Annotated in this window: 52 protein-coding genes, 2 tRNA genes and 1 other RNA gene (2 of these 55 only partly in view); 37 read left to right on the forward strand and 18 right to left on the reverse strand. The window is 74.8% G+C overall.

The window, feature by feature from the left end; genetic code table 11:
• The 5 genes from MY520_RS00495 to MY520_RS00515 form a co-directional block, all read left to right on the forward strand.
• Nucleotides 1-909 carry the 3' portion of a glycosyltransferase gene (locus MY520_RS00495; protein WP_436688991.1) on the forward strand. The gene continues 72 nt to the left of window position 1, outside the view, so 909 of the gene's 981 nt are visible here — the last part of the coding sequence; its start codon lies beyond the left edge, outside the window; its stop codon occupies nt 907-909.
• Entirely contained in the window at nt 906-2,126 is a 1,221-nt protein-coding gene (locus MY520_RS00500; protein WP_436688993.1) for a glycosyltransferase, read from the forward strand. The genes MY520_RS00495 and MY520_RS00500 overlap by 4 nt, the downstream gene beginning before the upstream one ends.
• Nucleotides 2,123-2,803, forward strand: coding sequence for a D-sedoheptulose-7-phosphate isomerase (locus tag MY520_RS00505; RefSeq protein ID WP_436688995.1), 681 nt, complete (start codon nt 2,123-2,125; stop codon nt 2,801-2,803). The genes MY520_RS00500 and MY520_RS00505 overlap by 4 nt, the downstream gene beginning before the upstream one ends.
• The gene (rfaE2, locus tag MY520_RS00510; RefSeq protein WP_436688997.1) at nt 2,800-4,173 is read left to right on the forward strand and encodes a D-glycero-beta-D-manno-heptose 1-phosphate adenylyltransferase; all 1,374 of its coding nucleotides are present in this window, start codon (nt 2,800-2,802) and stop codon (nt 4,171-4,173) included. The genes MY520_RS00505 and rfaE2 overlap by 4 nt, the downstream gene beginning before the upstream one ends.
• Before the next feature lie 107 nt (nt 4,174-4,280).
• The gene (locus tag MY520_RS00515) at nt 4,281-5,201 is read left to right on the forward strand and encodes a glycosyltransferase family 9 protein (protein WP_436688999.1); all 921 of its coding nucleotides are present in this window, start codon (nt 4,281-4,283) and stop codon (nt 5,199-5,201) included.
• 4 nt (nt 5,202-5,205) lie between these two features.
• On the opposite strand, the gene MY520_RS00520 is transcribed toward MY520_RS00515, so the two are convergent.
• The 3 genes from MY520_RS00520 to MY520_RS00530 form a co-directional block, all read right to left on the reverse strand.
• A complete protein-coding gene (locus MY520_RS00520) occupies nt 5,206-6,795 on the reverse strand; it encodes a VWA domain-containing protein (protein WP_436689001.1) in 1,590 nt (529 codons plus the stop codon).
• Between the two features lie 183 nt (nt 6,796-6,978).
• Complete coding sequence (locus MY520_RS00525) at nt 6,979-7,212, reverse strand: DUF2630 family protein (RefSeq protein WP_436689003.1); 234 nt, start codon at nt 7,210-7,212, stop codon at nt 6,979-6,981.
• A gap of 38 nt (nt 7,213-7,250) precedes the next feature.
• A complete protein-coding gene (locus MY520_RS00530) occupies nt 7,251-8,615 on the reverse strand; it encodes a prephenate dehydrogenase/arogenate dehydrogenase family protein (RefSeq protein ID WP_436689005.1) in 1,365 nt (454 codons plus the stop codon).
• Between the two features lie 43 nt (nt 8,616-8,658).
• On the opposite strand from MY520_RS00530, the gene MY520_RS00535 reads away from it, so the two are divergent.
• The 5 genes from MY520_RS00535 (at nt 8,659) to MY520_RS00555 (ending at nt 11,230) form a co-directional block, all read left to right on the forward strand.
• A complete protein-coding gene (locus MY520_RS00535; protein WP_436689007.1) occupies nt 8,659-9,321 on the forward strand; it encodes an O-methyltransferase in 663 nt (220 codons plus the stop codon).
• Complete coding sequence (locus MY520_RS00540; protein ID WP_436689011.1) at nt 9,318-9,815, forward strand: tRNA adenosine deaminase-associated protein; 498 nt, start codon at nt 9,318-9,320, stop codon at nt 9,813-9,815. Before MY520_RS00535 ends, MY520_RS00540 begins: the two co-directional genes overlap by 4 nt.
• Entirely contained in the window at nt 9,812-10,516 is a 705-nt protein-coding gene (locus MY520_RS00545; protein ID WP_436689015.1) for an HAD-IA family hydrolase, read from the forward strand. Before MY520_RS00540 ends, MY520_RS00545 begins: the two co-directional genes overlap by 4 nt.
• Nucleotides 10,517-10,667: 151 nt before the next feature.
• The gene (locus tag MY520_RS00550) at nt 10,668-11,132 is read left to right on the forward strand and encodes a nucleoside deaminase (protein WP_436689016.1); all 465 of its coding nucleotides are present in this window, start codon (nt 10,668-10,670) and stop codon (nt 11,130-11,132) included.
• 10 nt (nt 11,133-11,142) lie between these two features.
• Nucleotides 11,143-11,230, forward strand: a tRNA-Ser gene (locus MY520_RS00555).
• 52 nt (nt 11,231-11,282) lie between these two features.
• Here MY520_RS00555 and MY520_RS00560 read toward each other — a convergent pair.
• Together MY520_RS00560 and MY520_RS00565 are read right to left on the reverse strand one after the other, a co-directional pair.
• Complete coding sequence (locus MY520_RS00560) at nt 11,283-12,938, reverse strand: protein kinase domain-containing protein (protein WP_436689018.1); 1,656 nt, start codon at nt 12,936-12,938, stop codon at nt 11,283-11,285.
• 37 nt (nt 12,939-12,975) lie between these two features.
• The gene (locus MY520_RS00565; protein WP_436689020.1) at nt 12,976-13,323 is read right to left on the reverse strand and encodes a hypothetical protein; all 348 of its coding nucleotides are present in this window, start codon (nt 13,321-13,323) and stop codon (nt 12,976-12,978) included.
• Between the two features lie 152 nt (nt 13,324-13,475).
• On the opposite strand from MY520_RS00565, the gene MY520_RS00570 reads away from it, so the two are divergent.
• From MY520_RS00570 to MY520_RS00580, 3 genes are all read left to right on the forward strand, one after another.
• Nucleotides 13,476-13,560 (forward strand) — tRNA-Ser (locus MY520_RS00570).
• A 118-nt stretch (nt 13,561-13,678) separates the two neighbouring features.
• An RNA gene (gene ffs / locus MY520_RS00575) (signal recognition particle sRNA small type) lies at nt 13,679-13,774 on the forward strand.
• 76 nt (nt 13,775-13,850) lie between these two features.
• Nucleotides 13,851-16,154: a DNA polymerase III subunit gamma and tau gene (locus MY520_RS00580; protein WP_436689021.1), complete on the forward strand. Its 2,304-nt coding sequence runs from the start codon at nt 13,851-13,853 to the stop codon at nt 16,152-16,154.
• Between the two features lie 6 nt (nt 16,155-16,160).
• On the opposite strand, the gene MY520_RS00585 is transcribed toward MY520_RS00580, so the two are convergent.
• Nucleotides 16,161-16,646, reverse strand: a complete 486-nt coding sequence (locus MY520_RS00585; protein WP_436689023.1) for an SRPBCC family protein — start codon at nt 16,644-16,646, stop codon at nt 16,161-16,163.
• Nucleotides 16,643-17,011, reverse strand: a complete 369-nt coding sequence (locus MY520_RS00590; RefSeq protein WP_436689025.1) for a metalloregulator ArsR/SmtB family transcription factor — start codon at nt 17,009-17,011, stop codon at nt 16,643-16,645. The genes MY520_RS00585 and MY520_RS00590 overlap by 4 nt, the downstream gene beginning before the upstream one ends.
• A 143-nt stretch (nt 17,012-17,154) precedes the next feature.
• Between MY520_RS00590 and MY520_RS00595 the strand changes: the two genes are divergently transcribed.
• The 6 genes from MY520_RS00595 to MY520_RS00620 all read left to right on the forward strand — a co-directional run bounded on the left by MY520_RS00595 (nt 17,155) and on the right by MY520_RS00620 (nt 23,918).
• Nucleotides 17,155-17,490 carry a YbaB/EbfC family nucleoid-associated protein gene (locus MY520_RS00595; RefSeq protein WP_436689027.1) on the forward strand — a complete coding sequence of 112 codons (336 nt, stop codon included), beginning with the start codon at nt 17,155-17,157 and terminating at the stop codon, nt 17,488-17,490.
• Nucleotides 17,491-17,523: 33 nt separating this feature from the next.
• Entirely contained in the window at nt 17,524-18,123 is a 600-nt protein-coding gene (recR, locus tag MY520_RS00600; protein ID WP_436689029.1) for a recombination mediator RecR, read from the forward strand.
• A gap of 188 nt (nt 18,124-18,311) precedes the next feature.
• Nucleotides 18,312-19,955, forward strand: coding sequence for an ABC transporter substrate-binding protein (locus MY520_RS00605; protein ID WP_436689031.1), 1,644 nt, complete (start codon nt 18,312-18,314; stop codon nt 19,953-19,955).
• Between the two features lie 110 nt (nt 19,956-20,065).
• Nucleotides 20,066-21,163: an ABC transporter permease gene (locus tag MY520_RS00610; protein ID WP_436689033.1), complete on the forward strand. Its 1,098-nt coding sequence runs from the start codon at nt 20,066-20,068 to the stop codon at nt 21,161-21,163.
• Nucleotides 21,163-22,230 (forward strand): ABC transporter permease, encoded by a 1,068-nt coding sequence (locus MY520_RS00615; RefSeq protein WP_436689035.1) that lies wholly within the window; start codon nt 21,163-21,165, stop codon nt 22,228-22,230. The genes MY520_RS00610 and MY520_RS00615 overlap by 1 nt, the downstream gene beginning before the upstream one ends.
• Nucleotides 22,227-23,918, forward strand: a complete 1,692-nt coding sequence (locus MY520_RS00620; RefSeq protein WP_436689037.1) for a dipeptide ABC transporter ATP-binding protein — start codon at nt 22,227-22,229, stop codon at nt 23,916-23,918. Before MY520_RS00615 ends, MY520_RS00620 begins: the two co-directional genes overlap by 4 nt.
• A gap of 59 nt (nt 23,919-23,977) precedes the next feature.
• On the opposite strand, the gene MY520_RS00625 is transcribed toward MY520_RS00620, so the two are convergent.
• The gene (locus tag MY520_RS00625) at nt 23,978-24,334 is read right to left on the reverse strand and encodes a Rieske (2Fe-2S) protein (RefSeq protein WP_436689039.1); all 357 of its coding nucleotides are present in this window, start codon (nt 24,332-24,334) and stop codon (nt 23,978-23,980) included.
• A gap of 103 nt (nt 24,335-24,437) precedes the next feature.
• Here MY520_RS00625 and MY520_RS00630 point away from each other — a divergent pair, with 103 nt between their 5' ends.
• A complete protein-coding gene (locus MY520_RS00630) occupies nt 24,438-26,483 on the forward strand; it encodes a TPM domain-containing protein (protein WP_436689041.1) in 2,046 nt (681 codons plus the stop codon).
• Between the two features lie 95 nt (nt 26,484-26,578).
• Complete coding sequence (locus MY520_RS00635; protein ID WP_436689043.1) at nt 26,579-27,358, forward strand: VOC family protein; 780 nt, start codon at nt 26,579-26,581, stop codon at nt 27,356-27,358.
• A 51-nt stretch (nt 27,359-27,409) separates the two neighbouring features.
• On the opposite strand, the gene MY520_RS00640 is transcribed toward MY520_RS00635, so the two are convergent.
• From MY520_RS00640 to MY520_RS00650, 3 genes are read right to left on the reverse strand one after another with little or no spacing between them, the layout of a single operon-like run.
• Nucleotides 27,410-27,838, reverse strand: coding sequence for a PPOX class F420-dependent oxidoreductase (locus MY520_RS00640; protein WP_436689045.1), 429 nt, complete (start codon nt 27,836-27,838; stop codon nt 27,410-27,412).
• Complete coding sequence (locus MY520_RS00645; protein WP_436689047.1) at nt 27,838-28,806, reverse strand: pirin family protein; 969 nt, start codon at nt 28,804-28,806, stop codon at nt 27,838-27,840. Before MY520_RS00645 ends, MY520_RS00640 begins: the two co-directional genes overlap by 1 nt.
• 38 nt (nt 28,807-28,844) lie before the next feature.
• Complete coding sequence (locus MY520_RS00650) at nt 28,845-29,840, reverse strand: pirin family protein (RefSeq protein ID WP_436689049.1); 996 nt, start codon at nt 29,838-29,840, stop codon at nt 28,845-28,847.
• Nucleotides 29,841-29,959: 119 nt separating this feature from the next.
• Between MY520_RS00650 and MY520_RS00655 the strand changes: the two genes are divergently transcribed.
• The 6 genes from MY520_RS00655 to MY520_RS00680 all read left to right on the forward strand — a co-directional run bounded on the left by MY520_RS00655 (nt 29,960) and on the right by MY520_RS00680 (nt 37,199).
• The gene (locus MY520_RS00655; RefSeq protein ID WP_436689051.1) at nt 29,960-30,979 is read left to right on the forward strand and encodes a methylenetetrahydrofolate reductase C-terminal domain-containing protein; all 1,020 of its coding nucleotides are present in this window, start codon (nt 29,960-29,962) and stop codon (nt 30,977-30,979) included.
• Nucleotides 30,976-31,740: a class I SAM-dependent methyltransferase gene (locus MY520_RS00660; protein WP_436689053.1), complete on the forward strand. Its 765-nt coding sequence runs from the start codon at nt 30,976-30,978 to the stop codon at nt 31,738-31,740. The genes MY520_RS00655 and MY520_RS00660 overlap by 4 nt, the downstream gene beginning before the upstream one ends.
• Nucleotides 31,741-31,785: 45 nt before the next feature.
• Nucleotides 31,786-33,411, forward strand: coding sequence for a circularly permuted type 2 ATP-grasp protein (locus tag MY520_RS00665; RefSeq protein ID WP_436689055.1), 1,626 nt, complete (start codon nt 31,786-31,788; stop codon nt 33,409-33,411).
• The gene (locus MY520_RS00670; protein WP_436689057.1) at nt 33,405-34,355 is read left to right on the forward strand and encodes an alpha-E domain-containing protein; all 951 of its coding nucleotides are present in this window, start codon (nt 33,405-33,407) and stop codon (nt 34,353-34,355) included. Before MY520_RS00665 ends, MY520_RS00670 begins: the two co-directional genes overlap by 7 nt.
• A complete protein-coding gene (locus MY520_RS00675; RefSeq protein WP_436689059.1) occupies nt 34,352-35,266 on the forward strand; it encodes a transglutaminase family protein in 915 nt (304 codons plus the stop codon). Before MY520_RS00670 ends, MY520_RS00675 begins: the two co-directional genes overlap by 4 nt.
• A 112-nt stretch (nt 35,267-35,378) precedes the next feature.
• Entirely contained in the window at nt 35,379-37,199 is a 1,821-nt protein-coding gene (locus tag MY520_RS00680) for an ABC-F family ATP-binding cassette domain-containing protein (protein WP_436689061.1), read from the forward strand.
• Nucleotides 37,200-37,353: 154 nt separating this feature from the next.
• Here the strand turns inward: MY520_RS00680 and MY520_RS00685 are convergent, their stop codons facing one another.
• Nucleotides 37,354-38,055 (reverse strand): hypothetical protein, encoded by a 702-nt coding sequence (locus tag MY520_RS00685; protein WP_436689063.1) that lies wholly within the window; start codon nt 38,053-38,055, stop codon nt 37,354-37,356.
• A 187-nt stretch (nt 38,056-38,242) separates the two neighbouring features.
• Here MY520_RS00685 and MY520_RS00690 point away from each other — a divergent pair, with 187 nt between their 5' ends.
• The 8 genes from MY520_RS00690 (at nt 38,243) to mnhG (ending at nt 46,524) form a co-directional block, all read left to right on the forward strand.
• Nucleotides 38,243-39,421 carry a sensor histidine kinase gene (locus tag MY520_RS00690; protein ID WP_436689065.1) on the forward strand — a complete coding sequence of 393 codons (1,179 nt, stop codon included), beginning with the start codon at nt 38,243-38,245 and terminating at the stop codon, nt 39,419-39,421.
• Nucleotides 39,418-40,077 carry a response regulator gene (locus MY520_RS00695; protein ID WP_436689067.1) on the forward strand — a complete coding sequence of 220 codons (660 nt, stop codon included), beginning with the start codon at nt 39,418-39,420 and terminating at the stop codon, nt 40,075-40,077. The genes MY520_RS00690 and MY520_RS00695 overlap by 4 nt, the downstream gene beginning before the upstream one ends.
• 74 nt (nt 40,078-40,151) lie before the next feature.
• Nucleotides 40,152-43,031 (forward strand): Na+/H+ antiporter subunit A, encoded by a 2,880-nt coding sequence (locus MY520_RS00700; protein ID WP_436689069.1) that lies wholly within the window; start codon nt 40,152-40,154, stop codon nt 43,029-43,031.
• A complete protein-coding gene (locus tag MY520_RS00705; RefSeq protein WP_436689071.1) occupies nt 43,028-43,525 on the forward strand; it encodes a Na(+)/H(+) antiporter subunit C in 498 nt (165 codons plus the stop codon). Before MY520_RS00700 ends, MY520_RS00705 begins: the two co-directional genes overlap by 4 nt.
• Nucleotides 43,522-45,207, forward strand: a complete 1,686-nt coding sequence (locus tag MY520_RS00710; protein WP_436689073.1) for a Na+/H+ antiporter subunit D — start codon at nt 43,522-43,524, stop codon at nt 45,205-45,207. Before MY520_RS00705 ends, MY520_RS00710 begins: the two co-directional genes overlap by 4 nt.
• Nucleotides 45,204-45,776: a Na+/H+ antiporter subunit E gene (locus tag MY520_RS00715; RefSeq protein ID WP_436689074.1), complete on the forward strand. Its 573-nt coding sequence runs from the start codon at nt 45,204-45,206 to the stop codon at nt 45,774-45,776. Before MY520_RS00710 ends, MY520_RS00715 begins: the two co-directional genes overlap by 4 nt.
• Nucleotides 45,773-46,102 carry a monovalent cation/H+ antiporter complex subunit F gene (locus MY520_RS00720; protein WP_436689077.1) on the forward strand — a complete coding sequence of 110 codons (330 nt, stop codon included), beginning with the start codon at nt 45,773-45,775 and terminating at the stop codon, nt 46,100-46,102. The genes MY520_RS00715 and MY520_RS00720 overlap by 4 nt, the downstream gene beginning before the upstream one ends.
• A complete protein-coding gene (gene mnhG, locus MY520_RS00725; protein WP_436689079.1) occupies nt 46,099-46,524 on the forward strand; it encodes a monovalent cation/H(+) antiporter subunit G in 426 nt (141 codons plus the stop codon). Before MY520_RS00720 ends, mnhG begins: the two co-directional genes overlap by 4 nt.
• 21 nt (nt 46,525-46,545) lie before the next feature.
• On the opposite strand, the gene MY520_RS00730 is transcribed toward mnhG, so the two are convergent.
• From MY520_RS00730 to MY520_RS00745, 4 genes are all read right to left on the reverse strand, one after another.
• The gene (locus MY520_RS00730) at nt 46,546-47,286 is read right to left on the reverse strand and encodes a VOC family protein (RefSeq protein ID WP_436689081.1); all 741 of its coding nucleotides are present in this window, start codon (nt 47,284-47,286) and stop codon (nt 46,546-46,548) included.
• A 29-nt stretch (nt 47,287-47,315) separates the two neighbouring features.
• The gene (gene leuA / locus MY520_RS00735; protein WP_436689083.1) at nt 47,316-49,061 is read right to left on the reverse strand and encodes a 2-isopropylmalate synthase; all 1,746 of its coding nucleotides are present in this window, start codon (nt 49,059-49,061) and stop codon (nt 47,316-47,318) included.
• A gap of 162 nt (nt 49,062-49,223) precedes the next feature.
• Entirely contained in the window at nt 49,224-49,859 is a 636-nt protein-coding gene (locus MY520_RS00740) for a helix-turn-helix domain-containing protein (RefSeq protein ID WP_436689085.1), read from the reverse strand.
• Nucleotides 49,860-50,067: 208 nt separating this feature from the next.
• Nucleotides 50,068-51,660, reverse strand: coding sequence for a phospholipase D family protein (locus tag MY520_RS00745; protein ID WP_436689087.1), 1,593 nt, complete (start codon nt 51,658-51,660; stop codon nt 50,068-50,070).
• A 72-nt stretch (nt 51,661-51,732) separates the two neighbouring features.
• Here MY520_RS00745 and MY520_RS00750 point away from each other — a divergent pair, with 72 nt between their 5' ends.
• Both MY520_RS00750 and MY520_RS00755 read left to right on the forward strand, forming a co-directional pair.
• On the forward strand, nt 51,733-53,001 hold the full coding sequence (locus tag MY520_RS00750; RefSeq protein WP_436689089.1) for an aspartate kinase: 1,269 nt from the start codon (nt 51,733-51,735) through the stop codon (nt 52,999-53,001).
• Nucleotides 52,998-54,050 (forward strand): aspartate-semialdehyde dehydrogenase, encoded by a 1,053-nt coding sequence (locus tag MY520_RS00755; protein ID WP_436689091.1) that lies wholly within the window; start codon nt 52,998-53,000, stop codon nt 54,048-54,050. The genes MY520_RS00750 and MY520_RS00755 overlap by 4 nt, the downstream gene beginning before the upstream one ends.
• A gap of 39 nt (nt 54,051-54,089) precedes the next feature.
• On the opposite strand, the gene MY520_RS00760 is transcribed toward MY520_RS00755, so the two are convergent.
• Together MY520_RS00760 and MY520_RS00765 are read right to left on the reverse strand one after the other, a co-directional pair.
• Nucleotides 54,090-55,937, reverse strand: coding sequence for a prolyl oligopeptidase family serine peptidase (locus MY520_RS00760; RefSeq protein ID WP_436689093.1), 1,848 nt, complete (start codon nt 55,935-55,937; stop codon nt 54,090-54,092).
• A gap of 81 nt (nt 55,938-56,018) precedes the next feature.
• Nucleotides 56,019-57,076, reverse strand: partial view of a hemolysin family protein gene (locus MY520_RS00765; protein WP_436689095.1) — the 3' portion only. Its footprint extends 22 nt past the window's final position; only the last 1,058 of its 1,080 coding nucleotides appear in the window; its start codon lies beyond the right edge, outside the window; it ends in the stop codon at nt 56,019-56,021.

A 57,076-nucleotide genomic window follows, 5' to 3' on the forward strand; every position in this document is an offset into this window, starting at 1 on the left:
CTGCCGGTCACGCCGGACCGCGGTCCCGACGGGCTCGGCCGCGCCCGCACCTGGGACTGGCCGGCGTCGGCGCGCGAGGTGACGCCGGAGGCGCTGCGCGAGGAGGACGTCGACGTCGTCGTCCTGCAGCGGACCCGTGACCTGGAGCTGGTGCGGGAGTGGATGGGCCGCGAGCCGGGGCGTGACCTGCCCGCGGTCTTCCTCGAGCACAACGCGCCGGGCCTGGAGCCGGACGACGGACCCGTGCCCCACACCCGCCACCCGCTGGCCGACCGGTCGGACATCCCCGTCGCCCACGTCACCCACTTCAACCGGCTCTTCTACGACAACGGCCGGGCCCCGACGACGGTCATCGAGCACGGCATCGTCGACCCGGGGGAGCGCTGGACCGGCGAGCTGGCCCGCGCGGCCGTCGTCACCAACGAGCCCGTCCGCCGCGGCCGCACCGTCGGCGCCGACCTGCTGCCCGGCCTCGCCGCGGTCGCGCCGGTCGACGTCTTCGGCATGGGACTGACCGGGCTGCACGAGCGGTACGGCCTCGACCCGGCGCGGGTCGGCCTGTTCGACGACCCGCCCCAGGCGGCGATGCACGCCGAGCTGGCCCGGCGGCGGGTGTACGTGCACCCGGTCCGCTGGACGTCGCTCGGGCTCTCGCTGCTCGAGGCGATGCACCTGGGCATGCCGGTCGTCGGGCTGGCCACCACCGAGGCGGTCGAGGCGGTGCCCCGCGAGGCGGGCGTGCTCTCGACCGACCCGGAGCGTCTCTGGAGTGCGGTCCGCACCTTCCTGCACGACGAAGACGCCGCCGGCCTCGCCGGCAAGGCCGCGCGGGCGGCAGCGCTGGAGCGCTACGGGCTGCAGCGCTTCCTGACCGACTGGGACCGGCTCCTGGAGGAGGTGAGGCGGTGAGGATCGACCTGGTGTCCGAGCACGCGAGTCCCCTGGCCGCGATCGGCGGCGTGGACGCCGGCGGGCAGAACGTCCACGTCGCCGCCCTGGCCGCGGGGCTGGCCCGGCGGGGGCACGCGGTCACCGTGCACACCCGCCGCGAGGACCCGGGCCAGCCGGACCGGGTTCCCACGGCCGACGGCTACGACGTCGCGCACGTGACCGCCGGGCCGGAGCGGGTCCTGCCCAAGGACGACCTGCTGCGGCACATGCCGGAGTTCGCCGCGGTGCTGCGACGGACCTGGGCCGCGGCACCGCCGGACATCGTGCACGCGCACTTCTGGATGAGCGGGCTGGCCTCGGTCGCGGCCGCCGGTGCGGGGCGGGCGGGCACGATCCCGGTCGTCCAGACCTTCCACGCCCTCGGCTCGGTCAAGCGCCGCCACCAGGGCGCCGCCGACACCTCCCCGCCGCAGCGGCTGGACCTCGAGCGGTCACTGTGCCGCACGGTCAGCCACGTCGTCGCCACCTGCTCCGACGAGGTCTTCGAGCTGCGCCGCATGGGGCTGGACAGCGACCGCGCGTCGATCGTGCCGTGCGGGGTGGACACCGCCGTCTTCACCCCGCGGGGACCGGTCGCCCCGCGCACGGCGGGCCGGCCGCGGCTGCTGGTGCTCGGCCGGCTGGTCGAGCGCAAGGGCCAGGAGGACGCCGTCCGGGCGCTGGCCGCGGTGCCCGGCGCCGAGCTGGTCGTCGTCGGCGGGCCGCCGGTCGACCGGCTGGACGCCGATCCGGAGGTGCGGCGGCTGCGCGCGGTCGCCGCGTCGGTGGGCGTCGCCGACCGGCTGGTGTTCACCGGCGCCGTGGCGCGGGTCGACGTCCCCGCGTGGGTGCGCTCGGCGGACGTGGTGCTGGCCGTGCCCTGGTACGAGCCGTTCGGCATCACCCCGCTGGAGGCCATGGCGTGCGGGCGGCCGGTGGTCGCCACCGCCGTCGGTGGGCTGCAGGACTCCGTCGCGGACGGCGTCACCGGCGACCTCGTCCCGCCACGGGATCCCGACCGGCTGGGCGCGGTGCTCGTCGCGCTGCTCGCCGACGAGTCCCGGCGGGCCGCCTACGGCGCGGCCGGCGTGCGCCGGGCCCGCTCCCGCTACCGGTGGGCCCGCGTGGTCGCCGACACCGAGAACGTCTACCGGCAGGTCCTGGCCAGCCGCCGTCCCGTGGAGGTCGCCCGATGACCGTCTCGCCCATCGGCGGGGTCCCGCACTCGGCCACCGAGGCCGTCTCGCCCGACACCTGCACCCACCTCACCGGCGCCGACCACGTGGCCTCCCTGACGGCGGCGCTGCGGTCGCTGGACGGGCAGCTGGACGCGCTGGACCGGTGGGGCAGGCTGATCGCCGACGTGCTGTGCGGGGCGGAGCGGGGCCGGCTGCTGGCGGCGGGCAACGGCGGCAGCGCCGCGCAGGCGCAGCACCTGACCGCCGAGCTGGTGGGCCGCTACCGCGCCGACCGGCCGCCGTTCTCCGCCATCTGCCTCACCGCGGAGACCTCGTCGCTGACCGCGATCGCCAACGACTACCCGGCCGACGAGCTCTTCGCCCGCCAGGTGGAGGCGCACGGCCGGTCCGGCGACGTGCTGGTGCTCCTGTCGACGTCCGGCCGCAGCCCCAACGCCGTCGCCGCCGCCCGGCGGGCGCGGGAGTGCGGGATCACCGTGCTGGCGCTGACCGGCCCGGCACCCAACCCGCTGGCCGCGGCCGCCGACGACGCGGTGTGCATCGACAGCCCGTGGACGGCGACCGTGCAGGAGTGCCACCTGGTCGCCCTGCACCTGGTCTGCGCCGCCTTCGACGCCGCCGTGCTCGCCGAGCCGGCGCGGGTGCCGGTCAGCCGCATCGGGGTGGTCCAGTGACGGGGCCGCTGGTCGTGGTCGGGGACGCGCTGCTCGACGTCGACCTGGTCGGGACGGCGTCGCGGCTCACCCCGGACGCCCCCGTGCCCGTGGTCGAGGACGTCGACACCCGGGAGCGGCCCGGCGGAGCGGCGCTGGCCGCGGTGATCGCGGCGCAGACCACCGCCCGCGAGGTCGTGCTGGTGGCGCCGATGTGCGACGACGAGGGGGCGGCCCGGCTGCGCGCCCTGCTCGACGGACGGGTGCGGCTGGTGGAGATCCCGGCGACCGGCGGCACCGCGGTCAAGCAGCGGGTGCGCGTCGGCGACCACTCGGTGGTGCGGCTGGACAGCGGCGCGCCCGTGGCCACGCTGGGCGCGCTGCCGGCGTCGGCGGCCGCGGTGATCCGGGAGGCGGCGGCGGTGCTGGTGGCCGACTACGGCCGGGGCACGACGGCGGCCGCCGACGTCCGGGCCGCGCTCGCCGCGGCCGGCGGCCCGGTGGTCTGGGACCCGCACCCGCGCGGCGCCGACCCGGTGCCGTCGGTCCGGCTGGTCACCCCGAACGGGGCGGAGGCGGCCCGCGTCGCCGCGGCCGCCGGTGCGCCGGTCGACGGCGACGGGCTGGCCGCGGTCGGGGCGCGGGCCGAGACGCTGATCCGGCACTGGGGGGTCGGCGCGGTGGCGGTGACCCTGGGTGCTCGCGGGGCGCTGCTCTCCTACGGGGAGGGCGCGCCGATGGTGGTGCCGGCGACGCCGGTGACCGGCGGGGACACCTGCGGAGCGGGGGACTCCTTCGCCGCGGCGGCCGCCCTCGCGCTGGCCGACGGCGCGGTGACCGGCGAGGCGGTGGCAGGGGCGGTCGCGGCGGCCTCGGCGTTCGTCGGGCGCGGTGGCGCGTCGGCGTGGGACGCGGTGCCGGTCGCTCCGGACGTCGTCGCCGAGCCCGGGGCGGACGGCGTGATCGCGCGGGTCCGCGCCGCCGGCGGCACCGTGGTCGCCACCGGGGGCTGCTTCGACCTGCTGCACCCGGGCCACGTCGCGACCCTCCGCGCGGCCCGCGGCCTGGGCGACTGCCTGGTCGTGTGCATCAACTCCGACGAGTCGGTGCGCCGGCTGAAGGGGCCGTCGCGGCCGCTGGTGACCGCCGTCGACCGGGCCCGGGTGCTCGAGGCGCTGGAGTTCGTCGACGCCGTCGTCGTCTTCGAGGAGGACACCCCCGCCGAGGTGCTCGACCGGCTGCGCCCGGACGTCTGGGCCAAGGGCGGCGACTACGCCGGGGCCGACCTGCCCGAGGCCGCGGTGCTGCGGCGGTGGGGCGGCCAGGCCGTCGTCCTGCCCTACCTCGACGGCCACTCCACGACCGCCCTGGTCGAGCGCTCCCGCGTGTGACAGGCCCCCGTTCTGGACTTTCCGCGCCGAAAGTCCGCACGCCGGGTCCGCTCCGGCCGCCACGAGGCGGACTTTCGGCGCGGAAAGTCCCTGGTGACGGGGAGCCGGTGGCGGTGGTGCTGCGGCCGCTGGGGCTCGGGGACCTGCTGACCGGGGTGCCGGCGATCCGCGCGGTGCGGGCCGCCGTGCCCGGCCACCGGCTGGTGCTGGCGACGACGACGGCGCTGGAACCGCTCGCCCGGCTGATCGACGCCGTCGACGAGGTGCTGCCCGCCCGCGAACTGGAGCCGCTGGACTGGCGCGGTCCGCCGCCGGAGCTCGCCGTCGACCTGCACGGCAAGGGTCCGGCCTCGCACGTGGTCGTGGCCGACCTCCGGCCCGGCCGGCTGCTGTGCTTCGGCAGCCCCGGCTACCCCGGCCCCACCTGGTACCCCGACGAGCACGAGGTGCGCCGCTGGTGCCGGCTGGTGTCCGAGGGGCTGGGCGTGGCGGCCGACCCGGACGCGCTCGACCTCGTCGTGCCCGACGTCCCCGTCCCGGCGCCGGACGGCGTCGCGCTGGTGCACCCGGGTGCGGCCTTCCCGGGCCGCCGCTGGCCGCCGGACCGGTTCGCGGCCGTCGCCCGGCACCTGGCCGCGGCGGGCCTCGACGTGCGGGTGACCGGCGGCCCGGCCGAGGTGCCGCTCGCTCGCGAGGTGGCCGGTGCCGCCGGGCTGGGGGAGGAGGCCGTGCTGGCCGGCCGCACGTCGGCGCCGGAGCTGGCGGCGGTCGTCGCCCGCGCCCGGGTCGTGGTCAGCGGGGACACCGGGATGGCGCACCTCGCCACCGCCTACCGGCGGCCGTCGGTGGTGCTGTTCGGCCCGGTGTCACCGGCGCTGTGGGGCCCGCCGGACCGGCCGCAGCACGTCGTCCTGTGGCACGGCGACGGCACCGGCGACCCCTGGGGCACCGAGCTCGACCCGGCCCTCGACGAGGTGACCGTCGACGAGGTCACGACGGCCCTGACCGAGCTGCTCGCCCGGACCTGACGAGCTAGCCGCGCTGGCGGAGGGCGTCGAAGAGGACGGTCTGCAGGTCGGTCGGGTCGACGGCGGAGTAGGCCGCCCCCTCGGTCGTCGCGGCGATCTCCTCGAGGGCGGCGAGGTCGGCGTCCGGGCCGAGGGCGACGCCGATGACCTTCACCGGCCGCTCGTCGTCGGCCTCGTCGCGCAGCGTCGACAGCAGCGCCGCCAGCTCCAGGCCCTCGTCGTCGTTGGTGCCGTCGGTGACCATCAGGACGCTGTTCACCGCCGTCGGGTCGAAGTTGGCCCGGGCGGCCCGGACGGCGGCCAGCGTCGTGTCGTACAGGCCGGTGCCACCGGGGGTCAGCCGGTCGGGGATGGTGTCCAGCTGCTCGTCGAGCACGTCGCGCTGGGTGCCGCCGTCGACCTCGGCGTCGAGCTGGCGGGTGGGCACCAGCTCGGTCCAGTCCTGCTCGCCCTCCAGTTCGTTGGCGAACACCCACAGGCCGAGCGAGAAGTTCCCCGGCACCAGGGACAGCGCGCTCTTGGCGGCGTCGCGGGCCAGGGTGGCGCGGGTGCCGCTCCCGGCGGGCGCCTCCATCGAGGTGGAGACGTCGAAGACGGTGAGGATGCGCGAGGGGTCGGCGAGCTCCGACAGCTGGGCCAGCAGCGCCTGCACCTGGGCCGGGTCGAGCAGCAGCGCCTCGGGCGCGGCCTCCTGGATGCCGGTGGCCTCGCCGGCCTCGGGGGGAGCGGCGCCGTCGGCGTCCCGGAACCCCGCCGCCAGGACGGCGGTGCGCGCGGCGTCCGAGGTGAGGGCGCGCACCGCGGCGTTCACCGCGGCCGAGTCGGCACCGGAGGCCGAGCCCACCCGGACGAGCGGGTAGTCCAGCGACGGCGAGCCCTCGCCCGGGTAGACCGCCACCAGGGCGGAGTCCTCGGCGCCCCGGTTGATCGCGTAGACCTCCTGCTCGCTGACCGGCACCAGGGGTGCGTCGGCCGCGTCCCCGCTGCCGGCGGCCAGCGCCTCGGAGGGCGAGATCGACGGCCCGCGCTCGGCCGCGAGCACCGCCTGGACGACGGCGTTGTCGGCGTCCTCGTCCGCTCCGAGCGCGGTCCGCACCGCATTGAGGGCGGCCAGGGCCTCGGCGCTGGTCGCGAGGTCCGGCACGGCCAGCGCCTGCCGTCCGGCCAGCGCCTCGCCCCAGCCCGGCGCCCGGTCGGTCCAGCCCAGCGCGTCGACCGCCGCCCGGCTGGTGGCCAGGACCACCGGGGAGGTGGCCACGGACTCGCCCACCTCCAGCGGGACGTCGCCCGCGCGGGCCGGCCACAGCGAGGAGTCGGGCACCCACAGGTGCGGGAGGTCGCCGGCCTCCAGGGCGCCCAGGTCGCCGACGGTCTGCAGCGGCTCCTGGGCACTCACCTCGACGCCGGCGCAGTCCTCCGCCCGCAGCCCCTGGGCGCCGCCGAGCACCTCCTCGGCGACCGGCGCGAGCTCCGGGGCGACGGCCACCCGGACGACGTCGGTGCGCTCGCAGTCCCCGCCGCCGGACCCGACCGCCCACCAGGTGATCCCGCCCGCCACCAGCACCACTGCGGCCACCGTGAGCGCGGTCAGCACCTGGGGTGAGCGGGATCCGCCCCGGCGTCCGGTCCTGCTCTCGGCGTGGCGACCCATGCGCGCAGCTCCCCCGTCGGTTGGTCAGGGCGTCGTCGGCGACCCCCACGACCGCCCTTCACAGAGTAGATGCGTCCGCTGACGTCCCGTAGTGCAACGGGGGGTCACCGCCCGCCCGGCACCGCGTCACTGCAGGTAGCCCTCCACCTGCTGCTCGGGCCGCGCGGACGCCTCGTCGGGGTCCTCGCCGTACTGGCGCTTGGCGCGCCGCTGGCGCAGCAGATCCCAGCACTGGTCCAGCTGTGCCTCGAGCTCGGACATCCGGGAGCGCTGGTCGTCGGTGTGGTCCCCGGCCTCCCGCAGCTGGTGCTCCTCCTCCACCAGGGAGTGGATGCGGCTGAGCAGATCCTTCTCGTCCATGTCGCCCTCCCTGCCCGCCCCGCGGCGGGCACAACCGTTCAGCCGGCGTCGGGAACCCAGCCCTCGACGAACGCGGCCAGCCGTGTGCTCACCGCTCCGCCGGCGCGGCCCAGGGCGAGCAGCGCACTGCGGTCCAGCGGCACGCGCACCACCCGCCGCCCGGCCGGCGTCCCCGCCCGGACCGCGTGCCCGGCGGCGATCAGTTCCGGCCACGGGCGGGCCAGCTGCTCCTGCACCCGGGCCAGCGCCGCCGCCGTCGGCCCGGCGTTGCCCTCGACCATCGCGGTGACGAACGCCGGATCGCTGGCGATGACCCGCGTGCCGTCGCGGAAGCTGCCCGCGGCCAGCGCGAGGGCCAGCGGGCCGGCCTCCGCGGCGGCCGCTGCCAGCGCGGCGGCCAGCAGGTGCGGCACGTGGCTGATCGCCGCGACCGCGTCGTCGTGCTCGGCGGCGGTCACCGGGACCACCTCGGCGCCGGCGGCCAGCGCCACCTCGGCCACCCGCAGCCAACGAGGCAGCTCGGTGTCCGGCTCCAGGCACACCGCCCAGCGGGCGCCGGTGAACAGGGCCGGATCGGTCGCCTCGTGCCCGGAGCGCTCGGTGCCGCACATCGGGTGCCCGCCGACGAACCGGCCGCCGTGCACCGGGCGCAGCTGCGCCAGCACCGGCGCCTTGACCGACCCGAGGTCGGTCACCGTCGCGTCGGGGGCGACCGCGAGGCCCTCGAGCGCGCCCGCCATCGCCGGCAGCGGGACGGCGAGGACGACCACCCCCTCCAGCTCGCGGGTGATCCGCACCCCGCGCGCGGCGGCGGCCTCCCGGGCGGCCGGGTCGACGTCCCAGCCGGTGACCTCGCGGCCGGCCGCCACGAGCGCCGCGGCCAGCGACCCGCCGAGCTGGCCCAGGCCGACGACGCCGACCGGGGGCGCGGGCATCGTCGGGACGGGGAAGGAGGACGTCATGCCGGCGACTCCCCACGGGCGCTCGGTGCGGAACACGCGGGCCAGCGCGGTGGCCACCAGCCGGCCGTCCTGGGCGCGGGCGTCGATCCGGTAGACGGCGGTGCGGCTGCTGCGGTGCACCTCGGTGCCCTCGGCGACCAGCCGGTCCCCGGGCCGGCCGGGCGCGAGGAACTCGGTGTGCACGTCCTGCGCGACCGCCACCGTGCCGTGGCTGTTGCTCACCGCCGCGTGCACGACGTCGAGCAGCGCCATCGTCGCGCCGCCGTGCGCGGTGCCGACGGCGTTGAGCAGCTGCGGACCCACGGTCATCGCGGCGCGGGCGTAGCCGGGACGCACCTGCTCCAGGACGATGCCCAGGTGCCCGGCCAGCGGGTCGGCCGCCAGCCGGGCGAAGAGAGCGGGGTCGACGTCGGCACCGTCGTCCGGCGGCTGATCGGCCATGATCAGAGGCTATGACCTCCGCGCTCCTCCACCCTCACGTGCCATGACGCCGCGGTCCTTCCTCCTCACCCCGGAGCTCGGCGACTACGTCCGGGCCGCCTCCGAGCCGCCGGACGACGTCGCCGCCGACCTCCTGGCCGAGACCGCGGCCCTGGCCGACCGCGGCGAGGTGCCCCCGACGTTCCAGATCGCGCCCGAGCAGGGCGCCTTCATGCAGCTGCTCACCCGGGCACTCGGCGCCCGCCGGGCCATCGAGATCGGCACCTTCACCGGGTTCTCGGCGCTGTGCGTCGCCCGCGGCCTGCCCGACGACGGCTCGCTGCTGTGCCTGGACGTCAGCGAGGAGTGGACGGCGATCGCCCGCCGCTACTGGGCGCGCGCCGGTCTGGCCGACCGGATCGAGCTCCGGCTGGGGGACGCGCACGAGTCGCTGCGGGCGCTGCCGGCCGAGCCGATGTTCGACATCGCGTTCGTCGACGCCGACAAGACCGGGTACCCCGACTACGTCGACGAGCTGCACCCGCGGATGACCGGAAACGGCGTCGTGCTGCTCGACAACACCCTCGCCGGCGGCCGGGTGCTCGATCCGCAGGGCGACAACGAGCGGGCGATCGCCGACCTCAACACCGCCCTGGCCGCCGACCCGCGCTGGGAGACGGTGCTGCTGCCGCTGGCCGACGGCCTGACGATGCTGCGCAAGCGGTGACCGGGCCCGACGCCCGCGGGAGCTGGGCGGTGCGGGTCAGCCGCCCGGAGGGGCGCTGGCGGGTCGAGCTGCTCGCCGCCGACGCCGGGGACGAGCTGCCGGTGCTCGAGCGGGCCCTGGGCGAGCCGGGTGCCGACGCCTGGCCGGGGCCGTTCGTGATCGTCGTCGACTCGCGGCTGTACTTCGTCGTCCTCCGGCACGGGCCGGGCGGCCTGGTCCGCGCCCTGGTCTCCGACGCCACCATGCAGGAGTGGGTGCTCGCCGCCGAGGCGGTGGAGCGCTACGGCATCGCCGTGGACGCCGACGGCGCGTTCGACGACGACGAGACCGGCTGGCCCGGAGGCGATCTCGACGTCTTCGCCGACTACGGGCTGCCGGCCGAGCAGCTGCGGTCGATCGTGACCGCCGACGACCTGTGGGCCGACGAGATGGTCGCCGCGATCGCCGGGCGGCTGGGCTTCGCCGACGAGCTGGCCGCGGCGGTGCGGCCGTGAGCGCGGACGGCGGCCAGGGCACCGCCCGCGTGAGCGCCGTCGTGTTCGACCTGGGTGGCGTCCTCACCGAGAGCCCCATGCCGGCGTTCGCGGCCTACGAGGCCGAGGCGGGGCTGCCCGAGGGGCTGATCCGGCGGCTCAACAGCACCGACCCCGACGCCAACGCCTGGGCCCGGTACGAGCGCAACGAGCTGGACGCCGCCGGGTTCGTCGACGCCTTCGAGGCCGAGGCGCTGGCCGCGGGGCACCGGCTCGACGCGCACCGGGTGCTCGCCGCCCTGGCGGGGGAGCTGCGGCCGGCGATGGTGGCCGCGGTGCGGCGGCTGCGGGAGGCCGGCCTGCCGCTGGCCCTGCTGTCGAACAACGTCGCGCCGATGGAGCGCACCGGCCGGCTCGGCGAGCTGCTGGCGTCCTTCGACGCGGTCGTGGAGTCCTCGGTGGAGGGCGTGCGCAAGCCGGAGCCGGAGATCTACCGGCGTGCGCTGACCCGGCTGTCCGACGCCGTCGGCCGGCCGATCCGCCCGGGCGACTGCGCCTACCTCGACGACCTCGGCATCAACCTCAAGCCGGCCCGCGCGCTCGGGATGCACACGATCAAGGTGGTCGACCCGGCCGCGGCGCTGGCCGAGCTGTCCGCGCTGGTCGGCATCCCGCTGGAGTCCTCCCCGCCGGGCTCGTCCCCGCGGGGCGCGGCGTCGTGACCCCGGCCCCGGGACACCTCTGTCTGCGGGCGCTCGTGCTCTGCCCACGATGCTGGGCAGAGCACGAGCCTCCGCGGGGGTGTGCCGGGTCCCCTCCTTCGTGCTCTGCCCACGGTGGTGGGCAGGGCACGAGCTCCCCGGGAGCAACCCGGTGACCCCCGACCTGGATGCGGCGATGGGCCGCGCGTTGGAGCTGGCCGCGGGCGCCGTGGAGTGGGGGGACACGCCGATCGGCGCGGTCGTCCTCGGCACCGACGGCGCGGTCCTGGCCGAGGCGGCCAACGAGCGGGAGAAGCGCGGTGACCCGACCGCGCACGCCGAGGTGCTCGCGCTGCGCGCCGCCGCCCGGGTGCACGGCGACGGCTGGCGGCTCACCGGGACGACGCTCGTCGTCACCCTCGAGCCCTGCACGATGTGTGCCGGCGCCAGCGTGCTCGCGCGGGTCGACCACGTCGTCTACGGCGCCGACGACCCGAAGGCCGGCGCGGCCGGATCGCTGTGGGACGTCGTCCGCGACCGCCGGCTCAACCACCGGCCGCAGGTCACCGGCGGTGTCCGCGCGGAGGAGTCCGCCGCGCTCCTACGCGCGTTCTTCCGCCGCCAGCGGGGCCTGTAGTCTCTTTGGCGGTGGCGTGTCCGAGCGGCCGAAGGAGCACGCCTCGAAAGCGTGTGAGGTGCAAGCCTCCGTGGGTTCAAATCCCACCGCCACCGCCAGCGGAGCCGCCCCGGGACGAGAGTCCCCGGGGCGGCTCCCGTCGTTCCGGGGTCAGCCGATGGTCCGGACGTAGCGGTCGAGGTCGACCAGCCACCCGCCGTCGTCGGACGGGACGAAGCGCACCTCGTGCAGCTCGGTGTGGCCGCTGCCGTCGGCCCGGGTGAAGCGCACCTCCGTCGTCGCGGTGACCGCCCCGCCGCCCTGCTCCTCGACGTCCCGCAGGTCCTCGAGCTCGACCTCCGACCACGGGGACCAGAAGTCCCGGTAGTAGCCCGCGCTGGCGGCGGCGCGCAGCGTCGGCCCGGTCATCGCGTACGCGGCGTCGGGGTCGTCGGGCAGCCGCGTGTAGTACTCGTCGAGGGTCTGCTCCGCGACGGCGGTCGGGTCGTCGGGAGCCGGTGCGTCCTCGTCGGGCGCCGGGGCGTCGTCGGCGGCCGTCTCGTCGCCCCCACCGGAGGACGGGGCCGGCTCCGGCTCGCTGGGCGCGGCCGGTTGCTCGTCGTCCGGGGCGGCCGAGGTGGGCGTCGCGTCGGCGGTCGTCGTCCCCTCGGGGTCGTCGCCGCGGGTGGCCAGCCAGGCGACGCCCCCGACGACCAGCAGCACGGCCAGCACCAGGACGGCGATCAGGCTCGAGCGGCGTCCGCGCGGCCGGGCGGTGACCACCGGGGCCGCGCCGGGCCGGCCGGGCGGGGGGCCGGGCGCGGGCGGCGGAGGGGACGGCTGCGCCGTCGGCACCTCGTGGACGGCCGTGCGCGGTGCGCCGGCCTTCGCCGCCGGGAGGACGTCGGCGCCGAGCTCCGCCGTCCGCTGCCGGTTCGTCGAGGAGCGCAGGATCGTCCGCGCCAGCAGGACGGTCGTCGGGTCGCCGTCGCGGCCCGCGGCGAGTCGGGCGAGCTCGTCGCGGACCTCGGTCATCGTCGGGCGGGCCGCCGGGTCGGTCGCGAGCATCCGGGTCAGCGCCTGCGTCATGGACCCGGCCCGGCGCGGGGGCGTCACCTGCCCGGCGGCCACGCGGTGCAGCAGCCGCAGGGCATTGTCGTCCATCCCGAAGGGCGGCTCGCCCTCGAGACAGGTGTAGAGGGTGGCGCCCAGGGAGAAGACGTCGCTCTCCGAAGTCATCTCGGCTCCCTGCGCCACCTCCGGTGAGAGGAAGGCCGGCGTGCCCGTGATCTGGCCCGTCTGGGTCAGCGTCACGTCGCCGGTGGCGTGCGAGATGCCGAAGTCGGTGATCTTCACCAGGCCGTCGACGTTCGGACCCTCCCCGATGAGCACGTTGGCCGGCTTGACGTCGCGGTGCACGATGCCGGCCGCGTGGGTGGCGATCAGCGCGTCGGCCACCTGCGCGCCGATCTGGGCGACCTGGTCCACGCGCAGCACGCCGTCCTCGGCCAGCACCTCGGCCAGACTGCGGGAGGGCAGGTACTCCATGACCAGCCACGGCGACCCCGCCTCGTCGAGGGCCACGTCGTAGACCGAGATGGCGTGCAGGTGGCTCAGCCGCGCGGCGATGCGGCCCTCGCGCAGGGCACGCTGGCGCTGCTGCTCGAGCGCCGCGGGGTCGGCGCCGGCCGCCGGCACGACCTGCTTGACCGCGACCTGCCGGCCGAGGACCTCGTCGGTGGCCCGCCACACCGCGCCCATGCCCCCGCCGCCGACCTTCGCGAGCAGCCGGTAGCGCCCGCCCACGAGGTGGCCGGGTGCGCTCACCCTCCGTTCCGTCCGCCCTGCGCCGACACCGCGCCGGTCAGACGCCGCTGGGGACGCCGTAGCGGCGGGCGTACTCCTCCTGCGCCCCCGCCGGCAGGGCGTCGTACAGCTCGCCGAGCTCGTCGACCACGTCGGGGGAGAGGTCGTCGAAGAGCCGCTGCCAGGTGGGCGGCTCGTCGTAGCTGCGGGTGAGCAGCAGTTCCCACGCGCGCGTCTGCCGGTCGCGCTTGCTGCGCTCGGCGACGAACTCGGAGAGGTAGCGGTCCTTCGCCGCGTCCTTCTCCTCCCGGGTGGCCGACGGCGGCAGCCCCGAGGGGTCGGCGCCCTTGAGCACCGCGACGATGGCCTCCACGACGTCGGGCCGGAGTTGCTCGGTCTCGCTCATGGGGCTTCCTCCTGTGGCGCCGCGGCGGGGGATCGGCGTTCCGGACCAGCCTTCCCCAGTCCACCGACGGATAACCACCCCCGGCGCGACGGTCGCTCCGGGTGCGGTGGCTGACCGGCACACCGGCTCCCGGTATCCTGGCCCGCGCACGTGGAGGATTCGCCTAGTGGCCTATGGCGCTCGCTTGGAAAGCGGGTTGGGGGCAACCCCTCGGGAGTTCGAATCTCCCATCCTCCGCACCGAGGCCGGGTCCCGCGCAGCAGCGGGGCCCGGCCTCACCGCGTGCGGCCGTCAGGTGGCGGAAAGCCGGCGGGGGGTCGTGGCTGCGTCCGGCCGGACGTGACCTAGAGTGGGGGGCGACCCCTCGCGTGGCGTCACCCTGTGAACCTCCCCAGGGCCGGAAGGCAGCAAGGATAAGCGGGCTCTGGCGGGTGCGCGGGGGGTCCTCTCATCCCCCGGCACCGATCTCGGCGGAACGCGCGCCCGGGCCTCCCGGCGTCGTCCGACCCGCCACGTAACCTCGTCGCGTGGCACTGGCGCTCTACCGGAAGTACCGCCCGGCGACCTTCGCCGAGGTGGTCGGCCAGGAGCACGTGACCACCCCGCTGGTCAACGCCGTCGACGGCGGGCGGATCAACCACGCCTACCTCTTCAGCGGGCCCCGCGGGTGCGGCAAGACGTCCTCGGCGCGCATCCTCGCCCGGTCGCTGAACTGCGAGCAGGGCCCGACGTCGACCCCCTGCGGCGTCTGCGGCTCGTGCGTCGCGCTGGCGCCCGACGGCCCCGGCTCGCTCGACGTCATCGAGATCGACGCGGCCAGCCACGGCGGGGTCGACGACGCCCGTGACCTCCGCGAACGGGCCTTCTTCGCCCCGGTGAGCAGCCGCTACAAGGTCTACATCGTCGACGAGGCGCACATGGTGACCACGCAGGGCTTCAACGCCCTGCTCAAGGTCGTCGAGGAGCCGCCGGAGTTCCTCGTCTTCGTCTTCGCCACCACCGAGCCGGACAAGGTGCTGCCCACCATCCGCTCGCGCACGCACCACTACCCGTTCCGGCTGGTGCCGCCGACGACGCTGCGCGGCCTGCTGGAGAAGACCTGCGCCGCCGAGGGCGTGCAGGTCGAGGCCACGGTCTTCCCGCTGGTCGTGCGCGCCGGCGGCGGCTCGGTGCGCGACTCGCTGTCCATCCTCGATCAGCTGCTGGCCGGCGCCGGGCCCGAGGGCGTCACCTACAAGAGCGCGGTGGGCCTGCTCGGGGTCACCGACGACGCGCTGCTCGACGAGACGATCGACGCCCTCGCCGCGCACGACGCGCCCGCGGTGTTCCGCGCCGTCGACCGCGTGGTCGAGGCCGGGCACGACCCCCGTCGCTTCGCCACCGACCTGCTGGACCGGATGCGCGACCTCATCGTGCTCGACGCCGTCCCCGACGCCGGGGGCAACGGCCTGCTCGACTGCCCGCCCGACCGGCTGGACCTGATGAGCTCCCAGGCCCGGGCGCTCGGCTCGGCGACCCTCTCGCGGATGGCCGACACGGTCCACGAGGGGCTCACCGAGATGCGCGGGACGACGGCGCCGCGACTGCTGCTCGAGCTGGTCTGCGCCCGCATGCTGCTGCCCGCCACCGACGACTCGGCGGCGGCCACCCTGCAGCGCCTGGAGCGCCTGGAACGGCGGATGTCGATCGCCGGCGAGCACGCCGGTCGCCCGGTCGCGGAGGCCGCCGTCCGGGAGGCGCCGGTCCGGGAGGCGCCGGTCCGCGAGGCCGCCGTCCGGGAGGCACCGGTTCGCGAGGCACCGGTCCGGGAGGCACCGGTCCGGGAGGCCCCGGTCCGGGAGGCCCCGGCGCGTCCCGAGCCGGCCGGGGCGCCGGCCCCGGACCAGTCGTCCGGGTCGCGCCGGGAGTTCGTGCGCCGGTCGCAGGCATCCGCTCCGGCACCGTCCGCACCGGCTCCGTCCGCGCCCGCAGCACCGCCCGTCGCGGCCCCGGCCGCCGCGACCGAGCAGGCGCCGAGCCGCCCGCCGGAGGTCGACGGCTGGCCCGAGACCACCCCGCCCGGGTCCGGGGCGCCGGCCCGGCCCGCGCCGGCCGCGGCCGAGAAGCCCGAGCCGTCGCCGGCACCGCCGGACCAGCCGCGGGTCGCCGCCGGCGAGCCCGACATCCCGCTGCCGCCCGAGCCGACCGACGACGAGGACTGGCCGCACCCCGCGCGTCCCGCGGCGGCCGCCGCGGCGGCGACCCGGGTCGAGCAGCCCCGCCCGGAGGCGGCCGCACCGCGCGCCGCGGCCGAGTCCTCGCCCGCGCCGCGCGGCGGGGAGCCGACGCCGGTGGTCTCGGCCAACCCGGCGCAGCCGGCCGCCGACGGCGAGCTGACCACCACCGACGTCCGCCGGGTGTGGCCGGAGCTGCTGAAGGTCGTGCGCGGCCACAAGCGGACGACGGAGGCGCTGCTGAAGAGCGCCCAGGTGCACGACCTGGGCAACGGCACCCTCACCCTGGCCGCCACTTCGCCGGCGCTGGCCAAGATGCTCGGCGACGACCTGAACAAGGACGTCGTGCGCCAGGCGCTGCAGGAGCTGCTCGGCGTGCGCTGGAAGGTGCAGGTCGTCGTCGAGGGCGCGGCCCGCAGCGGTGCGCCGCCGGTGGCCCCGGAGGTCGCGCGGGAGGCCGCCCGCGCCGCCGAGGCCGCGGAGGCGCGCGAGCTCATGGCCGAGCGGGCGGCGGAGGATCCCGGCGGGGACGCCGAGGCGGCCCCGGCCGTCGACCCCGAGCAGGCGGCGCTGTCACTCTTGCGCACCCAGCTCGGGGCCCGGCCGATCGACGACTGACCTCGCTCAGCCGCGGGCGAGGATCTCGTCGAGGCGCTCGTAGCCCTCGCGGACCCCGACCTCCATGCCGCTGGCGACGAAGGCGTCCCGGTCGGCGAAGGAGTCGACCAGCGACGTCGCGGTCAGCCGGGTGCGGCCGTTGCCGAGGTCCTCGAGGACGAGCTTCTCCAGCGCGACACCGTCGGGCATGCCCTCGAAGGTGAAGGTCTGCACGATCAGCTCGTCGGGGCGCACCTCGTGGAAGCAGCCGCGGAAGCCGTACTCCTGGCCCTCGTGGAGGGACACGTACCGCCAGGAGCCGCCGGTGCGGCAGTCCCACTCGTCGATCCGGTTCTGCGTGCTCCGCGGACCCATCCACTGGGCCACCAGCTCGGGGTCGGTGTGCGCGCGGAAGACCTTCGACGGCGGGGCGTCGAACTCGCGGATGATCCGGACGGCCGGCACCTCCTGCTCGACGACGATCCGGGTCTCGTGGTGCTGGGTGGTGGTCATGACGGGTTTCCCTCCGGGGATGTGGGTGGCACGGGCCCGACGTCGTCCGGCATGGACCGGAGGACGTCGTCGAGACGGCGGTAGCGCTCCTCGGCCTGGCGGCGATAGCGCTCGATCCACTTGGTCATGAGGTCGAAGACCTCGGCTTCCAGGTGCACCGGGCGACGCTGGGCGTCGCGGCTGCGGCTGACCAGGCCGGCGTCCTCCAGCACCCGCAGGTGCTTGGAGACGGCCTGGACGCTGACGTCGTAGGGCTCGGCGAGCTCACCGACCGTGGCGTCGGCAACCGCGAGCCGGGCGACCATGTCGCGCCGGGTCGGATCGGCCAGGGCCGCGAAGACCCGGGACAGCGGATCGGCGGCCATCGGGTGGACCTCCCCTCTTTGTTCAACCAATCGGTTGAAAATCAGGGTGAACCCCTGCCATGGTGTTGTCAACCCCTTGGTTGAAGAAGGGTGCGCGGCTCGTCGTCCCGACGTTCGTCGTACCCGCGGCCTAGGCTCGGGTCATGTTCCCCGGTGGCCAGCCCGACATGTCGCAGCTGCTCCAGCAGGCGCAGCAGATGCAGCAGCAGCTGGCTGCCGCGCAGGAACAGCTGGCGCACGAGACGGTCACCGGCTCGGCCGGCGGCGGCCTGGTCACCGCGACGATGACCGGCCAGGGCGAGCTCGCCGCGGTCACCATCGCCCCCGAGGCGGTCGACCCCGCCGACGTCGAGACGCTGCAGGACCTCGTGGTCGCCGCGGTCCGTGACGCCTCCCGCCAGGCCAACGAACTCACCGCCAGCCGGATGGGGCCGCTCGCCGGCGGCCTCGGCGGCGGCCTGGGGCTGCCCGGCCTCTGAGCCGCGGCGACCCCTCCCGAGGAGAGGAACACCGTGTACGAGGGGGCCGTCCAGGACCTCATCGACGAGCTCGGCCGGCTGCCCGGCGTCGGGCCGAAGAGCGCGCAGCGCATCGCCTTCCACCTGCTCGCGTCCGAGTCCGCCGACGTGAGCCGGCTGGTGTCGGCGCTGCAGCGCGTGCAGGCCGAGGTCCGCTTCTGCGTCACCTGCTACAACGTCGCCGAGGGTGAGCAGTGCCGGATCTGTCGCGACCCGCGGCGCACCGACGACGTCATCTGCGTCGTGGAGGAGCCCAAGGACGTCGTCGCCATCGAGCGCACCCGCGAGTTCCGCGGCCGCTACCACGTGCTCGGCGGCGCGATCAGCCCGATCGAGGGTGTCGGCCCCGACGACCTGCGGGTCAAGGAGCTCATGACCCGGCTGATGAGCGGGACGGTGACCGAGCTGATCATCGCCACCGACCCCAACCTGGAGGGCGAGGCGACCGCCGCCTACCTCGCGCGGCTGGTCGGCCCGATGGGGCTGGCGGTCTCCCGGCTGGCCAGTGGCCTGCCGGTGGGTGGGGACCTCGAGTACGCCGACGAGGTGACCCTCGGCCGGGCGTTCGAGGGCCGTCGCCGCATCGACGCCTGAACCTCCCGGCGGTTTCCGCGGAAACCGCCGGTCCAGGCCGCGGAGTCACGAGGCGATAACAGTGGTCGCCGGGATTCCTGAGCCCCGTCGGCTCTGTGCTACGCATGGGTAACCAACACCCATACCCCGCTGGAACTGGACGTTGTCCGGCGTACGCGGCGGTTCTCAGGAAGAACGAAGGTAGGCGGATGACTCCCGTTTCGACCGGGCGGCGCGTGCGCACCGCCACGGCGGGTCTCGCGGTCACCGCGCTGGCGCTGACCGCGTGCGGTGGCAGCGACGGTGACGGCGGTGGCTCGGGCAGCGGCGGCAGCGGCGACGCGCTGACGATCGGCACCAGCGACAAGATCACCACGATCGACCCGGCGGGCTCCTACGACAACGGCTCGTTCGCCGTCATGAACCAGGTGTTCCCGTTCCTGATGAACACCGACTACGGCAGCCCGGACGTCGAGCCCGACATCGCCGAGTCGGCCGAGTTCACCTCGCCGACCCAGTACACGGTCACCCTGAAGTCGGGCCTGAAGTGGGCCAACGGCAACGACCTGACCTCCTCGGACGTCAAGTTCTCGTTCGACCGCATGGTCGCGATCAACGACCCGAACGGCCCGGCCGCGCTGCTGGCCAACCTCGCCAGCGTCGACGCCCCCGACGAGACGACCGTCGTCTTCAACCTGAACTCGGGCAACGACCAGACGTTCCCGCAGATCCTGTCGAGCCCGGTCGGCCCCATCGTCGACGAGGACGTCTTCTCGGCGACCGAGCTGACCCCCGACCAGGAGATCGTCGACGGCAACGCCTTCCACGGCCCGTACACGATCACCAACTACGACCAGAACAACCTGATCTCCTACGAGGCCTACCCCGACTACCAGGGCCTCCTGGGCGCGCCGAAGACCGAGCAGGTCAACGTCCGCTACTACGCCGACGCGTCGAACCTCAAGCTGGACATCGAGGAGGGCAACATCGACGTCGCCTTCCGCAGCCTCAGCGCGACCGACATCGACGACCTGCGCGGCAACGACGAGGTCGAGGTCGTGGACGGCCCCGGCGGCGAGATCCGCTACATCGTCTTCAACTTCAACACCCAGCCCTTCGGCGCCACCCAGCCCGACGCCGACCCGGCCAAGGCGCTCGCCGTCCGCCAGGCCGTCGCCCACCTGATCGACCGCAACGAGCTGGCCGAGCAGGTCTACCGGGGCACCTACACCCCGCTGTACTCCTTCGTCGCCGAGGGCCTGACCGGCGCCGCCACCCCGCTGCGTGACCTCTACGGCGACGGCAACGGCGGCCCGGACGCCGACAAGGCGGCCCAGGTGCTCCAGCAGGCCGGCGTGACCACCCCGGTGCAGCTGAGCCTGCAGTACTCCAACGACCACTACGGGCCGTCCTCCGGTGACGAGTACGCCCTGATCAAGGACCAGCTGGAGTCCACCGGCCTGTTCCAGGTCGACCTGCAGACCACCGAGTGGGTGCAGTACTCCGAGGACCGCGTCGCCGACGTCTACCCGGCCTACCAGCTGGGCTGGTTCCCGGACTACTCCGACGCCGACAACTACCTGTCGCCGTTCTTCCGCACGGAGAACTTCCTCGGCAACCACTACACCAACCAGCAGGTCAACGACATGATCCTGCAGCAGCTGGCCACGCCCGACCCGGCCCAGCGCACCGCCCTGATCGAGCAGATCCAGCAGATGGTGGCGCAGGACCTGTCCACCGTGCCGTACCTGCAGGGCGCGCAGGTCGCCGTCGTCCGGACGGGTGTGGAGGGTGCGTCGGACACGCTCGACGCGTCCTTCAAGTTCCGCTACGGCGCCCTCAGCCGGGGCTGACCGCAGCGGCCTGAGAAGGTAGCGACACCGGCCCCGGGTGACCCCGCCGCCACGGCGGGGCCACCCGGGGCCTCCCATGTGCGCACCGCCGCACGGACGGAAGTGAAGGCATGACCACAGCGACCGAGCTCGCGCCCGGCGACCCGGCCCAGGAGGACGCACCGGCGTCGCGGAAGCGCCGCGGCGGCGGGGGCCTGGGCAGCTACCTCGTGATCCGCTTCCTGCTGATCATCCCCACCGTCTTCATCCTGGTGACGACGGTCTTCTTCCTCATGCGCTCGACCGGTGACCCGATCACCGCCGCACTGGGTGGTCGGCTGACCGCGGCGCAGCTCGCGGAGCGCGTGGCGGAGGCCGGCTACGACCGGCCGCTGCTGGTCCAGTACGTCGAGTACCTGGGCAACGTCTTCACCGGCGACTTCGGGACGACGCTGTCGGACCGCCGCCCGGTCCTCGAGGTGCTCACGACCTTCGGGACGGCCACCCTCGAGCTGACGTTCTACGCGCTGCTCGTCGCGTTCGGCGTCGGCATCCCGCTGGGCCGGCTGGCCGCCTACACGCGGGACAGGTGGCCTGACGCGATCATGCGGGTCTTCGCGATCTTCTGCTACGCGACGCCGGTGTTCTTCACCGGCCTGGTGCTCAAGCTCGTCTTCGCCAGCGGGCTGGGCTGGCTGCCGGTCGCGGGCCGGGCATCGACCCGTGCCGAGATCGAGCTGCAGTTCCTCGACAACCCGACCGGGATCTACCTGATCGACGCGATCCGGCTGGGCGACCCCGAGGTGATCCGGGACGTGCTGGAGCACGCCGTCCTGCCCGCCATCGCGCTGGGCCTGCTCACCGCCGGGGTCTTCCTGCGGCTGGTGCGCACCAACGTCATCGGCACGCTCGGCATGGGCTACGTCGAGGCGGCCCGCTCCCGCGGCGTCGCCGAGCGGCGGCTGCTGCGCAAGCACGCCTACCGGCCGGCGCTGATCCCGATCATCACCGTCATCGGCCTGCAGGTGGCGCTGCTCATGGGTGGGGCGGTGCTCACCGAGACCACGTTCGAGTGGAAGGGCCTGGGCTTCCAGCTGGCCGAGTACCTGCAGGCGCGCGACTTCGTGGCCGTGCAGGGCATCGTCGCCCTGCTGGCGGTCATCGTCGCGGTGACCAACTTCGTCGTCGACGTGATCGCCGCGCTCATCGACCCCCGGGTGAGGTACTGATGGCCACCGCCGTGACCGGCCTCGACGACCGGGCCCCCGTTCCCGACCCCGCCCGCCGGGGCTGGCGGCGGCTGCCCGTCGTCCACCAGCTGCGGCAGAGCGTCGGGCTGCAGCGCGGGATGCTCGTCGCCGGGCTGGCCCTGACCGGCGTCTTCCTGCTCACCGCGCTGTTCGCGCCGCTGCTGGCTCCCTACGGCTACAGCCAGCTGCGCGACGCCGACGGGCCGTTCGGCGCCCAGCAGCCGCCCTCGTCGGAGCACTGGCTCGGGACCACCGTCGGGGGCTACGACGTGCTCAGCCGGTTGCTCTACGGGTCCCGGACCGCGCTGCTGGTGATCGTGACCGCGCTCGTGCTGTCGTTCTTCGTCGGCGTCCTGATCGGCCTGCTCTCCGGGTACTTCGGCGGCTGGCTCGACCGCGTGCTCGTCGTCGTCTGCGACGCGGTCTACGCGTTCCCCTCCCTGCTGCTGGCCATCATCGTGGCGATCGTGATCAGCGGCGGGCAGTCGAGCCTGATCGGCGGCATCCTGGCCGCGTCGATCGCGATCACCGTGGTGTTCATCCCGCAGTACTTCCGGGTGGTGCGCGCCGAGACGGTGCGGATCAAGAACGAGGCGTTCGTGGAGTCCGCCCGCGTCGTCGGCGCCGGCCACTGGCGGATCATGACCCGGCACGTGCTGCGCAACGCCACCCGCACGCTGCCGCTGATCCTCACGCTCAACGCCTCCGAGGCGATCCTCACCCTCGCCGGGCTGGGCTTCCTCGGCTTCGGCATCGAGCCGACCGCGGCCGCGGAGTGGGGCGCCGACCTCAACCGGTCGCTGTCCGACGTGAGCAGCGGGATCTGGTGGACGGCGGTCTTCCCCGGCTCGGCGATCGTGCTCGTCGTGCTCGGCCTGACGCTGGTCGGGGAGAGCCTCAACGACCTCGCCGACCCACGGCTGCGCAGCCGGCGGGCCGCCGAGGCCGGAGAGACGGCGGAGACGCCGGTCGTGCCCGGCGGTCCGCTGGATCCCGCCGGTGTGGACGTCGCCCGGGTCCTGGGCGCAGGAGGGGTGAGCTGGTGACCACAACCGGCGACGACGTCCTGGGCATCGAGAACCTGTCGGTCAGCTTCGCCACCGACGCCGGCACGATCACCGCCGTCCAGGACGTCAGCCTGTCCGTCGCGTCCGGCGAGGTGCTCGCCGTCGTGGGGGAGAGCGGCAGCGGCAAGACGGTGACCGCGCGCAGCATCCTCGGGCTGCTGCCGGAGACCGCCACCACCCGCGGCGCGGTGGTGCTGCGCAGCAAGGACGGAACGGCGGAACACGACGTCGTCACGCTGTCCCGCCGGCAGTTGGGGGACGTGCGTGGTCGCGACGCCGCCATGGTGTTCCAGGAGCCGTCGACCGCGCTCAACCCGGTCTACCCGGTGGGCTGGCAGATCGCCGAGGGCCTGCGCGCGCACGGGAAGTACAGCCGCAAGGAGGCCCGCGCCAAGGCGATCGACGTCCTGCGCCGGGTCGGCATCCCCGACCCCGAGGAGCGGGTGGACCACTACCCGCACCAGTTCTCCGGCGGGCAGAAGCAGCGCATCGTCATCGCGCAGGCGCTCGTGCTCGACCCCGGCGTGATCATCGCCGACGAGCCGACCACCGCCCTGGACGTGACCGTTCAGGCCGAGATCCTCGACCTGCTGCGCCGCTGCCGCGACGAGTTCGGGGCGGCGATCGTGCTGATCACGCACAACATGGGCGTCGTCGCCGACCTCGCCGACCGGGTGGCGGTCATGTTCCAGGGCCGCATCGTGGAGCAGGCCGACGTCCGGACGCTGTTCGCCACGCCGCAGGACGACTACACCCGGCAGCTGCTCGGCTCGGTGCCGCGGCTCGGCGAGGGCCGGGCGCGGGCGGTCGAGCGGGCCGCGCGGCGGCCCGTGGGCTGGAGTGCGTCGGCGCCGGTGGTCGAGGCCCGCGACCTGCGGATCGTGTACCCGGGGCGGCTGCGGCGTCCGGACTTCGTCGCCGTCGACGGGGTCAGCTTCGCGATCAGGCCCGGGGAGGTGCTCGGGCTCGTCGGGGAGAGCGGCAGCGGCAAGACGACGATCGGCCGGGCGATCGCCGGGCTGACCACGGTCACCGGCGGGTCGCTGTCGGTCCTCGGCACCGAGATGAACGGCGTCAAGCAGCGGACCTTCCGGCCGGTGCGCCGGCGGATCGGGTTCGTCTTCCAGGACCCCGCGTCCAGCTTCAACCCGCTGCTCACCATCGCCGAGGCGGTCGCCGAGCCGCTGGTGGTCAACGGCAAGGCCGACGACCCGGGGTCCGCGCGCGAGCGGGTGGACGAGCTGCTGGAGGCGGTGCAGCTGCCGAAGAGCTTCGGGGACCGCTTTCCGCACGAGCTCTCCGGCGGGCAGCGCCAGCGGGCCAGCCTGGCGCGGTCGCTGGCGCTGGACCCCGAGCTGCTCATCGCCGACGAGCCGACCTCGGCGCTGGACGTGTCGGTGCAGGCCCGCGTGCTGGAGCTGTTCGCCGAGCTGCAGCGGGAGCTGGGCTTCGCCTGCCTGTTCATCAGCCACGACCTGGCCGTCGTCGACCTGCTTGCCGACCGGATCGCGGTGCTCTACCGCGGCCGGCTGGTCGAGGAGGGGACGGGGGCGGAGGTGCTCGGCGCGCCGCAGCACCCCTACACGCAGCGGCTGCTGGCCTCGCTGCCGGTGCCGGACCCCGACGAGCAGGCCCGCCGCCGGGCGGTCTGGCAGCAGCTGCGCTGAGGCAAAGGAAGCTCTGCCCACGTCGTGGCCGCCGGGACGTGGGAAGAGCTTCCTGTGCCTCACTCGACGACGACGTGGTCCCCGCGGCGCAGCGCCCGGCGCACCCGCAGCCGCAGCACCCGGCCGTAGGCGCGGACGAACTGCGTGTAGCCCGGCGTCGGTCCGTGGTAGCCGAGGAAGCCGCGCGGGCCCCGGACCATCTCCCCGGTGCGGACGTCGTAGCGGCTCTGGTGCCACGGGCAGACCAGGCAGCCGTCCGCGTCGATGCTGCCCTCCGACAGGTCGGCCAGCTGGTGCCGGCAGCGCCGGGAGACGGCGAAGTAGTCCCCGTCGCGGTTGCCGACCGCCCAGTCGCCGACGCGGCGCACCGCCCCCCGTGGCAGGTCGGCGGCGGGGATGCGGTCGGGCTCGGTCATGAGGACCTCCACGGGCTCGGGGCCGGGGTCCTACCCCGCGCGGGCCGGATCCACGTGCCCGGCTGGGTAGGGTCGCCGCACGTTCCCCTCCCGGAGGTCCCCTGTGCGCCGGCTGTCCGTCGTCCTCGCCTCGCTGGCTGCCGTGGTGCTGCTCGGCGGCGGCGCCGCGCTGGCCGAGCCGCCCTTCGACGTGCCGGCGCAGGTGACCGACCGGGTGGGCGCGCTGTCGGGGGACGAGGCGGAGGTGCAGGACGCGCTCGACCAGCTGCAGGCCGACGAGGGCACCCAGCTGTTCGTCGTCCACGTGTCCACGTTCGGCGGGGTGGAGCCCGGGCTGTGGGCGCAGGAGACCGCCGCGGCGTCCGGCCTCGGCCGCACCGACGCGCTGTACGCGGTCGCGGTCGACGACCGGCGTTACGCCTACTGGGTCGACGACGAGTTCCCGATGTCGAACGCCGAGATCGACGAGCTGCTGGTGTCCGACGTCGAGCCGCGGCTGGCCGACGACGACTGGGCCGGCGCGGCGATCGCGTTCGCCGACGGGCTCGACGCGGGGCAGAGCCGGAGCGGCGCCGGCACCGTCCTGCTGGTCGGCGGGTTGGCGGCGGTCGCCGGCGGTGCCTACCTCGTCGCGCGGTCGCGGCGGCGCAGGGCGCGGGCGCCCGAGACCCGCCGGCTGGAGCAACCCGACCCGCACGCCGGCGTCCCCACCGAGCAGCTGCAGGCGCAGGCCAGCACCGCGCTGCTGGAGCTCGACGAGGCGGTCAAGACCTCCCAGCTCGACCTCGACTTCGCCCGGCTGCAGTACGGGGAGGAGGCGGTCGCCGGGTTCGCCGAGGCGCTGACCACCTCCACGCAGGAGCTGACCCGGGCGTTCACCCTCCGCCAGCAGCTGGACGACGAGATCCCCGAGGACGAGCCCCAGACCCGGCGGATCCTGGCCGAGATGCTGCAGCTCACCGCGGCCGCGGACGCCCGGCTGGACGAGCAGGCCGAGGCCTTCGACCGGCTGCGCGACCTCGAGCGCACGGCGCCGCAGGCCCTCGACGCCCTGGACTCGCGGATCACGGCGCTGCGCGGGCGGCTGCCGGCCGACGAGGAGCGGTTCGCCGTCCTGCAGCGGCGCTACGCACCCGCTGCGCTCGCTCCGGTGGCCGACAACCCGGCCGAGGCGCGGGCCCGGCTGGCCGCCGCCGAGCAGGAGGTGGCCGAGGCCCGCGCGGAGCTGGCCGCCGGCCGCGCGGGCTCCGCGGTGGGCGACATCCGCGCGGCCGAGGACGCCGTCGCGCAGACCGGCACGCTGCTCGACGCCGTCGGCCGGCTGGCGACGGACCTGGACACCGCCGGCACCCGGGTCGCCGAGGTGCGGGCGGAGACCGAGAAGGACCTCGCCGAGGCCCGGGCGCTGCTCAGCGGCGGCACGGACGGCGGGCTGCGCCCCCAGATCGCCCGCGCCGAGACCGCCCTCGCCTCGGCCGACGCCGCGCTGCGGCCCCCGGACGGCTCGCTGCCCGACCCGCTCGCCGCACTCCGCCAGCTGGAGGAGGCCGACATCGCGCTCGAGCAGGCGCTCTCGGTCGCCCGCGACGCGGCCACCCAGGCCCGCCGGGCCGCGGCGTCCCTGGACCAGGCGCTGCTGGCCGCGCGGTCCGGGATCGCGGCCGCCGGCGACTTCATCAGCACCCGCCGGGGCGCCGTGGGAGCCGAGGCGCGCACCCGGCTGGCCGAGGCGCAGCGCCACCTCGACCTGGCCGTCGCCCAGGGCGCGGCCGACCCGGTGAGCGCGCTGCGCGAGGCCCACCAGGCCGACTCGTTGGCCCAGCAGGCGCTGGGGCAGGCGCAGTCCGACGTCTCGCGCTGGTCCGGCGGCTCCGGCCCCGGCGGCTACGGGCCCGGTGGCGGCTACGGGCCCGGCGGGTTCGCCGGCGGGGGGTACGGCGGTGGCCGGGGCGGCGTGGACCTCGGCAGCCTGGTGCTCGGCGGCATCCTCTTCGGTGGCGGCGGCGGGTCGCGTGGCGGCGGCTTCGGGAGCGGCGGCTTCGGTGGCGGCGGCTTCGGGAGCGGCGGGTCCGGCGGCGGTGGCGGACGGCGGTCGGGCAGCTTCGGTGGGTCGCGCAGCCGTGGCCGGTCCGGGGGCGGTCGCTTCTGAGCCGGTGGAAATCGTGGCGAAGGGGCCCGCGCCCCCCCCTGGGAACTGTCGGACCCCGGTGGAACGGTGTCCTCCCCACACCACCAGGAGGAGACATGCCCACTCGGAACACCCCGTGGCCCGCCGGCACCCCGTGCTGGGTCGACTACGGCGCCTCCGACATGGACGCGGCGAAGGACTTCTACGGCCGGCTGTTCGGCTGGGAGTACACCGGCGGCGAGCCCGAGTTCGGGGGCTACCTCAACGCGACGAAGAACGGCGAGGCCGCGGTGGGGATGGGCCCGCTGATGAACCCCGGTGACTCGCCGAGCTGGACGACGTACTTCGCCACCGACGACGCGCAGGCGAGCGCCACCCGCATCCGGGAGGCCGGCGGCACCGTGGTCGTCGAGCCGATGGAGGTCGGGCCGATGGGCACGATGACCATCGCGATCGATCCGCAGGGCAACGCGTTCGGGCTCTGGCAGTCCGGCACGCACACCGGCGCACGGATCCACAACGAGGCCGGCGCGCTGGCCTGGAACGAGGCGATGGCCGACGACGCGGCCGCGGCCCGCGAGTTCTACACCGCCGTCTTCGGCTTCACCTACGACGCGGTGGACGGCGGCGGCGACATGGACTACACGACCTTCTCCACCGGCGGGAACCCGCTCGGCGGGCTGGGGGCGGCCTCACCGGACCTGCCCAAGGGCTGGCTGACCTGCTTCTCCGTCGACTCCGCCGACGACGCCACCGCGGCGGTGGAGGCCGCGGGCGGGAAGGTGCTCATGCCGCCGATGGACACCCCGTGGGGCCGGTTCGCCGTGCTCGCCGACCCGTGGGGCGCCCCGTTCGAGGTGATGGGCGAGGTGACCGCCGAGGCGGCACAGGGCTGAGGTCCGCGGTCGGTGGCCGGGCGCACGTCACGGCGCCCGGCCACGGGCCGATCACCCGCGCAGCTGGCCGTAGGTGTGCTCGGGCCGGAAGCGGACCACCAGCCGGCGGTCGGCGACCATCGCCGTGCGGTACTCGTCCCAGTTCTCGTGCTCGCCGGAGACGCCCCGGTAGTAGGTGATCAGCTCCTCCACCGTGGCGTCGTGCGGCTCGGCGGCGACCGGGGTGAGGTCGGCGGTCCCCTCGACGGCCACCCAGGTCCAGAAGTCCTTCGACGCGACGTGCAGGGTGACCCGCGGGTCGGCCTGCAGGTTGCGGGTCTTGGCGCGGTCGGCGGTCACCGAGACGCGGATCAGCTGGGTCTCGCGGTCGTAGGCGTAGCCCACGTTGGAGACCTGGGGGCGGCCGTCGCGCTTGACGGTGACGAGCACGCCCCAGCGGTGGTCGGCGACGACGTCGAGCATCCGGGGGTCGACGGTCATCAGCGTTCCCTCCCGCGCGGCTTGAGCGGCACCGGCGGCAGCGGCGGCGCCGACAGTCGCTCCCCCTCGTAGCCGACGACGGCGCCGAACCGGTCGTCCTCGGCGTTCCACCGCTGCGCGTAGTCGGCGATCTCCTCGCCGCTGCGCCCGACGAAGTTCCACCACATGACGATCCGCTCCTCGAACGGCTCCCCACCGAGCAGCAGCAGGCGGGCGGCCTCGCCGGCGCGCACCCGGATCGACCGCCGTCCGGTGCCCAGGTAGAGCATCGCCCCGTGGTCCAGCGGCGCGCCCTCGACCGACGCCGCGCCCGACGAGGCGAGCACCGCGCACTCGAAGTCCGGTTCCAGCGGCAGCTCGACGTCGGCACCGGGGGAGAGGTCGAGGTCGGCGCCGACCAGCGGGGTGTGCGCCGTCCCGGGGGAGGTGGCCCCGCCGAGCGACCCCATGAGCACGGTGGTGGTCAGCCCGTCGGAGGTGAAGCCGGGCAGCGCGTCGTGGTGGGCGAAGGCCGGCGCGGTGTCGCGGGCGGCGTCCGGCAGCGCCACCCACAGCTGCGCGCCGTGCAGGAAGCGCGGGTGCGGGTGAGGGGACTGCTCGGAGTGCGCGATGCCGTGGCCGGCGGTCATGAGCGCCAGCTCCCCGGGCCGCACGCGGGCGTCGCTGCCGAGGGAGTCGCGGTGGTGGATCTCGCCCTCCAGCAGCCAGGACACCGTCTGCAGGCCGGTGTGCGGGTGCGGCGGCACCTGCATGCCCGAGCCGGCGGCGATGTCGTCGGGGCCGTAGTGGTCGACGAACGCCCACGCGCCGACCAGCCGCCGGCCCAGCGTCGGCAGCAGCCGGCGCACGCGGGTGCTCTCCCCGAGCACGACCTCCCTGCCGGGCAGCAGGTCGAGCACCGGGCCGGCGGGCGTGCCGTCCAGCCCGCCCAGCTCCTGGGCGGGCGGGCGGCGGTCGAGGTTGCTCACGACGTCCTCCTGGAGGCCGGGGACGGCCATCTCGAGCCCTACGCGTCCTGGCCGGATTCTCCCCGCACGCCGCCGTGCGGGACGTGCTGGGCGGGGATCGTGCCCAGTCGGCCGGCCTGGAAGTCGGTGAACGCGTCCATGACCTCCTGCCGGGTGTTCATCACGAACGGCCCGTACATGGCGATCGGCTCCCGGATCGGCTGCCCGCCCAGGACGACGACGTCCAGCGCCGGGGTCCGCGACTCCTGGGCGACCGCGCCGCTGACCGTGACCGTGTCTCCCGGGCCGAAGACGGCGAGCTGCCCGGTGCGGACCGGGTGCGCGTCGACGCCGACCGACCCGGCGCCGGAGAGCACGTAGACCAGCGCGTTGAAGTCCGGCCGCCACGGCAGGTCGAGGGTCGCGCCGGGTGCGATCGTCGCGTGCACCATCGCCATGGGCGTGTACGTCGAGCCCGGTCCGCGGTGGCCGGCGACGTCCCCGGCGATGACCCGCAGGAAGGCACCGGCGTCCGGGCTGGCCAGCAGCACCGACTCGTCGGCGCGCAGGTCCTGGTAGCGCGGCTCGACCCACTTCTGCGCCTTCGGCAGGTTGACCCACAACTGCAGGCCGTGGAACAGGCCGCCGCTGACCACCAGGTGCTCCGGCGGCCGCTCGATGTGCAGCACGCCGCCGCCGGCGGTCATCCACTGGGTGTCGCCGTTGCTGATCGTGCCGCCGCCGCCGTGGGAGTCGGCGTGCTCGAAGGTGCCGTCGATGATGTAGGTGACGGTCTCGAAGCCGCGGTGCGGGTGCCAGGAGGTGCCCTTCGGCTCACCCGGCGCGTACTCCACCTCGCCCATCTGGTCCATGTGGATGAACGGGTCGAGGTCGCGCAGGTCGACCCCGGCGAAGGCCCGGCGGACGGGGAAGCCCTCGCCCTCGAACCCGGACGGCGCGGTGGTCACCGACCGGACCCGGCGGCGCACCGTCCCCGGTGCGGGCGCGGGGACGCGGGGCAGGGCGGTGGTGTCCTCGACGGTCACGGCGGGCATGCCGGCCTCCTGTGGTTGAGAGCTCAACTAGCGACGACTGTAGCGCTCCGCCACCCGATTGTCTTCCCGCCTCCGCCCCGGCGGGTTTGGCCGCTGCCGGCCGCGGTCAGGCTGCGGGGGTGGACGACGTCCCCCGCCGGCCGGGCTGCCCGAAGCGCATGGTGTTCGGGCCCTGTGGCGGCGTCCGGGAGGACGGCGGGTGCGAGGTCGCCGAGCACCGCTGCGTCTTCCTCGACGACCCGGCGCCGGAGTGGGACGGTGCGCCGTCGCCGACGGCCCCGCTCCCGCCCGGCAGCCTGCTCGAGCGGGCCCGTACCCGGCCGGTCGTCCTGACCGACCTCACCGTGGCGCCGTACGACGCGTCGTCCGTCCGCCGCGTCGTGCGCGTGCTCGGGCCGGTCTCCGACGGGCTGCTGACCGGGGAGCACGCCAACCGCCCCGACCTGCCGCCGACGCTGCTCGCCGCCGAGGTCCTGGAGGCCGGCGGCCGCCCCTGGACGACGCTGGCCTGCCGCGACCGCAACCGCGTGGTGCTCGAGCAGGAGCTCGCCGGGCTGGCCGCGGTCGGCGTCGACGGCGTCCTCTGCGTGACCGGCGACGCCCGCGGGCCCGGCGTCCGGTCGGGGGTCACCCAGGTGTTCGACCTCGACGGGCCGCGGCTGGCGGCGCTGGCGAACGGGTTCGGGCTGCCGGTCGCCGTGCCGGAGTCGCCGATCGCGCCGCCGGTGCACCTCCGGCCGGCCCGGGTGGTGACCAAGGAGCGGGCCGGAGCGCGGGTGTGCGTGCTCAACCACGTGCGCGCGCCGGCGCAGGTGGCCGCCTTCGTCGTCGCAGCCCGCGCCGCGGGTGCCACCCTGCCGTTCCTCGCCGCGGTCGCCGTCTACACCGACGAGACATCGGCCCGCGTCCTGCAGCGCTTCCCCGGCCTGCAGGTGGACGACGACGAGGTGGAGCGGGTGCTCGCCGCGCCCGATCCGCGGGAGGCCGGCATCGCCGCCGCGGTGGCCGAGGCCCGGGCGCTGCTCGCCGTTCCCGGGGTGGTCGGCGTCAACCTCTCCGGCCTGGCCTCGGCCGGCGGGGAGGACGCCGGCGCGCGGGTCAAGGCCGAGGTGGCCGCCCGGATCAGGGAGGCAGCGTGACAGAGCTGGAGAGCGCGGCGATGGAGTCGGAGTTCGGCACCGTCGCCGGGTGGACCGAGGAGGCGGTGCGGGCGCTGGGGCCCGAGTTCGCCGTCCCGGCGGGGTGCCGCGGCAGCGGGAGCGAGGGCGCGCTGCGCTGGCTGGCCGACCGGCTCGACCTCACCGCCGGCAGCCGGGTGCTCGACGACGGCGCCGGCGTCGGCGGGCCGGCCGGGTGGCTGGCCGCCGAGCGCGGCGTGCGGGCGGTGTGCGCCGAGCCGATGCACCCCGCGACGCGGGCGGCGCGGCGGCTGTTCGGCCTGCCCGCGGTGACGGCGCTGGCCCAGCGGCTGCCGTTCCCCGACGGCGAGTTCGACGCGGCCTGGTGTCTCGGGGTGCTGTGCACCACGTCGGAGAAGGCCGCCGTGCTCGCCGAGCTGCGCCGGGTGCTGCGCGACCGGGGCCGGCTCGGGCTGCTGGTGTTCGTCGCCGACAGACCGCTGCCGCCGCCGCTGCCGGAGGGCAACGAGTTCCCGTCCGAGGCCGACGTGCGCGGCCTGCTCGACGCCGCCGGGTTGCACGTGGAACAGGCCGCGACCGCCGACCTCGGCGACAGCCCGCCGGAGTGGGCCGAGCGGGCCGACGCGGTGGACGCGGAGGTCGCCCGCCGGCACGGCGAGGACCCGCGCTGGCTGGAGGCCCAGGAGCAGTCGAGCCGGGTGGGACGGCTGCTGTCCGAGGGGGCGCTGCGGCCGTGGTTGTGCGTCGCGGTGGCCCGGTGACGCGCCGAAACGCGCGGGACACACGCCGGAACTAGGTTCGTCGCCATGGCTGACCTCTTCGACGGCTACCCCCTCGGGGAGCAGTGGGACGAGATGTTCGGTGAGGTCGGCCAGCCGCGGTCGGCCTACACCGGCCTGCACACCTCGCTGCAACCGATGGCCGGGGAGGAGCTCTCCGCGCGGGCCGACCTGCTGTCCCAGACCTACCGGGACGCCGGGGTCACCTTCGCCCACGCCGGCGAGGAGCAGCCGTTCCCGCTCGACATCGTCCCCCGGGTCATCGGGGCCGAGGAGTGGTCGCGGATCGAGCGCGGCGTCGCCCAGCGGGTGCTGGCACTGGAGGCCTTCCTCGACGACGTCTACGGCGCCGGCCAGGTGTTCGCCGACGGGGTGGTGCCGCGCAGCGTGGTCACCACCAGCGCGCACTTCCACCGGCAGGCGCACGGGCTGGTGCCGCCCAACGGGGTGCGCGTCCACGTGTCCGGCATCGACCTGGTGCGCGACGAGGCCGGCGACTTCCGGGTGCTCGAGGACAACCTGCGCTCGCCGTCGGGGGTCAGCTACGTCATCACCAACCGGGCGGCGATGAGCCAGGTGCTGCCCGAGCTGTTCGCCGACCACCGCATCCAGCCGGTCGCCGACTACCCGACCCGGCTGCTGGCCGCGCTGAAGGCCTCCGCACCCTCCCACGTGGCCGACCCGACGGTCGTCGTCCTCACACCGGGCGTCTACAACTCGGCGTACTTCGAGCACGCGCTGCTGGCCCGCCAGATGGGCGTCGAGCTGGTGGAGGGCCGCGACCTGGTCTGCGCGGGCAACCAGGTCAGCATGCGGACGACGGACGGCCAGCGCCGCGTCGACGTCATCTACCGCCGGATCGACGACGAGTTCCTCGACCCGGTGCACTTCCGGCCGGACTCGGTGATCGGCTGCGCCGGCCTGCTCAACGCCGCCCGCGCCGGCCGGGTCACCATCGCCAACGCCGTGGGCAACGGCGTGGCCGACGACAAGCTGCTCTACACCTGGGTGCCCGACCTGATCCGCTACTACCTGGCGGAGGAACCGCTGCTGGCCAACGCCGAGACCCACCGGCTCGACGAGCCCGACGTCGTGGAGTGGGTGCTGCAGGCGCTGGACCAGCTGGTGCTCAAGCCGGTGGACGGCTCGGGCGGCAAGGGCATCGTCATCGGCCCGCGCGCCGACGAGCGGACCCTGCAGGAGCTCGCGGTCAAGGTGCGGGCGCGGCCGCGCGACTGGATCGCCCAGAAGCCCATCGGTCTCTCGACCTGCCCGACCCTGATCGGAGGCCGGATCGCGCCGCGGCACGTCGACCTGCGGCCGTTCGCGATCAACGACGGCGACAAGGTGTGGGTGCTGCCGGGCGGGCTGACCCGCGTCGCGCTGCCCGAGGGGGAGCTGGTCGTCAACTCCAGCCAGGGCGGCGGCTCCAAGGACACCTGGGTGCTGAGCCCGCCCCGGCCCGCCGCCGAGCCCGGCGAGCCCGGGCCCGACCTCACCCGCATCGAGTTCACCACCGCCGACCTGGCCGAGGACCCGCCCGCGCCCGACCCCGGCCCGGCCGGCGACGTGCTGGTCGACCAGTCCCAGCAACAACAGCAACAGGGAGGGGCAGAGATGGCCGTCTCTGCCCCTCGGGAGGCGTCGTGCTGAGCCGGATCGCGGAGTCGCTGTTCTGGATCGGCCGCTACGTCGAGCGGGCCGACGACACCGCCCGCATCCTCGACGTGCACACCCAGCGGCTGGTCGAGGACCCGTGGATCGACGAGCGGCGGGCCTGCGCGAACCTGCTGTCGCTGATGGGGTCGCCGGTGCCCGACGACGAGGCCGACACCGAGCGGGTGCTGGCCACCCTCGCCTTCGAGCGGGGCAGCCCGAGCTCGATCGTCGGCGCCCTGTCCGCGGCCCGGGAGAACGCCCGCGGCGCCCGCGAGGTGCTCTCCGCCGAGATCTGGGAGTCGCTGAACGTCACGCACAACGCGCTGCCCCAGCAGCGGACGATGGCCCGCCGGTACGGCCCGCACTCGCTGTTCCGGTTCGTCCGGGAGCGCTCGGCGATGGTGTTCGGGCTGGCCGACTCGACGATGAGCCGCGACGAGAGCTGGCTGTTCCTCATCCTCGGCCGCTCGCTGGAGCGGGTGGACATGACGACCCGGATCATCTCCACGCGGGTGCTGGCCGGCGACGCCGCGCCGTCCTGGACGCTGGTGCTGCGCTCGACCGGCGCCTACGAGCCCTACCTGCGCACCTACCGCGGCGTGGTCGACTCCAGCCGCGCCTCGGAGTTCCTGCTGCTGGACCGGCTGTTCCCACGCTCGGTGTTCGCCGCGCTGGAGCAGGCCGAGGCGTGCCTGGCCGAGCTGGAGCGGGCACCGGTGCGCGACGCCACCCGGATCGGGGTCGCCGGCGAGGCGCACCGCATCGTCGGCCGGGCACGGACCATGCTCGAGTTCATGGGTACCCCCGAGCTGCTGGCCCAGCTGCCCGCGCGGCTGGAGGAGCTGCAGCGCACCTGCTCGGCGGCGAGCGCGGCGGTGACCAACCGGTTCTTCACCGAGCAGGCGCCGCAGGTGTGGGTCCCGGAGGGGGTGGCGTGAGCCAGGCGCAGAGCCAGACGTCCGGGCTGCAGGCGCAGGTGCAGCGGTCGGGCCCGCGCCCGCCGGGCGACCGGTGGCGCCTGCAGGTCGTGCACCGCACCCGCTTCCACTACGGCGGTCCGGTGCGCTCGTCCTACAACGAGGCGCGGCTGACCCCGGAGAACAGCACCCGGCAGACCACGCTGCGGTCGCGGGTGGAGATCGAGCCGGGCGCCACCGCCTTCGCCTACCGCGACTACTGGGGCGCCACGGTCACCGCCTTCGACCTGCACACCCCGCACACCGAGCTCGTGGTCACCGGCACCTCGATCGTCGAGGCCGGGCGCGAACCCACCGAGCACGAGCACGTCGGCTGGGCGCAGCTGCACGGTCGGGACGTGCGCGACCGGTTCGGCGAGCTGCTCGCCCCGACCGCGCTCACCGCCGTCGACGACGACGTCCTGGCCGAGGTGCGGACCGCCGTGGGCGACGTCGACCCGCACGCCACCGGAGCGGCGGTCTGCCGGCTGGTGCGGGAGCGCATGGAGTACCTGTCGGGCTCGACCAACGTGAAGACCAACGCCATGCAGGCCTGGCGCTCCGGCAAGGGCGTCTGCCAGGACATCTCGCACGTCACCGTCGGCCTCCTGCGCGCCCTCGGCCTGCCCGCCCGCTACGTCTCCGGCTACCTGCACCCCAAGCGCGAGGCCGGCGTCGGGCAGACCGTCACCGGGGAGAGTCACGCCTGGGTGGAGTGGTGGGACGGCGGCTGGTGCAGCTTCGACCCGACCAACGCCGTCGACGTCGGCCACCGGCACGTGACGCTGGGCCGCGGCCGGGACTACGGCGACGTCCCCCCGTTCAAGGGCATCTTCTCCGGCCCGGGCAGCGAGGGGCACACGGTCACCGTCGAGGTCACCCGCCTGGCCTAGCGACGGTTTTCGCGGGGACCGCCAGTGACGTCCGGCGCGTGTCCCGAGGCGGTCGACACCCGCTCCCGGCCCGGGCGGATACTGGGCGTCCCATGACCTCTCCCAGCAGCCGATGAGCGCGCCCGTCAACCTGGTCAACCTCGAGCGGGTGCACAAGGCGCACGGCACGACCGTGATCCTCGACGACGTCTCCCTGGGCGTCGCCGCGGGCGAGCGGATCGGCGTCGTCGGCCGCAACGGCGGCGGCAAGAGCACCCTCCTGTCGCTGCTCACCGGCACCGACGAACCCGACTCCGGACGCGTCACGCGCCGCGGCGACCTCGCCATGGGCGTGCTCGACCAGTCCGGCACGCTGCCCGCGGGGACGACGGTGCGCGACGTCGTCCTGCCGCCGTCGATGTTCGCCGCCGAGCACGAGTGGGCCGGTGACCCCGCCGTCCGCTCGGTGCTCACCGGCCTGGAGCTCGACCGGCTCGGCCTCGACGCCCCGGTCGCCCCGATGTCCGGCGGCGAGCGACGCCGCGTGGCGCTCGCCGCGCAGCTGATCCGGCCGCTGGACCTGCTCGTCCTCGACGAGCCCACCAACCACCTGGACGTCGAGGGCGTCGCCTGGCTGGCCGAGTACGTCAACCAGCGCGCCGGTGGCCTCGTGGTCGTCACCCACGACCGGTGGTTCCTCGACGAGGTCTGCACGACCACGTGGGAGGTCGCCGACGGGAACGTGCACGCCTACGACGGCGGCTACTCGGCGTACACCCTGGCCCGGGCGGAGCGGGCCCGGATCTCGGCGGTGACCGAGGAGCGCCGGATGAACCTGGTCCGCAAGGAGCTGGCCTGGCTGCGCCGCGGCCCGCCGGCCCGGACCAGCAAGCCGAAGTTCCGCATCGAGGCCGCCCAGGCGCTGATCGCCGACGAGCCGCCCGCCCGGGACTCGATGGCGCTCAAGGGCTTCGCCGCCCGCCGGCTCGGCAAGACCGTCTACGACGTGGCGGACGTCGACTACGCCGTCCCCACCGACGACGGACCGCGCACGCTGTTCAAGGACCTGACCTGGAACGTCGGCCCGGGCGACCGGATCGGCATCGTCGGGGTGAACGGCGCCGGGAAGACGTCGTTGCTCAAGTTGCTCGTGGGGGAGACGAAGCCGGACGCCGGGACCGTCGTCGTCGGCCAGACGGTCGCCGCGGCCTACCTCTCCCAGCACGTCACCGAGCTGCCCCCGCGGGCGCGGGTGCTCGAGGCGGTGCAGGACGTCGCGCGCATCGCGCGGATCGGCAACCAGGAGATCTCGGCGTCCACCCTCGCCGAGCGGTTCGGCTTCGCGGCCAACCGGCAGTGGACGCCGGTCGGTGACCTCTCCGGCGGCGAGCGGCGCCGCCTGCAGCTGCTGCGCCTGCTGATGGCCGAACCGAACGTGCTGGTGCTCGACGAGCCCACCAACGACCTCGACATCGACACCCTCACCGCGCTCGAGGACCTGCTCGACAGCTTCCCGGGCACGGTGCTCGTGGTCAGCCACGACCGGTACTTCGTCGACCGGGTGTGCGACAAGGTGGTCGCGCTGCTCGGTGACGGCTCGCTCGCCGAGCTGCCGGGCGGGGTCGACGAGTACCTCCGCCGGCGGGCCGCGGGCGGTGCGCCGCTGACCACGGCGGCCGGCGACGGCGGGACCCGTCCGGTCGGGTCGCCGTCGACCGCCGCCCCGGCGGTCTCGGCGGCCGAGGCGCGGGCGGCGAAGAAGGAGGCCAGCCGGCTCGAGCGGCGGATGCTCAAGCTGGACGCCGACGAGAAGAAGCTGCACGGGCAGCTCGCCGCGGCCGCGACCGACTACGCGAAGGCGGCCGCCCTGGACGCCGAGCTCAAGGCCGTGCACGCCGAGAAGGAGCAGGTCGAGAACGAGTGGCTTGCCGCCACGGAGATCGCCGAGGGCTGAGCCGCCGGCCCGTCCCGGAGCCGCGCTGGGGTCCGGTACCTGCTTCGCCGGTGCTCGTGCTCTGCCCACCGTGCTGGGCAGAGCACGAAGACGACCTCGTGCTCTGCCCACGGTGGTGGGCAGAGCACGAGCACCCGCGGAGAGGGTGTGCCGGTCAGGCGGCGGACCGCTCGGCGCGGCGGCGGGCGATCATCCGCAGGCCGACGACGACCGGCGGCACGGCGCCGACCAGCGCGAAGCCGGCGAAGGGCAGCGGCGAGAAGGCCATCGCCATCGACGCCGCGATGCTCGCCACGGCGGGCAGCAGCAGCCACCAGCCGGTCACCCCGGCGCGGGCCAGGCCGGTGAGCGCCACCAGCGGGCCGAGGATGCCCAACAGCGTCACGATGCCGACGACGGCCACCGCGAGATCGGCGGACACGCTGTCGAACAGGGACAGGGCGACCTCGGGGTCCAGCTCCCGGCCCACCGCGGCGGTCCAGTAGTCGTACAGGACGAAGCCGGCCACCGTGACCAGGCCGAGGGCGGCCATCAGCGCGCCGACGACGGTCGCGATCCGCCCGCGGCGGCCCCGCACCAGCGCGGGAGCGGCCAGCCAGGCCAGGCCGGCCAGCAGGTTGCCGTAGTGCAGCAGCACCGCCGAGAGCGTGGTCTGCCCCTCGTCCCGGGCCAGCGCGGCGATGTAGTCGGCGTTGGCCATCGAGTCCTGCGGCGGCGAGGTGGCCATGCCGGCCACGTACAGCAGCGAACCGGCGATCAGGGCACCGCCGGCGATCGGCAGCAGCAGCGACCCGGCGCTGCGCGGGGTCTCGGTCGTGACGGAGGGAGCAGGGGTGGTGCGGACGTCGGTGGTCATCGTTCCTCGTCAGGTCGGGGTGCGGCGCCTGGGTGCGGCGTCGCCGAGAAAACTAGGAACGGAACCCTCACCAGCGCTCCGCCGGGACGCACCGACCGGCCTCCGCCGTACGACGGAGTCCGACACGTCCGCGTTCGGCCGTGCGGGGGATCCCCCGGGGGGCGCGCGGCTCCTAGCGTGCTCCCTCGTGCCCCGCTGGTCGGTTCTCCCGCGCACCCGTCGTCTGCTCTGGCCGGCCGTGGGGACACTGCTGGCCGCGATGTCGGTGTTCGAGTGGCTCATCGACGACGTGACCCGCCAGGACTGGCTGTTCGTCGTGCCGGGCCTGCTGACCGGGGTGCTCCTGGCCGTCAGCCCGCAGTTGCCGGCCCTCGCCCCCGTGCTGGGCGTGCTCACCGTGGCCTTCAACGTCGCGGGCGGCGCACCCGGGCCGGGCGGCGCCCAGCTGATCGGCATGGGCCTGCTCGTCGGCCACGCCGTCTCGGTGCTGCCGCCCCGGCGCGGTGCCGTCGCCGCGGGCACGTCGATCGTCCTGGTGACCGGCTTCGCGGCCGCCTTCGCACCCAACGCCTGGGAGTCGGTCTTCTACGTGCTCGTGCTCGGTGCCGCCGCGGTCGTGGGGGCGCTGGTCGCGCAGTCCCGCCGCCGGGCGTCGGAGCTGCAGGTGCTCGCCGCCCGGCTGGCCGGGCAGCAGGAGACCATCGCCGCCGCGGCCGCCACCGCCGAGCGGGCCCGCATCGCCCGCGAGGTGCACGACTCGGTCGCGCACGCGGTGAGCGTCATGGTGCTGCAGATGGGTGGCCTGCGCCGGCTGCTGCCCGACCACCCCGAGGCGCAGGAGGTGCTGCGCGGCCTGGAGCGGCTCGGCCGGGACTCGGTCGACGAGATGCGCCGGGTCGTCGGCATCCTCCGCGAGCAGCCGGACGGCGAGCCGGCCCCGCTGCCGTCGCTGTCCCGCCTCGACGCCGTCCTGGGCGAGCTGCGGACCGGCGGCATGCCGATCGACCTCGTGGTCACCGGTGAGCCGGTGGAGCTGCCGCAGCTGGTCGACGTCTCCGTCGTCCGGGTGGTCCAGGAGGCGCTGTCCAACGTCGTCCGTCACGCGGGCGCCGCGGCCACCACCGTGACGGTGGACCACGCGCCCGACCGGGTCACCGTCACCGTCACCGACGACGGCCGGCCCCGGGTGGCGACGCCGCCGCCGTCCCCCGGCCGCGGCGGGCACGGGCAGCTGCACATGCGGGAGCGGGTGGCGGTCCGGGGCGGGCGGCTGGAGGTGGGGCCGGTCCGCGGCGGCGGGTACCGCGTGCGCGCCACGTTCCCACTCGCGGTGCCGGCCGTCCCGAGGGCCGGGGTCCCCGCGTGACGATCCGGGTGGTGCTGGTCGACGACCAGGCGATGGTGCGCACCGGGGCGCGCATGGTGCTCGCCGCCGAACCCGACATCGAGGTGATCGGCGAGGCGGCCGACGGAGCCTCCGGCGTGCGGGTCATCACGCAGACGCGGCCGGACGTCGTCCTGCTCGACGTCCGCATGCCGGGCATGGACGGCCTCGAGACCGCGCGCCGGCTGGCCGCCGCCGACCTGCCGACCCGCGTCATCGTGCTCACCACCTTCGACGAGGACGAGTACGTGGCCGCCGCCCTGCGCGCCGGGGTGAGCGGGTTCCTGCTCAAGGTCGCGCCGCCCGAGGACCTGGTGGCCGCGGTCCGCACCGTCGCCGCCGGGCACGGGCTGCTCGACCCCGCGGTGACGCTGCGCGTCATCGAGTCCTTCGCCGCGGCCCCCGCCCCCGACTCCGAGCGGGCCGGTGCGCTGGCCCAGCTCACCGATCGGGAGACCGACGTCCTCGCGCTGGTCGCCGCCGGGTTGTCCAACGCCGAGATCGCCGCCCGGCTCCACCTCGGCGAGGCGACGGTCAAGACGCACGTGAGCCGGCTGCTGCTGAAACTGGGTCTCCGGGACCGGGTGCAGGCGGTCGCCTTCGCCTACGAGAGCGGGCTGGTCACGCCCGGCAGGTAAAGTGGGCAGCACCGCCGGCCGTCGACGACCGACGTCTGTGGTCCCCGAGCCGCCCTCCGACTCCCGGGAGACCCGTGCTAGTTCTGCTCCTCCTCCACCTGCTGGCCGCCGTCCTGGCGCCGCTCCTCGTGCGGTGGTGGGGGAGGCAGGCGTTCCTGGCCCTCGCGCTGGTCCCGGCCGCCGGCTTCGCCTGGACCATGGCGCAGCTGGGCCGGGTGCTGGCCGGCGACGACGTCCGCGAGACCGTGCCGTGGATCCCCGCCCTCGACCTCGACGTCGCGCTGCGGCTCGACGCCCTCGCCCTCGCCTTCGCCGCGCTGGTCACCGGCGTCGGCGCCCTCGTCTTCGTCTACTGCGCGCGCTACTTCGGGCCGGACGACGAGGGCACCGGCCGCTTCGCCGGGAGCCTGACCGCCTTCGCCGGCTCCATGCTCGGCCTCGTCCTCGCCGACGACCTGCTGCTCCTCTACGTGTTCTGGGAGCTCACCACCGTCTTCTCCTTCCTGCTCATCGGCGGGTCCGGGCGGCGGCTGGCGGCGCGGCGGGCGGCGTCACAGGCGCTGATCCTCACCACCGCCGGCGGACTGGCCATGCTGGTCGGGCTCATCCTGATCGGGCAGGCCAGCGGCTCGTTCCTGCTCTCGGAGGTCGTCGCCGACCCGGGCAGCGGCACCGCGATGGTCGCCGGGACGGCGCTGGTGCTCGCCGGCGCGGTCACCAAGTCGGCGATGGTGCCGTTCCACTTCTGGCTGCCCGCGGCCATGGAGGCGCCGACCCCGGTCAGCGCCTACCTGCACGCCGCGGCGATGGTGAAGGCCGGCATCTACCTGGTCGCGCGGCTGGCGCCCGGCTTCGCCGACGTGCCCGGGTGGCGGCCGGTCGTGCTCGGGCTGGGCCTGGCGACGATGCTCGTCGGCGGGTACCGCTCGCTGCGCCAGAACGACCTCAAGCTGCTGCTGGCCTTCGGCACCGTCAGCCAGCTGGGCTTCCTGCTGGTGCTGGTCGGTGCCGGCAGCCGGGAGATGGCCGCCGCGGGCCTGGCCATGACCATCGCCCACGCGCTGTTCAAGTCGACGCTCTTCCTCACCGTCGGCATCGTGGACCACGCCACCGGCACGCGGGACCTGCGCAAGCTCTCCGGGCTGGGCCGGCGGCTGCCGGTGCTGGCCGTCATCGGGCTGCTGGCGGGGGCGTCGATGGCCGGGGTGCCCCCGCTGCTCGGCTTCGTCGGCAAGGAGGCCGCCTTCACCGCGCTGTGGGAGGGCGGGCTGGCCTCGCGCGGTGTGGCCGCGGTCGAGCTCACCGGCCTGGTGGTCGGTTCGGTGCTCACCGCCGCCTACACCTTCCGCTTCCTGTGGGGCGCCTTCGCCCGCAAGCCGGGGGTCGCCGAGAGCGAGGTCGCCCACCCGCCCGGCGCGCTGTTCCTTGCCGGGCCCGCCGTCCTCGCCGGAGCGGGGCTGGTCGCCGGGCCGGCCAGCCCGCTGCTCGAGCCCCTGGTCGGTGCGTACGCCGAGGCGCTGCCGCTGCTGGCCCCCGAGTACGAGGAGCTGGCGCTCTGGCACGGCCTGCAGCCCGCCCTCGCGCTGACGGCGGTCACACTTGCCGGCGGTGCCGCGCTGTTCGCCGCCCGCACCCCGCTGAACCGGCTGCAGCGCCGGCTGGCCGTCGGGGCGTCGGCCGACGAGGGGTACTGGAACGTCATCCAGGGCCTCGACCGGCTCTCGGTGCTGGTCACCGGCACCACCCAGCGCGGCTCGCTCCCGGCCTACCTCGGCACGATCCTGGTCGCGGTGCTCGCGCTGCCGGGCACGATCCTGCTCACCCGGGCACCGTGGCCGGGCGAGTGGCGGGCGTGGGACACCCCGGTGCAGGCGATGGTCGGCGTGGTCGTCATCACCGCCGCGCTGCTCGCGCTGCGCATCCGGCAGCGGCTCTCGGCGGTGCTCGTCGTCGGGGTGACCGGGTACGGGACCGCCGTCCTCTTCGCCCTGCAGGGTGCGCCGGACCTCGCGCTCACCCAGTTCCTCGTCGAGACGCTCACCCTCGTCGTCTTCGTCCTCGTGCTGCGCAAGCTGCCCAAGGACATCACCGAGCGGCACCTGCCCCGCGAGCGCGCCGTCCGCGGCGTGATCGCCGTGGCGGTCGGGGCGTTCATGGCCGCCGTCGGTGCCGTGGCGCTGGCCGTCCGGACCGCGACCCCGGTGTCGGCCGACTACCCCGAGCAGGCGTTCGCCTTCGGCGGGGGCAAGAACATCGTCAACGTGATCCTGGTCGACATCCGGGCCTGGGACACCATGGGCGAGATCTCGCTGCTGGTCGTCGCCGCGACCGGCGTGGCCAGCCTGGTCTTCCTGCGCGGTCGCACCGGCAGTGTGGAGCGGGCGGACCCCTCCGAGCGGTCCCGGGCCGGCGGCCCACGGGCCGCCCGGGCGCCGCGGAACCGGTGGCTGGCCGCGACCGGCACCCTCGACCCGGCCCGTCGCTCGGTGGTGCTCGAGGTGATCACCCGGATCCTGTTCCACACGATCACGGTCTTCTCCGTCTACCTGCTGTTCTCCGGGCACAACGAGCCCGGCGGCGGGTTCGCCGGCGGGCTGGTCGCCGGGCTCGCCCTCGTGCTGCGCTACCTCGCCGGTGGGCGCTACGAGCTGGGTGAGGCCGCCCCGGTCGCGCCCGGCCTGCTGCTCGGCGCCGGGCTGTTGTTCGCCGGCGGCACCGGCGCGGCCGGCCTGCTGCTGGGGGGCGAGGTGCTGCAGACGGCGATCCTCGAGATCGACGTCCCGGTGCTCGGCCACATCAAGCTGGTGACGTCCCTGTTCTTCGACATGGGGGTCTACCTCATCGTCGTCGGCCTGGTCCTCGACGTGCTGCGCAGCCTCGGCGCCGAGCTGGACCGCCAGGAGGACGAGGAGGACCCGATCGAGCTCACACCCGGGGAGGTGGTGGTCCGATGACCCCGACGATCGTGCTGCCGGTGATCATCGGCGGCCTCTACGCGGCGGGGGTGTACCTGCTGCTCGACCGCAGCCTCACCCGCGTCCTGCTGGGCTTCCTGCTCCTGGGCAACGCCACGAACCTGCTGGTGCTGTCGGCCGGGGGCCCGGCCGGGCTGGCGCCGATCCTGGGCTATTCCGAGCCGGAGGAGATGAACGACCCGCTCCCGCAGGCGCTCATCCTCACCGCGATCGTGATCACCTTCGGCGTCTCGGCGTTCGTGCTGGCGATGATCCACCGCTCCTGGCGGCTGGTGCACCAGGAGGTCGTCGGCACCGACGAGGAGGACCGCCGGGTCGCCGCCCGCTCGGCCACCGACGCCGACGAGCTGGACCCCGACGAGCTGTCCCCCGACGACCGCATCGCCGGGCACGCCGACAGCCTGCACGGCCCCGACGCGGACGAGCTGCCCGCCGACGACGTCGACCTGCCGGCCGGGACGGGGGCCCGGTGAGCCGCGTCCTCGTCCCGCTGCCGGTCCTGCTGCCCCTGCTCGGGGCGGCCGGCGCCCTGCTCATCTCCGGGCACCCCCGGTTCCAGCGGGCCCTGAGCCTCGCCGTCCTGACGTCGGTGCTGGTCGTCTCCGTGGTGCTGCTGCTCATGGCCGACGCCGACGGCGCGAACGCGATCTCGGTCGGTGACTGGCCCGTCCCCCTGGGCATCGTGCTCGTCGTCGACCGGCTGTCGGCGCTGATGCTCGTCGTCGCCTCGACCGTGGCCCTCGGCGTCCTCGTCTTCGCCGTCGGCCAGGGCTCGGCCGACGGATCGGAGCAGACGCCGCTGTCGATCTTCCACCCGACGTTCCTCGTGCTGGTGGCCGGCGTGAGCAACGCCTTCCTCGCCGGGGACCTGTTCAACCTCTACGTCGGCTTCGAGATCCTGCTCGTGGCCTCCTACGTGCTGCTCACCCTGGGCGGCACGGCGCCCCGCATCCGCGGCGGCATCACCTACGTCATCGTCAGCCTGACCAGCTCGCTGATCTTCCTGGCCGCCATCGGGCTGGTGTACGCCGCGACCGGCACGGTCAACATGGCCGACCTCGCGATCAAGCTCGCCGAGCTGCCCGAGGGCACCCAGGTGCTGCTGCAGTCGATGCTGCTCATCGCGTTCGGCATCAAGGCGGCGGTCTTCCCGCTGTCGGCCTGGCTGCCCGACAGCTACCCGACCGCCCCGGCGCCGGTCACCGCGGTCTTCGCCGGCCTGCTCACCAAGGTCGGCGTCTACGCGATCATCCGCACCCAGACGCTGCTGTTCCCGAACGGAGCGCTCGACGACCTGCTCATGTGGGCAGCGTTGGCCACGATGCTCATCGGCATCCTCGGCGCGGTCGCGCAGACCGACCTGCGGCGGCTGCTGTCGTTCACCCTGGTCAGCCACATCGGCTACATGGTCTTCGGCATCGCCCTGGGGACGGCGGGCGGGCTGGCCGGCGCGGTGTTCTACGTCGCCCACCACATCGCCATCCAGACCACGCTGTTCCTCGTGGCCGGGCTGGTCGAGCGGCAGGGCGGCACCACCTCGGTGGACAAGCTGGGCGGCCTGGCCCGGCGCTCGCCGCTGCTGGCCGTCCTGTTCTTCGTGCCGGCGATGAACCTGGCCGGCATCCCGCCGCTGTCGGGGTTCATCGGCAAGCTCGGGCTGCTCCAGGCCGGGGTCGCCGAGGGCAGCGCGATGGCGCTGGTGCTGGTCGCGGGTGGTGTGGTCACCAGCCTGCTCACCCTGCTGGCCATCGCCCGCGTCTGGACCCGCGCCTTCTGGCGGTCCCCGACGCAGGCCCCGGCCGACGACACCGCCGCCGCGGCCGCGGCCGACGCCGGCTCGGGCAACGGGCGCACCCCGGACGGCGGCCCGTCGCCCGACGGCGAGGGGCCGCGGACCGCCTTCCAGGACGCCTGGCGCCGGCACACCCGCGTGGCGACCGCCGCCGAGCCCGACCTCCCGCCCGCGGCGTCCAGCACCCGGGCGCTGCGGCCGCTGCCGTCGACGATGGTGGCCGCGACGGCGGCGCTGGTCGCGCTCACCGTGGCGCTCACCGGGCTGGCCGGCCCGCTCTACGGCATCGCCGACCGGGCCGCGGCGGACCTGGTCGACCGCACTCCCTACATCTCCGCCGTGTTCGGACCGGAGGGACCGTGAGCGTCGAACCGGCCGCCACCCGGCTGCGGCACCAGGTGCCGCTGGTCGTCTGGCTGGTGCTCGTCTGGATCCTGCTGTGGGGCACCTGGTCCTGGGCGAACGTGCTCAGCGGCCTGCTCGTGGCCCTGGTCGTGCTGGTCGTGCTGCCGCTGCCGCACGTGGTCGGGGGCGTCCGGGTGCGCCCGGTGCCGCTGCTGGCCTTCCTCGGCCACTTCGTCGTCGACCTGGTCGTGTCGGGCGCGCAGGTCGCCTGGCTGGCGCTGCGGCCGGCCCGTGACGGCGGATCGGCGATCGTGCGGGTGCAGCTGCGGGCCGACTCCGACCTGCTGCTGACGATGGTCGCCGAGGCGACCTCGCTGGTCCCCGGGTCCCTGGTGCTCGACCTCGACCGGGAGGAGCAGCTGATCACCGTGCACCTGCTGCACGTGCGCGACCGGGCGGCCGTCGAGCGGGAGCGGGCCCACGTGCTGCGCACCGAGGAGCGGCTGGTCCGCGCGTTCGGGGCCGCCGCGGACGTCGAGGCGCTGGAGTCCGCCGAGCGCCGGACGACCGGGGAGCGGGTGCCGTGACCGTCGTCGCCTACGTGCTCTACGCGTTCATCGGCGGCGGCGCGCTGCTCGCCCTGGTGCGGCTGGCGCGCGGCCCGTCCCTGCTGGACCGGGTCGTCGCGACCGACACGCTGCTGGTGATCATCGCCGCGGGGCTGGCCGTGTACGCCGCGCTCGAGCGGGACCCGACGGTGGTGCCGGTGCTGGTCGTCGTCTCGCTGCTGGCGTTCGTCGGCTCGGTGTCGATCGCCCGCTACGTCGGCGGGATGCTGGTGCGGACCGGCACGGACGCCGGCCGGGACGCCGGCCTGCCGGTCGCCGCCGAGGAGAGGGAGGCCGGCGCGTGACCGCCGTCGCGGACGTCGTGGCGATCGGCTGCCTGCTGGCCGGCGCGTTCCTCTGCCTGACCGCGGGGCTGGGCCTGGTGCGCTTCCCCGACGTCCTGTCGCGGATGCACGCCGGCACCAAGCCGCAGGTGCTCGGCGTGCTGCTCATCATGGTGGGCGGCGCGATCCGGCTCAGCAGCTGGTCGGCCGCCTGGATGCTCCTGCTGGTCGCCGCCTTCCAGCTGCTCACCGCGCCCGTGAGCGCGCACATGATCAGCCGGGTGGCCTACCGCCGCCGGCACGTCCGCCGGGACCTGCTGCTCGTCGACGAGCTCGCCGACGGCCGGTACCAGGACGCGGTCTACAAGGGCGACGAGCCCGGGGACGCCCCGCCCGAGGACGCGGCCCCGTCCCGAGGCTCACCCCGAGCTCGCGAGGGGTGAGCCTCGGGACAGGGCCCTTCGTCAGCTCAGCTGGCCGAGCCAGAACGGCAGCCCCTGGTCGTCGCGGCAGTACGCCGACGAGCCGTAGGACTCCTGCTCGATCTCCCCGGCCTGCCCGCCGGCGGTCTGCACCGCGGCCACGGCGACCTCGATGTCGTCGACGGCGTACATCGGCACGGCGCCGAGGTCCTGGGTCTGCCCGCCGTGCAGCCCGACCATCGGGGTCTGCCCCTGCGCCTCCCAGCCGTCGTCCACCTTGCCCGGGCTCATCGACCAGCCGAGGACCGCCTCGTAGAAGTCGCGGGCGCGGGCGCCGTCGGGCACCCGGACGGTCAGGTAGACCGCGTCGCCGGGGCGCACCGGCGGCCGGGACGTCGACGGCGACGCGCCGGGCGCCTGCAGCATCCAGCGGTGCCCGAACGGGTCGACGACGACGCCGATGCGCCCGTACGGGGCGTCGTCCGGCTCGCGTTCGACGGTCCCGCCGGCCGCGGCCGCCCGGGCGACGGCGCTGTCCACGTCGGGCACGGTCAGGTGCAGGGAGACGCTCACCCGGCCGCTCTCCGGCCCGCCCAGCCCCAGCTCCGGGTACTCGTCGGCCAGGTACAGGGTCGCCCCGCCGACGTCGAGCTCGGCGTGGCCGATGCGGTCGTCGTCGGAGACGTACGGCTCGCCCACGACGCGGGCACCGAGCGCGTCGGCGTACCAGGACATCGCCGCGCGCGCGTCACGGACGGCGAGGTAGGGGATCAGCTGCGACATCGCGGGCCCTCCGGCGGTTGGTCCTTCTCCTACCGCTGGGCCCGGTTCACCGCCGAGACGACCGCGCGCAGCGACGCGCTGACGATGTTCGGGTCGATGCCCACGCCCCACAGCACCCGGTCGCCGACGGCGCACTCGACGTAGGCCGCGGCCCGCGCGTCGCCGCCGGAGGACATCGCGTGCTCGGCGTAGTCCAGCACGCGGACGTCGACGTCGACGGACTTCAGCGCGTCGACGAACGCCGCGATCGGGCCGTTGCCGCGACCGTGGATCGTCGTCGGGACGCCGTTGTCGACCAGCTCGACGACCATCTCGTCCAGCTGCTCGCCGTGCGCGGTGTGCCGGTGGCCGGCCAGCGAGAAGCGGCCCCACGGCGCGTGGGGGTCGGGCAGGTACTCGCTGGAGAAGGCCGCCCACATCTGCTGGGCGGTCACCTCGCCGCCCTCGTTGTCGGTGTGCCGCTGGATCACCGCGCTGAACTCGATCTGCAGCCGGCGGGGCAGGTCCAGGTGGTTCTCGGTCTTCATGATGTAGGCGACGCCGCCCTTGCCGGACTGGCTGTTCACCCGGATCACGGCCTCGTAGCTGCGGCCGACGTCCTTGGGGTCGATCGGCAGGTACGGCACGGCCCACGGCATGTCATCGACCCGCTTGCCGGCGGCCTCGGCGTCGGCGGCGAGGGCCTTGAAGCCCTTGTTGATCGCGTCCTGGTGCGAGCCGGAGAAGGCCGTGTAGACCAGGTCGCCGCCGTAGGGGTGCCGCTCGTGGACGCCCAGCTGGTTGCAGTACTCGACGGTGCGCCGGATCTCGTCGATGTCGGAGAAGTCGATCTGCGGGTCGATGCCCTGGCTGAACAGGTTCAGCCCCAGGGTGACCAGGTCGACGTTGCCGGTCCGCTCGCCGTTGCCGAACAGGCAGCCCTCGATGCGGTCGGCGCCGGCGCGGTAGCCCAGCTCGGCGGCGGCGACGGCGGTGCCGCGGTCGTTGTGCGGGTGCAGGGACAGGACGACGGCGTCGCGCCGGCCCAGGTTCCGGTGCATCCACTCGATCTGGTCGGCGTAGACGGTCGGCTCGGCCATCTCGACGGTGGCCGGCAGGTTGATGATCGTCGGCCGGTCGGGGGTGGGCTCCCAGACGTCGGTGACCGCGTTGCAGACCTCGACGGCGAAGTCCAGCTCGGTGCCGGTGAACGACTCGGGGGAGTACTGGTAGGAGATGTCGGTGTCGGGCATCTGCTCGGCCAGCTTGCGCACGATCTGTGCGCCGTGGACGGCGATGTCGACGATGCCGGCGCGGTCGGAGTCGAACACCACCCGCCGCTGCAGCGTGGACGTCGAGTTGTAGAGGTGGACGATGGCCTGCTTCGCGCCGCGCACCGACTCGAAGGTCCGCTCGATCAGCTCGTCACGGGCCTGGGTGAGCACCTGGATGGTGACGTCGTCGGGTACCAGGTCGTCCTCGATCAGCTGGCGGACGAAGTCGAAGTCCGTCTGGCTGGCCGCCGGGAAGCCGACCTCGATCTCCTTGTAGCCCATCCGGACCAGCAGCTCGAACATGCGCCGCTTGCGGTCGGGCGTCATGGGGTCGATCAGCGCCTGGTTGCCGTCCCGCAGGTCGACGGCGCACCAGCGCGGGGCGACCGTGGTGACGGTCTCCGGCCAGGTGCGGTCGGGCAGCACGATCGGCGCGAAGGGGGCGTACCGGTGGATCGGCATGCCCGAGGGCCGCTGGGGGTTGCGGACGTGCGGGTGGTTCTCGCTCATGTTCCTGCTCACGGGGTCGCTCCTCTGGCGCGGGCTGGACTCAGCTCCGGTGGGGCGGTCAGCAGTGCGCCGGGAACGCGCGGACTCCGCGGCGAGGGGGCCGACCTAGGAGAGGGCCTCGCCGCGGCGGGTAAGCAGGAGGCTGCCGCGCACGCCCCCCACGGTAGCAGCGGCTCAGCCCAGGTCGCAGCCACACGGGCAGTCCGGCGCGTGCACGGGCCGACCGGAGCCGTCGTCGAGCTCGTCGCAGCGGGGTGGGCAGTCGCAGCGGAAGCCGTCGTCGATGCTGCTCAGCTCTCCGGCGAGGAACCTCCTCTGCCGCTCCGCCGTCCGGGCGCGCCACTGCTCCAGCCGCCGCGCCTCGGCCCGCTGCTCGGGCGCGTCGCCGGGCTGCGGGAGCTGGTGGTCGGCGGGCGTGCCCCGCACCCGGCAGGTGGCGTCGCGGCGCCGGCGGTCCCGGTCGAAGGTGTACCAGACCCGGTCCCGGCTGTAGCGGTGCTCGTCGTGCCACCAGCCCTCGTCGGAGTAGCGGGTGTCCAGGTGGGCGGGGAAGCGCCGGTCGCCCATGTCCCGGACGGCGTCGGGGTCCATCGCCGGCACCTCCGCGCCGGTGCCGTCCACGAGGGTCAGGCGCAGCCCCGCCAGCTCGGCGGCGCGGGCCACCGCGCGGGCGTCGAGCCCGGACCGTCCGCTCTCCGCGGCGGCGACCGCGGACTTCGAGATCCCGAGGTGCCCGGCGAGCTCCCGCTGCGACAGGTCGGCGATCCGGCGGATCCGCCGGAGCACACCGCCGAGGTCGCTGTCGGTCACCCGGCGAGCGTCGCCGCCTCCCGCCGGCGTCGGGGCCGACCACCCGTACCTGGGGATGCTCGTGCTCTGCCCACAGGGCTGGGCAGAGCACGAGCGCCCGTGGAGGTGTACTGGGGGGCTCGCCTTCGTGCTCTGCCCACGAGGGTGGGCAGAGCACGAGCGTCCGTGGAGGGACTGCCGGCGCGGAGCTCGCGGGCCTGCGGTCAGGTCACCAGCTCTTCGCCAGGCGCATCCGCCACGGGCGCCCGTCGGGGTCGTCGAAGAAGCGGTAGACCGGGGTGGCCCACAGCCGGGCGGGCAGCGACAGCCGCTCGGTCCGGTGCGGCCGCAGCCGACCGGGGGGCCGCGGCCCGCGGCGACCGCCGGCGTGCCACCCCTCCAGCGCCTCGGCGCTCGCCTCGAGCGCGGCGACGAACGCGTCCGGGTCGATCAGGTCGGCGTCCTCGCTGCCGTCGGCGGCGCGGTCGAGGTGTTCGCGGGCCAGTTCCAGCCGCAGGTCCCGGGCGAACACCCGCGCGCCGTCCCCGGTGCCGGCCGGGTCACGGGGCTCCCGGGGGTCCCGGGTGGTGTCGAGGACGGCGGAGGACAGCTCGCTGTCGTGCGTCCACGAGCGGCGGTTGAAGTTGTCGCTGCCGACGCTGCCCCAGACGTCGTCGACCACGCAGACCTTGGCGTGCACGTAGACCGGCGTCCCCTCGTGGTTCTCCACGTCGAAGACGTGCACCCGGTCCCGGCCGGCGACCCGGCACATCTCCAGCGCCTGCCACCGGCCGACGTACTGCGACCGCTGGGCCACCGCACCGTCCTGGTCGGGCACCCGGGGGACGACGACCACCAGGTGCAGCCCCTCGTGCTCGGCCAGCGCCTGGGCGAACATCCGCGCGACGTCGGCCGACCACATGTACTGGTCCTCGAGGTAGACCAGCCGGCGGGCCCGCTTGATCGCCTTGGAGTAGCCCCGGGCCACCGAGCGCTCGCCGCGCGGCGCGAAGTCGTACGGCGGACGGATCGCCGGGTAGGTGCGCAGGTTCTGCACGTAGACGGGGCCGCACTCGGGCGGCGGGGGCAGCTGGTCCGGCAGCGGGTCGGCGTGCAGCCGGGTGTGGTGCAGCTTGTCGTGGATCCAGGCGAGCGGGTGGTCGGTGTCCGGGCTGTTCGGGTCGTTCCAGCGCTCCCGGAACACCGTGTCCAGCACACCCACCGTCGGTCCGCGCAGCATCAGCTGGACGTCGTGCCACGGCGGGCGCGGGCCGTAGGCCGCCGCCATCGGCAGCGCCTGCGGGTCGCCGGCGTGGGTGGAGTCGTCCCGGCGGCCGTGGCACAGGTCGATGCCGCCGACGAAGGCGACGTCGCGCGTGGCGTCCTGGTCGTGCCGCAGGACGACGAACTTCTGGTGGTGGCTGCCCATGCGGCGCACCCGCTGGTCGAGGATCACCTCGCCCCCGCCGTGCTCGATCTCGTCGTCGAGGGCGCGGTTCTCCTCCTTGCTGAACGACACCCGGTCCATGTGTGACCGCCAGACGAGCCCGCGCACGCACACTCCCCGGCTCACGGCCGCGGTGAACAGCTCGGCGACGGTGGGCCCGCCGGGGCGCAGCTGCTCGTCCGGATCGCCCCGCCAGTCGGTGAAGAAGAGGTGGTCGCCCTCGTCGAGGCCCTGCACCGCCTCGACCAGTCGGTCGAAGTACGTGGCGCCGTGCACCAGTGGCTCGGCGAGGTTGCCCGCCGTCCACGCGGGCAGCGACGTCGCGGGGTTGCCACGCTCCTCGGCGGTCAGCAGCCAGCGCTCGGGATCGTCCACTCCGTGATCACAGCGTCCCGTCCGGGGGGACGCAACCACGGTCGGCGCGGGACGTCGGTAGCCTGTGGACCCGTGGCCCTCGTCGTCCAGAAGTACGGCGGCTCCTCCGTCGCCTCCGCCGCGCACATCAAGCGCGTCGCCGAGCGCATCGTCGCGGCCAAGAAGGACGGCAACGACGTCGTCGTCGTGGTCTCCGCGATGGGTGACACGACCGACGAGCTGCTCGACCTGGCCGGCCAGATCACCGACGACCCGGCCGGCCGCGAGCTCGACATGCTGCTCACCGCCGGCGAGCGCATCTCCATGGCGCTGCTGGCCATCGCCATCAACACGCACGGCTACGAGGCGCGGTCGTTCACCGGCTCACAGGCCGGGGTGATCACCACCTCCAGCCACGGCAAGGCGCGGATCATCGACGTCACGCCCGGCCGGCTGCGCGACGCCCTCGACGAGGGCGCGGTCGTCATCGTGGCCGGGTTCCAGGGCGTCAGCCAGGACACCAAGGACGTCACGACGCTCGGCCGCGGCGGGTCCGACACCACCGCCGTCGCGGTCGCCGCCGCGCTGCGCGCCGACGTCTGCGAGATCTACACCGACGTCGACGGCGTGTTCACCGCTGACCCGCGGATCGTGCCCAACGCCCGGCGGCTGGACACGGTGACGTACGAGGAGATGCTCGAGCTCGCCGCCTCGGGGGCGAAGGTGCTCATGCTCCGCTGCGTCGAGTACGCCCGCCGCTACGGCATCCCGGTGCACGTCCGCAGCTCCTACTCCCAGCTCCCCGGCACGATCGTGACCGGCTCGATGGAGGACCTCACGGTGGAACAGGCCATCATCACCGGCGTCGCGCACGACCGCTCCGAGGGGAAGATCACCGTCTTCGGGGTGCCGGACCGGCCGGGCGAGGCCGCGCAGCTCTTCCGGGTCCTCGCCGACGCCGAGATCAACATCGACATGATCGTGCAGAACGTGTCGGCCGAGGCGAGCAAGCTGGCCGACATCTCCTTCACCCTCCCCAAGAGCGACGGCCCCGCCGCGATCTCGGCGCTGGAGAAGGTCAAGCACACCGTCGGATACACCGACGTGCGGTTCGACCAGCACATCGGCAAGGTGTCGCTGGTGGGCGCGGGCATGCGCTCGCACCCGGGCGTCTCGGCGCGCTTCTTCGGCGCGCTGGCCGACGCCGGCGTCAACCTCGAGCTGATCAGCACCTCGGAGATCCGCATCTCCGTGGTGTGCCGCGACACCGACGTGGACGTCGCCGTCCGTGCGGTGCACGACGCCTTCGACCTCGGCACCGACGAGGAGCAGGCGGTCGTCTACGGAGGGACCGGACGATGAGCCTCTTCCCGAAGGACGGGCTCCGGGTCGGCGTCGTCGGCGCCACCGGCCAGGTCGGCGGCGTCATGCGCCAGATCCTCGCCGACCGGGGCTTCCCGATCGCCGAGCTGCGGTTCTTCGCCTCGGCCCGCTCGGCCGGCAGCACCCTGCCCTGGGGCAGCGGCGAGATCACCGTCGAGGACGCCGCGACCGCCGACCCCACCGGGCTGGACGTCGCGCTGTTCTCCGCCGGCGCGACCACCTCGCGGGTGCAGGCGCCGCGGTTCGCCGAGGCCGGCGTCATGGTGATCGACAACAGCTCGGCGTGGCGGCGCGATCCCGACGTCCCGCTGATCGTCGCCGAGGTCAACCCGCACGCCCTGGGCGAGATGCGCAAGGGCATCATCGCCAACCCGAACTGCACGACCATGGCCGCGATGCCGGTGCTCGCCCCGCTGCACGCCGAGGCCCAGCTCGTCCGCCTGGTCGCCAGTACCTACCAGGCGGTGTCCGGCAGCGGCCTGGCCGGCGTCGAGGAGCTCGACACCCAGGTCAAGGCGGTCGCGGACAAGGCCGCGGAGCTCACCCACGACGGGACGGCGGTCACCTTCCCCGAGCCGGTGAAGTACGTGAAGCCGATCGCGTTCAACGTGCTGCCGATGGCCGGCTCGCTGGTCGACGACGGCAGCAACGAGACCGACGAGGAGCAGAAGCTCCGCAACGAGAGCCGCAAGATCCTCGGCATCCCCGACCTGCGGGTGTCGGGCACCTGCGTCCGTGTCCCGGTCTTCACCGGGCACTCGCTGTCGCTCAACGTCGAGTTCGCCCGGCCGCTGTCGGTCGAGCGGGCCACCGAGCTGCTGACCGGCGCGCCCGGGGTCGAGCTCACCGCCGTCCCGAACCCGCAGCAGGCCGCCGGGCAGGACCCGAGCTATGTCGGGCGCATCCGGCAGGACCCGGGTGTCGACGACGGCCGCGGGCTGGCGCTGTTCGTCAGCAACGACAACCTGCGCAAGGGCGCCGCGCTCAACACCGTCCAGATCGCCGAACTGATCGCCGCCTCCCGCTGACCCTCGGGGGCAGAAATGGCCATTTCTGCCCCCGAGGGGTCAGGGGTGGACGTGGCGGAGGGCGAAGGACAGCGCGACCTCGACCTGGCGGATGGTCTCCTCGATGACCAGCGAGCCGTGGCCGGCGTCGAACCGGTACACCTCGTGCCGCTTGCCGAGCCGCTCCAGCTCGCCCAGGTAGTTGTCGATCTGCCGGATGGGGCAGCGCGGGTCGTTGGCCCCCGCCACCACGAGCACCGGGGCGGAGACGGCGTCGACGTAGGTGATCGGCGAGGAGCGCACGTACACGTCGCGCACCTCCTCGGGTGACCCGCCGAACAGCGCGCGGTCGTAGGCCCGCAGGCCCTCCATCTCGTCCTCGTAGGCGGCCAGGTAGTCCGCGACCGGCACCTCGGCGATCCCGGCGGCCCAGCGCTCGGGCTGGGTGCCGAGGCCCAGCAGGGTGAGGAAGCCGCCCCACGAGCCGCCGGTGAGCAGCGCGCGGCGCGGGTCCACGACCCCCTCGTCGACCAGGGCGTCGTAGACCGCCGCGACGTCCTCCAGCTCGGTCAGCCCCGGCCGGCCGGTCAGCGCGTCCCGCCAGGCGCTGCCGTAGCCGGTGGAGCCCCGGTAGTTGACGTGCACGACCGCGTAGCCGGCGTCCACGTAGGCCGCGCGGCGGGCGCGGTAGGAGTCGTCGTCGGCGGACTCCGGCCCGCCGTGCACCAGGAACGCCGTCGCGTACGGGGCGGGACCGGCCGGGCGCACCAGCAGCGCGTGCACCTCCCCGCCCGGGCCGGGCACCCAGCGGTCCTCCACCGGGTAGGCCGCCGGCGGCTCCTCGCCGGGGGCGGCCAGCACGACCGGTCCGTCGGCCCGGCGGATCACCGGCGGGAGCTCGGCGTTGGACCAGGCCAGCTCGACGGTGCCGTCGGGGCGGGCGGTGGCCCCGCGGACGACGCCGCGCGGGGTGTCCAGCGCCTCCAGCGTCCCGGTGGCCAGGTCGTAGCGGTACAGCTCGCTGCGCGCGGCGTGGTCGTGCCCGACCAGCAGTGCCGAGCCGTCGGGGTACCAGCCGGCGGTCACGTCGCCGGGGAGGTCCAGGACGAGCTCGGTCTCGGTGTCGGTGCCGACGTCCCAGACCAGCAGCTCCTCCCGCCCGCGCCGCTCGTGGCCGACCAGCAGCCGCCGGTCGCCGGGGAGCGGGGCGAACTCCAGCGCGTGCAGCCCGCGGCCCTCGCCGTCCCACTTCTCGGCGACGATCGTGTCGTCGTCGGTCCGCAGCACGCGCAGCGCCGGGTAGCGCGGGTCGCCGTGCTCGGAGTGCGAGATGACCAGCAGGTCCTCGTCGTGGGTGAGCGCGTCGACCGACGCCGGGTCCTCGTGCCGGTAGACGACCCGCGCGGTGCCGCCCACAGGGGCCAGCCACAGCTCGGAGCCGTCGTCGGTGGAGCGGCCGACGGCGACCACCCGGGTGCCGACCTCCAGCCCCGCCGGGTAGGCCGGCCCGACCTCCGGCAGGGCGACGCGGTCCTCGCCGCCGGTGAACGGCTGCACCATCCAGATGCCGAACTCGTCGCCGTCGGTGTCGGCGAACCACCAGATGGTCTCGCCGTCCGGGCTGATCGTGGCGATCAGCGTGCCGTTGGCCCGGTCGGTGACCTGCCGGTGGACGTCGGTGGTGCGGTCCCAGGCGTACTGCTCGACGACGCCGCTGACGTCTGAGGAGTACAGGCAGCGGTGCGGCGCCTCCAGCGCCCAGTCGGGCAGGCTCACCCGCGGCGCCCGGAACCGGGCCTGCCAGCGGGCGGTCACCTCGGCCGGCAGCGCGGCCGCGTAGGGCGTCGGCGTGGCCGGGGTGATGACGCTGGCGTGGGGGGACCGCGTGGCGGCGGGCTCGGCAGTCAACGGGCTCCTCGCTGTCGCTCGTCGCCGCGTTCCTGCGGCGGTGCTCTGTCCACGGGCGTGCTCGGGTGCGCGCCCGCCTGCTCATCTTCCCCCGGTGCCCGCGCCCACCTGCGGAGAGCCCCCGGGGTGCACGACCGTGGCGTCCCGGACGTCGCCGATCAGCCGCTCCAGGACGTCCTCGAGCGCGACCACGCCGACGGTGACGCCGTCCCGGACGACCCGGCCCAGGTGCGCGCCCTGCACGCGCATCTCCGCGAGCACCTCCGGCAGCGCGGCGTCCGGCGCGAGCCGGACCAGCGGGGTGACGCGGTCGTCGGGGATGGGCCGGTCGCGGTCGGCCCCGGCCAGCCCGAGGACGTCCTTCACGTGCACGAAGCCGGCCGGCGCGTCGTCCTCGCCGCGCACCGGGTAGCGGCTGAAGCCGTGCTCGGCGACGACGGCCTCGAGTTCCCGCGGCGTCGTCGACCGGGGCACGGTGACCACGCGCTCGATCGGCAGGAGCACGGAGTCGATGTCGTGCTGCTCGAAGGTGAGGGCGCCGGCGGCCAGCTCGCTGACCTCGCTGCCGAGCCGGCCCTCGCGCAGGGACTGGGTGATCATCGAGCGGATCTCGGCCTCGTCGAAGCTGGCGGCGACCTCGTCGGTCGGCTGCACGCCGAACAGCCGCACGAAGCCGTTGGCGACGGTGTTGAAGAGCCAGATGACCGGCTTGAGCAGCCGGGCGAAGGTGGCCAGGGGTGGCCCCAGCACCAGCGCGGCGCGGTCGGGGCCGGCGATGGTGACGTTCTTGGGTACCATCTCGCCGAGCACCATGTGCAGCACGGTCACGATCGCCAGGGCGATGACCAGCGCGATCGGGTGCAGCAACCCCTCGGGGACGCCGAGGGCCGCCATCGGCCGCTCGATGAGGTGGGCGACCGCCGGCTCGCCCACCGCGCCGAGCCCGAGCGAGCACAGCGTGATGCCGAGCTGGGCGGCGGCCATCATCTGCGAGACGTTGCGCATGGCGGCGAGCGTCTTCACGGCCCGCGGCGAGCCGGCCTGCGCGCGCGGCTCGAGCTGGTCGACGCGGGCGGTGACCAGGGCGAACTCCGCGGCCACGAAGAACGCGTTGCCCATCAGCAGCGCGACGAGCACCA

It is taken from the genome of Geodermatophilus sp. CPCC 205506 (assembly GCF_051383635.1).
Taxonomy (GTDB): domain Bacteria; phylum Actinomycetota; class Actinomycetes; order Mycobacteriales; family Geodermatophilaceae; genus Geodermatophilus.

Bases quoted from the DNA above. Each gene is read 5' to 3' on its own strand.
- MY520_RS00505 (WP_436688995.1), top strand. From the start codon at position 2,123: ATGACCGTCTCGCCCATCGGCGGGGTCCCGCACTCGGCCACCGAGGCC.
- MY520_RS00525 (WP_436689003.1), bottom strand. From the start codon at position 7,212: ATGGACGAGAAGGATCTGCTCAGCCGCATCCACTCCCTGGTGGAGGAG.
- MY520_RS00530 (WP_436689005.1), bottom strand. From the start codon at position 8,615: ATGGCCGATCAGCCGCCGGACGACGGTGCCGACGTCGACCCCGCTCTC.
- MY520_RS00535 (WP_436689007.1), top strand. From the start codon at position 8,659: ATGACGCCGCGGTCCTTCCTCCTCACCCCGGAGCTCGGCGACTACGTC.
- MY520_RS00565 (WP_436689020.1), bottom strand. From the start codon at position 13,323: ATGAGCGAGACCGAGCAACTCCGGCCCGACGTCGTGGAGGCCATCGTC.
- MY520_RS00585 (WP_436689023.1), bottom strand. From the start codon at position 16,646: ATGACCACCACCCAGCACCACGAGACCCGGATCGTCGTCGAGCAGGAG.
- MY520_RS00590 (WP_436689025.1), bottom strand. From the start codon at position 17,011: ATGGCCGCCGATCCGCTGTCCCGGGTCTTCGCGGCCCTGGCCGATCCG.
- MY520_RS00595 (WP_436689027.1), top strand. From the start codon at position 17,155: ATGTTCCCCGGTGGCCAGCCCGACATGTCGCAGCTGCTCCAGCAGGCG.
- MY520_RS00605 (WP_436689031.1), top strand. From the start codon at position 18,312: ATGACTCCCGTTTCGACCGGGCGGCGCGTGCGCACCGCCACGGCGGGT.
- MY520_RS00610 (WP_436689033.1), top strand. From the start codon at position 20,066: ATGACCACAGCGACCGAGCTCGCGCCCGGCGACCCGGCCCAGGAGGAC.
- MY520_RS00615 (WP_436689035.1), top strand. From the start codon at position 21,163: ATGGCCACCGCCGTGACCGGCCTCGACGACCGGGCCCCCGTTCCCGAC.
- MY520_RS00625 (WP_436689039.1), bottom strand. From the start codon at position 24,334: ATGACCGAGCCCGACCGCATCCCCGCCGCCGACCTGCCACGGGGGGCG.
- MY520_RS00635 (WP_436689043.1), top strand. From the start codon at position 26,579: ATGCCCACTCGGAACACCCCGTGGCCCGCCGGCACCCCGTGCTGGGTC.
- MY520_RS00640 (WP_436689045.1), bottom strand. From the start codon at position 27,838: ATGACCGTCGACCCCCGGATGCTCGACGTCGTCGCCGACCACCGCTGG.
- MY520_RS00650 (WP_436689049.1), bottom strand. From the start codon at position 29,840: ATGCCCGCCGTGACCGTCGAGGACACCACCGCCCTGCCCCGCGTCCCC.
- MY520_RS00665 (WP_436689055.1), top strand. From the start codon at position 31,786: ATGGCTGACCTCTTCGACGGCTACCCCCTCGGGGAGCAGTGGGACGAG.
- MY520_RS00680 (WP_436689061.1), top strand. From the start codon at position 35,379: ATGAGCGCGCCCGTCAACCTGGTCAACCTCGAGCGGGTGCACAAGGCG.
- MY520_RS00685 (WP_436689063.1), bottom strand. From the start codon at position 38,055: ATGACCACCGACGTCCGCACCACCCCTGCTCCCTCCGTCACGACCGAG.
- MY520_RS00705 (WP_436689071.1), top strand. From the start codon at position 43,028: ATGACCCCGACGATCGTGCTGCCGGTGATCATCGGCGGCCTCTACGCG.
- MY520_RS00730 (WP_436689081.1), bottom strand. From the start codon at position 47,286: ATGTCGCAGCTGATCCCCTACCTCGCCGTCCGTGACGCGCGCGCGGCG.
- MY520_RS00755 (WP_436689091.1), top strand. From the start codon at position 52,998: ATGAGCCTCTTCCCGAAGGACGGGCTCCGGGTCGGCGTCGTCGGCGCC.